This window comes from Kaistella palustris DSM 21579 (genome assembly GCF_000422265.1).
GTDB lineage: Bacteria > Bacteroidota > Bacteroidia > Flavobacteriales > Weeksellaceae > Kaistella > Kaistella palustris.
The window spans coordinates 1-57,671 of record NZ_AULL01000018.1 but is presented as its reverse complement, the minus strand read 5'-3'; the positions used below and the strand labels follow the sequence as shown (position 1 = coordinate 57,671).

42 protein-coding genes, 2 tRNA genes and 3 rRNA genes (1 of these 47 running past the window's edge) are annotated in these 57,671 nt (G+C 41.7%); 18 read left to right on the top strand and 29 right to left on the bottom strand.

Annotated features, from left to right (window positions below; all coding sequences use genetic code 11):
- Positions 1-720: the 5' portion of a sensor histidine kinase gene (locus H562_RS0108595; protein ID WP_027377134.1), read on the bottom strand. It extends 315 nt beyond the left edge of the window; the window shows 720 of its 1,035 coding nt (coding positions 1-720); its start codon is at positions 718-720; its stop codon lies beyond the left edge, outside the window.
- A gap of 10 nt (positions 721-730) precedes the next feature.
- On the bottom strand, positions 731-1,408 hold the full coding sequence (locus tag H562_RS0108590) for a response regulator transcription factor (RefSeq protein ID WP_027377133.1): 678 nt from the start codon (positions 1,406-1,408) through the stop codon (positions 731-733).
- A gap of 191 nt (positions 1,409-1,599) precedes the next feature.
- Here H562_RS0108590 and H562_RS0108585 point away from each other — a divergent pair, with 191 nt between their 5' ends.
- Positions 1,600-4,065, top strand: a complete 2,466-nt coding sequence (locus tag H562_RS0108585) for a TonB-dependent receptor (protein WP_027377132.1) — start codon at positions 1,600-1,602, stop codon at positions 4,063-4,065.
- Positions 4,066-4,086: 21 nt separating this feature from the next.
- Positions 4,087-5,301: a hypothetical protein gene (locus H562_RS0108580; protein WP_027377131.1), complete on the top strand. Its 1,215-nt coding sequence runs from the start codon at positions 4,087-4,089 to the stop codon at positions 5,299-5,301.
- 66 nt (positions 5,302-5,367) lie between these two features.
- On the opposite strand, the gene H562_RS0108575 is transcribed toward H562_RS0108580, so the two are convergent.
- The 3 genes from H562_RS0108575 to nadE all read right to left on the bottom strand — a co-directional run bounded on the left by H562_RS0108575 (position 5,368) and on the right by nadE (position 7,109).
- On the bottom strand, positions 5,368-5,658 hold the full coding sequence (locus H562_RS0108575; protein WP_027377130.1) for a barstar family protein: 291 nt from the start codon (positions 5,656-5,658) through the stop codon (positions 5,368-5,370).
- Between the two features lie 55 nt (positions 5,659-5,713).
- Positions 5,714-6,229 carry a ribonuclease domain-containing protein gene (locus H562_RS0108570; protein ID WP_027377129.1) on the bottom strand — a complete coding sequence of 172 codons (516 nt, stop codon included), beginning with the start codon at positions 6,227-6,229 and terminating at the stop codon, positions 5,714-5,716.
- 91 nt (positions 6,230-6,320) lie between these two features.
- The gene (nadE, locus tag H562_RS0108565; RefSeq protein ID WP_027377128.1) at positions 6,321-7,109 is read right to left on the bottom strand and encodes an NAD(+) synthase; all 789 of its coding nucleotides are present in this window, start codon (positions 7,107-7,109) and stop codon (positions 6,321-6,323) included.
- 112 nt (positions 7,110-7,221) lie between these two features.
- Here nadE and gldB point away from each other — a divergent pair, with 112 nt between their 5' ends.
- On the top strand, positions 7,222-8,202 hold the full coding sequence (gene gldB / locus H562_RS0108560) for a gliding motility lipoprotein GldB (RefSeq protein ID WP_027377127.1): 981 nt from the start codon (positions 7,222-7,224) through the stop codon (positions 8,200-8,202).
- 135 nt (positions 8,203-8,337) lie between these two features.
- A complete protein-coding gene (gene gldC, locus H562_RS0108555) occupies positions 8,338-8,664 on the top strand; it encodes a gliding motility protein GldC (protein ID WP_027377126.1) in 327 nt (108 codons plus the stop codon).
- A 77-nt stretch (positions 8,665-8,741) separates the two neighbouring features.
- Here gldC and H562_RS0108550 read toward each other — a convergent pair whose 3' ends face one another.
- Entirely contained in the window at positions 8,742-10,199 is a 1,458-nt protein-coding gene (locus H562_RS0108550) for a GLUG motif-containing protein (RefSeq protein ID WP_156831980.1), read from the bottom strand.
- Positions 10,200-10,413: 214 nt separating this feature from the next.
- On the opposite strand from H562_RS0108550, the gene H562_RS0108540 reads away from it, so the two are divergent.
- The 3 genes from H562_RS0108540 to H562_RS0108525 all read left to right on the top strand — a co-directional run bounded on the left by H562_RS0108540 (position 10,414) and on the right by H562_RS0108525 (position 13,019).
- Positions 10,414-11,553 carry a cystathionine gamma-synthase gene (locus H562_RS0108540; RefSeq protein ID WP_027377124.1) on the top strand — a complete coding sequence of 380 codons (1,140 nt, stop codon included), beginning with the start codon at positions 10,414-10,416 and terminating at the stop codon, positions 11,551-11,553.
- A gap of 450 nt (positions 11,554-12,003) precedes the next feature.
- Positions 12,004-12,507: a DinB family protein gene (locus tag H562_RS0108535; RefSeq protein ID WP_027377123.1), complete on the top strand. Its 504-nt coding sequence runs from the start codon at positions 12,004-12,006 to the stop codon at positions 12,505-12,507.
- Positions 12,508-12,617: 110 nt separating this feature from the next.
- Positions 12,618-13,019, top strand: a complete 402-nt coding sequence (locus H562_RS0108525; protein WP_233701990.1) for a YchJ family protein — start codon at positions 12,618-12,620, stop codon at positions 13,017-13,019.
- Between the two features lie 104 nt (positions 13,020-13,123).
- On the opposite strand, the gene H562_RS0108520 is transcribed toward H562_RS0108525, so the two are convergent.
- The gene (locus H562_RS0108520) at positions 13,124-13,372 is read right to left on the bottom strand and encodes a VF530 family protein (protein ID WP_027377121.1); all 249 of its coding nucleotides are present in this window, start codon (positions 13,370-13,372) and stop codon (positions 13,124-13,126) included.
- 135 nt (positions 13,373-13,507) lie between these two features.
- On the bottom strand, positions 13,508-14,527 hold the full coding sequence (locus tag H562_RS0108515; RefSeq protein ID WP_027377120.1) for an LLM class flavin-dependent oxidoreductase: 1,020 nt from the start codon (positions 14,525-14,527) through the stop codon (positions 13,508-13,510).
- A gap of 412 nt (positions 14,528-14,939) precedes the next feature.
- Here H562_RS0108515 and H562_RS0108510 point away from each other — a divergent pair, with 412 nt between their 5' ends.
- On the top strand, positions 14,940-15,362 hold the full coding sequence (locus H562_RS0108510; protein WP_027377119.1) for a transposase: 423 nt from the start codon (positions 14,940-14,942) through the stop codon (positions 15,360-15,362).
- A 145-nt stretch (positions 15,363-15,507) separates the two neighbouring features.
- The gene (locus H562_RS0108505) at positions 15,508-16,056 is read left to right on the top strand and encodes an L-threonylcarbamoyladenylate synthase (RefSeq protein ID WP_027377118.1); all 549 of its coding nucleotides are present in this window, start codon (positions 15,508-15,510) and stop codon (positions 16,054-16,056) included.
- A gap of 17 nt (positions 16,057-16,073) precedes the next feature.
- Here H562_RS0108505 and H562_RS0108500 read toward each other — a convergent pair whose 3' ends face one another.
- From H562_RS0108500 to H562_RS14890, 3 genes are all read right to left on the bottom strand, one after another.
- Positions 16,074-16,529 carry a DUF1801 domain-containing protein gene (locus H562_RS0108500; RefSeq protein WP_027377117.1) on the bottom strand — a complete coding sequence of 152 codons (456 nt, stop codon included), beginning with the start codon at positions 16,527-16,529 and terminating at the stop codon, positions 16,074-16,076.
- Between the two features lie 3 nt (positions 16,530-16,532).
- Positions 16,533-18,674, bottom strand: coding sequence for a S9 family peptidase (locus H562_RS0108495; protein WP_027377116.1), 2,142 nt, complete (start codon positions 18,672-18,674; stop codon positions 16,533-16,535).
- A 62-nt stretch (positions 18,675-18,736) separates the two neighbouring features.
- Positions 18,737-19,441: a phosphatase PAP2 family protein gene (locus tag H562_RS14890; protein WP_034690990.1), complete on the bottom strand. Its 705-nt coding sequence runs from the start codon at positions 19,439-19,441 to the stop codon at positions 18,737-18,739.
- Positions 19,442-19,637: 196 nt separating this feature from the next.
- Here H562_RS14890 and H562_RS0108485 point away from each other — a divergent pair, with 196 nt between their 5' ends.
- Positions 19,638-20,147 carry a YceI family protein gene (locus H562_RS0108485; RefSeq protein ID WP_027377115.1) on the top strand — a complete coding sequence of 170 codons (510 nt, stop codon included), beginning with the start codon at positions 19,638-19,640 and terminating at the stop codon, positions 20,145-20,147.
- 80 nt (positions 20,148-20,227) lie between these two features.
- Here the strand turns inward: H562_RS0108485 and H562_RS0108480 are convergent, their stop codons facing one another.
- Together H562_RS0108480 and H562_RS0108475 are read right to left on the bottom strand one after the other, a co-directional pair.
- Complete coding sequence (locus tag H562_RS0108480; RefSeq protein ID WP_027377114.1) at positions 20,228-20,836, bottom strand: hypothetical protein; 609 nt, start codon at positions 20,834-20,836, stop codon at positions 20,228-20,230.
- A gap of 18 nt (positions 20,837-20,854) precedes the next feature.
- Complete coding sequence (locus H562_RS0108475) at positions 20,855-22,483, bottom strand: acyl-CoA carboxylase subunit beta (RefSeq protein ID WP_027377113.1); 1,629 nt, start codon at positions 22,481-22,483, stop codon at positions 20,855-20,857.
- A 353-nt stretch (positions 22,484-22,836) separates the two neighbouring features.
- On the opposite strand from H562_RS0108475, the gene H562_RS0108470 reads away from it, so the two are divergent.
- From H562_RS0108470 to H562_RS0108455, 4 genes are read left to right on the top strand one after another with little or no spacing between them, the layout of a single operon-like run.
- Positions 22,837-23,724 (top strand): DMT family transporter, encoded by an 888-nt coding sequence (locus H562_RS0108470; protein ID WP_027377112.1) that lies wholly within the window; start codon positions 22,837-22,839, stop codon positions 23,722-23,724.
- Positions 23,724-24,806, top strand: a complete 1,083-nt coding sequence (locus H562_RS0108465; RefSeq protein ID WP_027377111.1) for a putative type IX sorting system protein PorV2 — start codon at positions 23,724-23,726, stop codon at positions 24,804-24,806. The genes H562_RS0108470 and H562_RS0108465 overlap by 1 nt, the downstream gene beginning before the upstream one ends.
- A gap of 9 nt (positions 24,807-24,815) precedes the next feature.
- Entirely contained in the window at positions 24,816-27,650 is a 2,835-nt protein-coding gene (locus H562_RS0108460) for a T9SS type A sorting domain-containing protein (RefSeq protein ID WP_027377110.1), read from the top strand.
- A gap of 44 nt (positions 27,651-27,694) precedes the next feature.
- Positions 27,695-28,168, top strand: a complete 474-nt coding sequence (locus H562_RS0108455) for a hypothetical protein (protein ID WP_027377109.1) — start codon at positions 27,695-27,697, stop codon at positions 28,166-28,168.
- 365 nt (positions 28,169-28,533) lie between these two features.
- Here H562_RS0108455 and uvrC read toward each other — a convergent pair whose 3' ends face one another.
- Positions 28,534-30,327, bottom strand: a complete 1,794-nt coding sequence (uvrC, locus tag H562_RS0108450) for an excinuclease ABC subunit UvrC (protein WP_027377108.1) — start codon at positions 30,325-30,327, stop codon at positions 28,534-28,536.
- A 106-nt stretch (positions 30,328-30,433) separates the two neighbouring features.
- Positions 30,434-32,245, bottom strand: coding sequence for a hypothetical protein (locus H562_RS0108445; protein ID WP_027377107.1), 1,812 nt, complete (start codon positions 32,243-32,245; stop codon positions 30,434-30,436).
- Between the two features lie 185 nt (positions 32,246-32,430).
- Between H562_RS0108445 and hutH the strand changes: the two genes are divergently transcribed.
- Positions 32,431-33,921, top strand: coding sequence for a histidine ammonia-lyase (gene hutH, locus H562_RS0108440; protein WP_027377106.1), 1,491 nt, complete (start codon positions 32,431-32,433; stop codon positions 33,919-33,921).
- A gap of 103 nt (positions 33,922-34,024) precedes the next feature.
- Here the strand turns inward: hutH and H562_RS0108435 are convergent, their stop codons facing one another.
- The gene (locus tag H562_RS0108435; protein ID WP_027377105.1) at positions 34,025-34,297 is read right to left on the bottom strand and encodes a DUF6582 domain-containing protein; all 273 of its coding nucleotides are present in this window, start codon (positions 34,295-34,297) and stop codon (positions 34,025-34,027) included.
- Between the two features lie 173 nt (positions 34,298-34,470).
- Between H562_RS0108435 and H562_RS0108430 the strand changes: the two genes are divergently transcribed.
- Together H562_RS0108430 and H562_RS0108420 are read left to right on the top strand one after the other, a co-directional pair.
- On the top strand, positions 34,471-36,897 hold the full coding sequence (locus H562_RS0108430; RefSeq protein WP_027377104.1) for a PIG-L family deacetylase: 2,427 nt from the start codon (positions 34,471-34,473) through the stop codon (positions 36,895-36,897).
- A gap of 449 nt (positions 36,898-37,346) precedes the next feature.
- A complete protein-coding gene (locus tag H562_RS0108420; protein ID WP_027377103.1) occupies positions 37,347-39,035 on the top strand; it encodes a sodium:solute symporter in 1,689 nt (562 codons plus the stop codon).
- Here the strand turns inward: H562_RS0108420 and H562_RS0108415 are convergent.
- The 4 genes from H562_RS0108415 to H562_RS0108400 form a co-directional block, all read right to left on the bottom strand.
- On the bottom strand, positions 39,024-39,518 hold the full coding sequence (locus tag H562_RS0108415) for a hypothetical protein (RefSeq protein ID WP_027377102.1): 495 nt from the start codon (positions 39,516-39,518) through the stop codon (positions 39,024-39,026). The two genes, H562_RS0108420 and H562_RS0108415, sit on opposite strands and share 12 nt — an antisense overlap.
- 220 nt (positions 39,519-39,738) lie before the next feature.
- On the bottom strand, positions 39,739-42,879 hold the full coding sequence (locus H562_RS0108410) for a DUF3427 domain-containing protein (protein ID WP_027377101.1): 3,141 nt from the start codon (positions 42,877-42,879) through the stop codon (positions 39,739-39,741).
- A complete protein-coding gene (locus tag H562_RS0108405; RefSeq protein ID WP_027377100.1) occupies positions 42,876-43,277 on the bottom strand; it encodes an NUDIX domain-containing protein in 402 nt (133 codons plus the stop codon). Before H562_RS0108405 ends, H562_RS0108410 begins: the two co-directional genes overlap by 4 nt.
- Positions 43,278-43,367: 90 nt before the next feature.
- Positions 43,368-44,213, bottom strand: coding sequence for a DUF2911 domain-containing protein (locus H562_RS0108400; RefSeq protein ID WP_027377099.1), 846 nt, complete (start codon positions 44,211-44,213; stop codon positions 43,368-43,370).
- 448 nt (positions 44,214-44,661) lie between these two features.
- Here H562_RS0108400 and H562_RS0108395 point away from each other — a divergent pair, with 448 nt between their 5' ends.
- Positions 44,662-45,033 (top strand): DUF6799 domain-containing protein, encoded by a 372-nt coding sequence (locus tag H562_RS0108395; RefSeq protein ID WP_027377098.1) that lies wholly within the window; start codon positions 44,662-44,664, stop codon positions 45,031-45,033.
- A gap of 120 nt (positions 45,034-45,153) precedes the next feature.
- Here the strand turns inward: H562_RS0108395 and H562_RS15570 are convergent, their stop codons facing one another.
- From H562_RS15570 to H562_RS0108330, 9 genes are all read right to left on the bottom strand, one after another.
- Positions 45,154-46,605, bottom strand: a complete 1,452-nt coding sequence (locus H562_RS15570) for a YitT family protein (protein WP_084466352.1) — start codon at positions 46,603-46,605, stop codon at positions 45,154-45,156.
- Between the two features lie 9 nt (positions 46,606-46,614).
- On the bottom strand, positions 46,615-47,646 hold the full coding sequence (locus H562_RS0108385) for a response regulator (protein WP_027377096.1): 1,032 nt from the start codon (positions 47,644-47,646) through the stop codon (positions 46,615-46,617).
- A complete protein-coding gene (locus tag H562_RS0108380; protein WP_027377095.1) occupies positions 47,643-48,020 on the bottom strand; it encodes a response regulator in 378 nt (125 codons plus the stop codon). Before H562_RS0108380 ends, H562_RS0108385 begins: the two co-directional genes overlap by 4 nt.
- A 7-nt stretch (positions 48,021-48,027) precedes the next feature.
- Positions 48,028-50,766, bottom strand: a complete 2,739-nt coding sequence (locus tag H562_RS15740) for an ATP-binding protein (protein WP_051190452.1) — start codon at positions 50,764-50,766, stop codon at positions 48,028-48,030.
- Between the two features lie 1,165 nt (positions 50,767-51,931).
- Positions 51,932-52,039 (bottom strand): 5S ribosomal RNA (gene rrf / locus H562_RS0108350).
- A gap of 187 nt (positions 52,040-52,226) precedes the next feature.
- Positions 52,227-54,997, bottom strand: a 23S ribosomal RNA gene (locus H562_RS0108345).
- Positions 54,998-55,482: 485 nt separating this feature from the next.
- Positions 55,483-55,559: transfer RNA gene (locus H562_RS0108340), tRNA-Ala, on the bottom strand.
- A gap of 94 nt (positions 55,560-55,653) precedes the next feature.
- A tRNA-Ile gene (locus H562_RS0108335) sits at positions 55,654-55,727 on the bottom strand.
- A gap of 226 nt (positions 55,728-55,953) precedes the next feature.
- A 16S ribosomal RNA gene (locus H562_RS0108330) occupies positions 55,954-57,470 on the bottom strand.
- The 16S, 23S and 5S rRNA genes sit together here with 2 tRNA genes alongside, the layout of an rRNA operon.
- Positions 57,471-57,671: the final 201 nt, after the last annotated feature.

Sequence of the window (57,671 nt, the reverse complement as noted above, 5' to 3'; positions counted from 1 at the left end):
CAAAACCTGCGAAATCTTGTGTTGATCGGCTTTTACAAAGATCTGTGGCGAAGAAGTCTGCAGAATCACTCTGGAATCTTTTCTCTGCGCCTCCAGATCTAAAAGGTCGGTGATTTCTTTAATTAAAGAATTGATGTCGAACTTTGTAATATTCAGGGAAATAGCGCCGGCTTCATATTGGTTAATTGAATCCAGATCCTGTACGATCGCCAGCAGCCGCTCTACAGACTGATCGATCCTCTGCAGATATTTATCCCGTATGGCCAGGTTTTCCACACCGCCATCGATCAGGGTTTCCACGTAACCCTGAAGTGTGAACAGCGGCGTTTTCAGCTCGTGCGACACATTGCCAAGATACTCTTTTCGGTAATTTTCCATTTCCTTCATGGTGTCGAGTTCGGTGGCATTTCGCTGACTGAATTCTGAGACGCGCTCGCCGAGCTCCCTGAAGTTTAAATTGCTTTCATCCTTTTGCAGAAAATCATCAGGTAGAATGGTGGAGATTTTGCGGATCTGTTTTTTGCCGTAATAATTAAAGAGATATTCCAAAATCATATAATTCAGGCCAAAAATAATAACGACACACCAGAAAAGTGTAAGATAAAAGGTATTGTTATCATGTACCACCGTCTCTTTGGTATGATTGAAAAGCAGCGCTACCACAGACATTGCCACTGTAAGAAATAGCGAGGCGATTAAAGTAAGGCGGTGAAATTTCATTGTCCTAAAGTTACACAACTAATTTATAGCCGATGCCTTTCAGCGTTTGTATGGTGTTGATGCCGAGTTTTTCCCGCAGTCTGCGGATATGCACATCGATGGTTCTTTCGCCTACCACAACATCGTTTCCCCAAACTTTCTCCAGAATTTCGTCGCGGTTAAAAACTTTTCCGGTATTTGAAGCCAGCAGATAAAGAAGATCAAATTCTTTTTTTGGCAACATAAAGAGCTGTCCCGCTTTCGACACGCGGAAACTGTCTTTATCGATGAGCAAATCGCCGATCTCGATATTCTTTGAGGAAGCTGAAGCCTGCGTGGTTAACTGCAGAAGCGCATTAACTTTAGAAATTAAAACTTTTGGTTTAATGATCTTTACAATATAATCATTGGCACCTGCCTGAAAGCCGGCAAGCTGCGAAAATTCCTCACTGCGCGCGGAAAGAAAAACGATCAGGGTTTTCTGCAGTTCTTTTATTTTCCGTAGATCCTGGCAGGTTTCTATACCATCTTTTTCGGGCATCATCACATCGAGAAGAATAAGATCGGGAAGAATTTCGCGGGCTTTTTCTATACCTTCGGCGCCGTTGCACGCGGTAGAAACTTCGTAACCTTCTTTTTCCAAATTGTAGGACAGGATCTCCAGAATATCCTGTTCATCATCGATCAGAAGAATTTTTTTCTGTTTCATTTTCAGTTTTTAACCTTTCAAAATTACTTAAAAATAAGATGGCAAAAACCGGGTCCGCAAATATTCATAATTAATTAACATGCACCACGATCTGTTCAAAATTCCTTAAAACAAAGTTAAAACTGCAGCAATACAAATCGGAAAGCCAATTTCTTCCTTTGCACTGAAAGAAATCTAACTAAAAAGAAGAAATGAAAATCAGAAAACTGAACGTTGCGGTTTTATTCCTGCTCTCCACTACCACGGTAGTTTACGGCCAAATTAAAATCGGTGCTGCACCACGCGAAGAAAACATTGAAGGTGTTGCCCTGAAAGGTTCGGTAAAAAAAGGTTCGGAGAACAACATCATCAGTTTACAGCGAAAATCGGTTGAAGTCATAGAGCGCGTAGGTTCTGCACAACTTGAAAAGCAGGGAATCGGCGATGCGGCGACTGCGGTTACCAAAGCCTCGGGCACGCAAAAACAGGAAGGAAGCGGACAGATCTTTATCCGTGGTCTGGGCGACCGTTACAATGCGACCAGTCTGAACGGACTGCCCATCCCGTCCGATAATCCCGAGTTTAAGAATATCGACCTGGGAATTTTTAAGACCTCCGTCATCGAATATATTTCGCTCGATAAAGTGTATAATCCCAAATTTTCGGGGGATTTCGGTGGTGCCAATATCAACATCGTTTCCAAAGAGCATTCGGGAAAACCTTATTTTAAGGTCGGGATCGGAAGCAGAGTAAATCTGCAGACTTTCGACAAAAATCATTTTAAACTTCAGGCCGGAGGTCCGGGATTTTTCGGATATAAAGAAACCACTTTCCGCAAAGGTAATCCAAACGTGCAATATCCCTTCACGACCAGATGGAATTTTAAAAACGCCGCGAACCCCTTTAATTCAAATATGGATATTGAAGGTGGCGCTACATTGGGGAAGCTTTCGGTATTCGGATATGCAGGATTTGAGAACGGTTATGTGTACAGCGCGGGAAAAGAAGGTTTTTACGATGCCACCGGCGATGCCATAAAAGCTCTGGACGTGGACCGGTACACTTACAGCACCAATTCTACGGCGCTCGTAAATCTGGCCTACAAAATCAATACTTCGCACAAGATCAGCTACACGACAAACTTCGTACATTCATCGGCACAGGATGCAAGGTTTTTCAGAGGTTATATGCGTGAGATCGGCACCGACATCATCATCAACAGAGGTGATAACAAACTGACTTCAACACTGATCAACCAACTGTACGGAAATCATAAGATAACCGGTTCCTGGGCGGCCGACTGGGGCGTGAGTTACAACAGGATGGACAGCAAAAGACCTGACCGCCTGCAAAATACCTTTGACGCAATTAGTTTAAATCTCATTGCCGCGAGCACCATCAATAATCACCGTTATTTTGACGCGTTAACCGACAATACACTTAACGGTTTTATAAACATCAGCAAACAGGTAGAAGATCTGAAGATCAATTTCGGTTACAGTGCTTCGTCGAAAGACCGCCAGTTCGATAATACGACGATCGGACTCAACTTCGACATTCAAACTCCGGTAAACCCCGACAATGTAGATGCTTTCATTAATGCTTCGAACAACGGAATCATACGGTACAATACTTTTAGAAATGATAATGAAAGATATGACCCTTTTTATTATCACTTCAAACAAAATATTCAGGCCGGATTTGCAAATGTGGATTACAAATTCAGTGACCGCCTGGTAGTACAGCTGGGAGGAAGATTTGATCATGTAGATCTTCAAAGTAAATGGGACGATGCCATCTTTGGTAAAGACAAAAGCAACAAAACGTACAACAAATTCCTGCCCGCCCTTAATGCGAAATACAGTCTTGATGACAGGCAAAATATTCGATTTTCGGCCTCGAAAACGTATACCCTTCCACAGGCAAAAGAATTGGTACCCACGGGATATTACGATGTGACGACCAATGTTTACGGCAACCCTTTCCTTTCACCTTCAGACAATTACAATGTTGACCTGAAATGGGAACTCTTCGGCAAAGCCGGAGAAGTATTTTCTGTAACTGCCTTCGGAAAATACATTGAAAATCCGATTGCAAGAACTACTTTTTCCACTGCGGCCTCCAGTGATATGACGTACTTCAACATCGCAAATTCCGGAGTTGTTGCGGGCGCGGAAATGGAATTTAGAAAAGATATTTACAAATCCGGAAATTCCAGATTATACACTTTTCTGAACGCCACCTATATGCACTCCAACCAAAAACTGAAAACCGAAGCAGAGTTTGCGAAGGAGAACGGTGGGAAAACTGTTCAGTTCAACGGTCAGAAGACAGACGCCATGCAAGGTGTGGCTGATTTTCTTGCCAATATCAACCTGGGTTATACTCAAAAATTCCGGTCAGAAAATACGGTCGATTTCGTGATCTCATATTCTTATGTGGGCAAAAGTCTGTACGCTTTAGGAACCAATAAAACCGGAAACTTCTACGAAAGCCCCATCCATCTTTTAGATGCGAATCTGAAATTCAACTTTAAACAAATCGGCGTGGGAGTTACGGCAAAAAACCTCATCAACTCCGACAACAAGATAGAACAGATGATCGGTGAGGTAGGTTATACGAACAGAAGTTATACAAAGGGACGAGAAATTGGCCTGAACTTATCTTATGAATTTTAAAAAACCAATAAAAATTATCCAATGAAAAAGAACTTTTTAAATGTGGCATTTTACTTTGCGTTAATGGCGTCGGCCTCTGCCGCAGCAGTATCGTGCAGCACCAACACCGAGGATCCCGTGGCAGTAGACTCTTCAATTGACCCTGCGAACTTTAAGGGAACCATCGCCACGGGCACAACCGTTACGCTGGATCCCACAAAAACGTATAATCTCACCGGTAAATTACTGGTAGAAAACGGTGCTGTCTTAATCATTCCTGCCGGCACCAGGATCGTGGGAGCGCAGGGCGCGAACTACCTGATCGTAGACCGCGGCGGAAAATTATTTGTGAACGGTACCGAAACGGCGCCGGTTGTTTTTGAAGGCGCTCAGCACACGCAGGGATACTGGGGCGGCATCGTGATCCTGGGGAATGCACCTACGAACAGAAGTGCTTCGGGAACCTCTTCTTCAGAATTGGGAGATCTGGTGTATGGCGGAAACAACAAAACTGACAACTCAGGTTCCCTGAAATATTTGGTGATCAAGGACAGCGGCTTTAAATACAATCCTGAAAAAGAATTCAACGGTCTTTCGCTCTTCAGTGTGGGAAGCGGCACCACCATTTCTTACGTCTCTATTTTAAACGGCGGCGATGACGGTGTAGAATTTTTTGGCGGAAATGTAAATGCAGATCACCTCGTGGTAATCGGTATGGGCGACGATTCCGTGGACTGGACGGAAGGCTGGCAGGGAACTGCAAGTTATATTTATGCGGCCCGAAGCAAAGAGTTTCTAAATGCAGTAGAACCCGGAAACAGAGGTGTAGAAGCCGACACGCAGGATACCGATCCCAATACCACATACGGAAATGGCGCCTCTAATCCAACTCTCAGCAACATGACCCTGATCGGAAATACCAAGGGTTCAGAATCTCAGGGAATGAAGATCAGAGCCGGCTCCAACGGAAAATTCGATAATGTTGTGATCGCCAATTTTGCGACAGGTCTGGATTTTGAAACCGACAGAACATACAACTGGTTTCTGGGCGGGAATTATCTTACGAACATCCGTTTCGTAAATGTGGCAACGTCCTGGAAAGCGAAAGGAACGGCAGCGCTACCAAATCCGGATCTTTCTGCGGTATTTACGCTCAGCAGCACCGCGACAGGCGCGGGAAGCGGAACCGCTTTGCCGGCCTGGGCAAAAACGTGGTCAGGCTATACCACCTTCGATGTTGCAGACGCCGGAAGCTAAAAATAGGTCATCACTCAAATTTATTTTTTCATGAAACAAACCATCGAAGCCGATGGTTTGTTTCTATTATTGTTCATCGTCTTCGTACTGAACGAGAAAATAGGAAAAAGTAAAATCCTCCAGTTCTTCCTCCGCATCTTCTAAGGTTACGAGCAGATCTTCAAAAGTTTCGAGCTGTTCCACACTCATATTCACAAATTCGATATGCAGCGGAAGTTCCACAAATCCGGTCACCGAATCGTAAAGTGCATCGAGGTTATCGCCGAAGGTTTCGGGAAGCGTTAATTTTTCTTTGAGCTGTGCGTAAAAATCGTCGTAATCGCCCAGATCAGTAAAATCGATATAAACTGTTTTCATTTTTTTATTTGTTGTTGATAATGTCTCCACTCAGTCTTTTATCACGCGCCGGCGATCACTGTTTTTGGAAACTTTTGTAATGGTTCTTCGTTAAATAGACATCGCCGCTTCTGCTAAAGACAATCCGGTCGGCATTCCTGTTGCCGCAACGGTAATTCACATCTGCCTCGAAATACTGCGCGCCCGCCGGGAGCTGTTTTTCACGGTTGCTGAAATGATCGCCACCAATTGCCCGGCCGGGCAGAACGTCGCAGAGATTTCTTTTGGCAGCGATCCAGCCTTTTTTCCGCGCTTCGGATTTGGTGATGTAAAAGTCGGGCAAATGCCTGTTGGCTTTAACATAATCAATCACCGCCTTCTCAGCTGTCAGCCCATCGATGTTTCCGGAATTTTTCGAAAAGGCAGAAGTATTTGCTTCAGCGGAATTTACCGTATCGTGAGATGCTTTGACTTCCGAATCAGTGGCGACTTTTTTTTCAACCTTATACGTATTGATAAAGTACATGGCGAGAAACGCCGTGAGCAAACCGATGATAAAAAAGAGGAAGAGTTTTATTTTTTCTCTGTTCATGAATTTAAGTTATTGTTGATACCGACCACCCCGTCAATAATTTTCCCTGAAAATTCTTGCCACCCCTCCGGAGGAGGGGAAGCTGCGTTTTTTACCGCCAGTCTTCGGGAATATCACACACCGGGATTGGCTGAATTTTATGCTGCGCAGCGCGGTTCATTCTTTGAAAAATTTTGAAAACTTCCAGATTCCTGCCGGAATAATCGCTCTCGGATTTTTTACCCCACTCTTTCTGAATTTTCTCGAGTTCCGGATAAGTGGCGCCAATCTGCTGTTCATCGGTTCTTTCCTGATCCCACAAGCCATCTGTTGGAATGGCATTTTTAATGGATTCCGGCAGATCGAGATTTCTTGCGAGTTCGTAGACCTCGGTTTTATAGAGGTCGGCTATCGGTGAAACATCTACGCCGCCATCGCCGTATTTAGTAAAAAATCCGACACCGAAATCTTCCACTTTATTCCCGGTTCCACACACGAGAAGACCGTTGATCTGGCCGTAATAATATAAGGTAAGCATGCGGAGTCTGGAGCGAGTGTTTGCAAAAGCGAGTTTTTCTCCCGGAAAATCTTCGTCGTGCACATCAAAAGTTTTATAGAGGGCTTCGAAGGGTTCATTCAAATCTATCGATTTGGTTTCAACGTTCGGAAATTTATTTTTTAAGAATTCCAGATGTTCCAGTGCGCGGCTGACCTGATCATGTGGCTGGCGGATCGGCATTTCCACGGCGAGAAGTTTAAGACCTGTCATGGCACAAAGCGTAGAAACCACGCCGGAATCCACACCACCGGACACGCCGATGATATAGCCTTTCACGTTTGCGGCCTCGGCGTAATCGCGGAGCCAGGTTACGATCTTCTCTATTATTTTTTCTGTCTGCATGCTGTTTTTTTCTGTTCTAAAATTAATGGCATTAACAAAACGCTTCGGACTTAAAGGAAATGATTTGCGATTAATTTCCCTATTTTTGCGCTTTAATTCTGATGTAAAAATAATGAAGTTTTTTAGATATTTCCTGATTTGTGCGCTTGCACTTTTTGTGGTGAGTTCATGTAAAAAAAACACCGAAAACCGCTGGAAAGTAAATATTAAAGATCCCGCTCAAAAAGTAGAAGTCATCGATATTTCGAAAGAATTTTATTCTGCGGCAGTTCCTCTGGAAGAATTTAAGGCAAAATATCCCTGGTTTCAGGGAACTGTTCCTAATGAGGATTTTGCAGTTCGGCGCAGTGATTCCGCAGAGATCGCTATTTATAAAGATGCTTCATCAAAAATAAATATCCCGAAACTGAACACCGATCTTACCGACCTTTTTTCGCATGTACAGTTTTACTTTCCGGAATTTCGGGAACCAAAGGTTTTTCTTTATTCGTCGGCGCTGCAGGGAATAATGGAACCTATTTTTTACCAGCCGTCTGAAAATATTCTTTTTATCGACCTCACGGGTTTCATGGGCGACAATCACCCTGATTACAAGGGTTTGGAAACTTATTTCCAATCCTCTATGAATCCCCAGAATATTGTTCCAAAAGTTTCTGAGATCCTGGCGGAAAATTTCGTGAAACCGAATACAGATCACCAAAAGTTTATTGATGCACTCATCTACAACGGAAAACTGATGACGCTGCAGGATGCTTTTCTACCGGGTTTTCCGGATTATTTGAAAATGAACTATACCCAAAAACAATACGAGTGGGCGAAAGCGAATGAGGCCAACATCTGGAACTATTTCGTAGAAAATAACCTGGTTTTCAATGATGATTTGCGGCTGAATGAGCGGTTCATCAACCCCGGACCATTTTCTAAGTTTTATACGGAGATCGATAATGAATCTTCGCCGCAGGTTGGGATCTTTACCGGTTGGCAGATCTGCCGGAAATTCTATGAGGAAAATCCCGACACAAAACTCACGGATTTTCTGAAAATGAGCGCGCAGGACATCTTCAACAAAAGCAGCTATAAACCCAAAAACTAATTTTATTAAAAAAAACTCAGTTGCAGCCCGACTTGAACGGAAATCCTTTTGTGAGGAACGAACAAAAGATTGGGAGTGGAAGGCGGAAAAAGCTGCCCAAAAAATTAAAAACTTCTAAATTAAATATATTCTGATATGAAAAAGACTCAAATTACGATAGACATTGAACTGGACGAAAATCACGTTCCGGAAAAAATGATGTGGAATGCTGAAGACGGTGGCGTGGAAAAACAGGAAACCAAAGCGACCATGATCTCGGTCTGGGACGACAAAAAGATGGAAGCGCTGCGGATTGACCTCTGGACAAAAGATATGCCGGTTGATCACATGAAGATGTTCCTGCACCAGATCCTGATCTCACTGAGCAATACTTACGAAAACGCGACCGGCGAAGAAGATGTTGCCGCATGGATGGGCGAAATGGCCGAAGAATTTGTGCAGAAGGCTGGAATTAAAATGTAGCTTTTCGCGGCATTTACCAAAACAAAACGTCGTTTCCAAAATCGGAACGACGTTTTTTTATTAACAATTTAACGGGCTTATTTTTTAAAGAATTTGTGGCTGCTGACCTGGCCACCGATCTGTACAACAAGCATATAATTTCCGTTTGCGAGGCTGGAAAGGTTTATTTTGCTGTCTGTGGCGGTGCCGGATTTCAACATGCGGCCGGAGAAGTCTACAACCTGGTATGAAATATTTTTTTCTTTGGAATTAATGGTCAGAAAATCTGTAACCACCGTTGGGTAAACCTGAATTTTAGTATTTGAAGTATAGTCCGAAGTCGCCAATGCCTGCTCAAATGCTAAAGTCGGATAACCGTCATTTTTAGCTGCATCGTAGAACCACACTGCAGTTGCGCGGCCCGCGTTCAGTGAAGTGGCGAGATTCTGCGTTTTCATTTCTTTGGTAGTCCAGGCCTTAATATCATAAGTTGCCGGCGCCGCCAGAAACATCCCTATGGCATCGATAGGTGCATTGGTATGGTCATAATAAATATTTGCCGCCGACATATTTGCGACAAAGCCCGCAAAGCCGCCACTGGCGCTCACATTACTTACAGTTCCGGTAGAATATACATTGGTTACAACGGCATTGCTTTCGGGCCCGCCGTAAAAGCCGCCTACTCGTTCCGACATAGCCACTACATTGGAACGCGTGTAAGAATCTGTAACCTCATTGTTTCTGTTCGGTCCAAAAGCCATTGTACTGTATCCCGCAAAGCCGCCAACAATATACTGGCCGGTTACTGTTCCCTTGGCATACGATCTGGCGATCGAAGTTTTGTCCCAGGCAGTTCCCACTAATCCACCAACCTGACTCGAGCCACTTACATCTCCTTCTGCAGAGGAATCGCTGATGCTGGAATCGGTTAAAATGCCGCCCACAAGACCACCAACGTTGAAATCGGTTCCGGAAATATTCACGTTTTTGGCGTGGCAGTTTGTCATTGTACTGTTCGTTGAAAGATTTCCTACGATACTGCCCACGGTATCATGTCCTGAAACGGTTACCTGGTCGGCGATAAGATTTTCGATTTTTCCCTTAAACATCTGACCGACAAAACCTACGAAGTCGCCTGCCGGAAGATCGATCTGAATATTCGAAACCGTTTTGTTGTTACCTTTCACAGTACCTGAAAAGGGAAAAAGATAGCCTTTTCCGATCGGCATCCAAAGGTGTGCGCCAAAATCCATGTCGTTTCCGAAGATGACGATTTTGCCTGTGAAGTCGTTTCCGGCATTTACAATTTTGGCAAGTCCCGCAACCTGTGCCGGAGTTGTAAGTGTAAATTCTGTGGTGGTAGCATTGTACCAGCTTTCATCGGCATTATCAGTCCACAAGGTTGTAGGCGCTTTTTGAAAGAAAGCCTGAACCGCCGGATTGACCGCGACGCTGGAGCTTACAGTGGTTTTCGCCTTGGGAGCCTTGATGTTTTGGGCAGAAATCCCCTCGCCCGCAACGATGAAAAGTGCCAAAAGAATAATTCTCTTTTTCATAATATTTTTAAAATTTTTGTATCGCAATGATACATTTTTTCAAGGTCCCCGTGCCGGTAAAAAGCGTTTTTGGTTTGCAGATTTCGTGAATCCTGCAAACATCAGCAGTTATGGAACTCGGTTTTAAACTGAGAAAGAGGTGGAAATGCCACGTGATGATTTTCGGAAAGGCTTATCTTTGTACTTTAAAATTTATAAATAAACTGCTGAAAAGATGAACTTCAATACCAAAGTAATACACGGTGGTCAGCACCACGAATCTGCCACAGGATCTGTAAATGTTCCTGTATTTTTAACCTCCACCTTTGCACAGAAATCTCCCGGGATCCATTCGGGTTATGAGTATTCGCGCGCGGCAAATCCCACCAGACAAGCTTTGGAAGACAGTCTGGCTTCTATCGAAAACGGTTCGCGTGGTCTGGCTTTTGGTTCCGGTCTGGCTGCAATCGACTGTGTTTTAAAATTGTTAAATCCCGGTGATGAAATTATTGCTGTGGATGATCTTTACGGTGGTACATACAGAATGTTCACGCGCCTTTTTGAAAAATATCAACTCAAGTTTACGTTCGTAGGATTTGACGATGTTTCGAAAATTGCCAACTCAATTACAGAAAAGACAAGACTGATCTGGCTCGAAACGCCTACCAATCCTCTGATGAAGCTTGTAGACATCGAAGCGGTGACAAATCTGGTGAAAGGAAAAGATATTTTAGTAGCCGTAGACAACACTTTTGCGACGCCTTATCTGCAGCGGCCGCTTGACCTGGGTGCTGACATTGTAATGCACTCTGCGACCAAATACCTGGGTGGGCACTCAGATGTGATTGCCGGCGCGTTGGTTGCAAAAACTACTGAATTGGGCGAGAAACTTCATTTTATACAGTTCGCAAGTGGCGGAATTTTAGGCCCACACGATTCTTATCTGGTTTTAAGGGGAATTAAAACATTGGCCTTAAGAGTGCAAAGACATTCTGAAAACGGTTTGGAAGTCGCAAAATATCTGGAAAATCATCCGGCGGTAGAAAAAGTTTTTTATCCGGGGTTGGAATCTCATCCACAGTACCAACTGGCGAAAAGGCAGATGAAAGACTTCGGAGGAATGGTTTCATTTACCTTTAAATCCGGAAAAAAAGAAGACGCGATCAAATTTTTAGAAGAACTGAAAGTATTTACTTTGGCCGAATCTCTGGGCGGTGTGGAATCGCTGGCGAATCATCCGGCGCTGATGACACATGCTTCAATTCCTGCCGAAAAACGTGCAGAACTTGGGATCACCGACGATTTGGTGCGTCTAAGTGTGGGAATCGAGGACAAGGAAGATTTGATCGCAGATCTGGAAAGAGCGTTTAAATAGTGAATAAATTTTCGCTGCGGACCGCCGGAAGCTTGTAGGTTCGCAGCTTTTTAAGATTGAGGTGGGAAGTGCGAGAAGTTCGCAGCTTTATCATTAATAGACTTCCATCCTTTCAGGATTCTACTTTTCACTTCAATTGTTGTTAAATTGATTTCCGTTTTTAAACATTCCGGCAGCAGTAATGAAACATTCCTTTTTTTGTGCCAAAGAATCAACAGCTGAAATGATGAAAAACTGTTGGGCAGACTAATGAAAGGTGTGGGAAATTGCGTTCAAAAACTTAGTGGATGTAAAATAATTTAACACACACGAAAAGCGTTGAACGAAACCGAGATTAATAAGGTGATACGCGATAAAACTTCGGCGGAACAAAAAAATTATAATAAGCGTTAAATGCGGCATTAAACAATTCCAAGAGAGTGATTTAATACATAAACTACAATATCTCCTATGAATGACTTTCAAAAATATATCCAAACTTATCTCGGTTTGGTCCCGACTGAAAACTGGATTATGGAGTTAAAAAATTCGGGCACAGCGACATCAAAAACATATGCGGATATTTCTGCCACACAAGCCAATTTCGCCTACGCGGACGGAAAATGGAACTTGAAGGAGCTGCTGCAACACCTTATCGACGCCGAACGGATTTTCGCTTACCGCGCTTTACGCTTTGCACGGAAGGATAAAACTCCACTGGCCGGCTGGGACGAAGAAATGTATGCGGAAAGTTATTTTTCGGAGGAAAGAAGCCTGGAAAGCCTTATTACGGAGTTCGAAAGTGTGCGGCAGTCTTCGTTGATTTTCTTTAAAGACCTAAACCATGAGCAACTTTGCCAAACCGGAATTGCCAACGGAAACGAAATATCCGTGGAAACCTTGGGGAGGCTGATCGTCGGGCACAATATTCATCATTTGAAAATCATTAAAGAAAGATACCTGCCGTTTTTATAAACGCATGACTAAAATTATTTTTACAGAGGTGGCGATGGTGGCGGGCTTTAGCCCGCTATATTTTCAAACCGGGGAGAATGGCTTTAGCCTAAAAATTAAACAAATTATATTTGGACCACATTGATATTGAAAAAACTGCGTGCCCCTGCTGCTCAGGAAGGAATTATGGTGAATGCTGCAAGCCTTTTCACCTGAAAGAAAAATTTCCCCAAACAGCGGAAGAACTGATGCGGTCGCGCTTTTCAGCCTTCGCAATCCCAAATGGGGAATATCTGATAGAAACCACATCACCTGCAAAAAGAAAACTGTACGGTAAAGAAGATTTACAGGAATGGGGCAAAATCAATCAGTGGACAAAGCTGCAAATCGTTAAAACCTACGGCAAAAATATGGTCGAATTCAACGCATTTTATAACGACGCAGATGGCCATTCACAAATTCATCACGAAATCTCGCTGTTTGAAAAACTCATTAACCGTTGGTATTACGTTGCCGGGAAATTTTCGAAGTAGATATTTGAACATCGAGGCTTTTGAGACAATTAAAGCAACTGACATTTTTCAAAGATTTACGAGTATGTTGAAAAAGATTTATTCTGTAAAACCAAAAGCCGGAATTACTGCTGCGGTGTTTGCCGCTTTTTTTTCTGTCTTAAGACATACAGATACAGACTTTCGACCTTGGTTCTGGCCCAGTCGGTCTTCCGCAAAAATTTTAAGGATGATTTTATACTTGGATTGTCAGTGAAACATTTAATATTGATCTGTTCGCCAAGTTTTTCAAAACCTTCATAATAGTCGACCAACTCTTCCAGAATCGTGTCAAGGCGTTTTCCGTGTAAGGGATCTTTTGAATGCTGTTCCATAGGCAGTAAAAATACGCAAATTGATATTTCACCGAAAGATTTGTAAATTTTGTTTTAAAGACAACGGCTCTAAGATTAAATAAAGCGTTTCATTTCAAGTAAAACCCGGAAATCTATTCAAATTCTTATCCGGAATTATCTTACCTGCTGCCCTACTTTTTCACCAAAAAGTTCAATTGATTTCATCATTAACTCATTTTTTGGCGCACCCACATCCATATGTCCGATAAATCGTGTGATACCGAAAATTTCTTTCATATAGTTGATCTTATCGGCAACTTCATTCACATTCCCCACAAACAGCGCACCCTCTTTAGCACGGCCGCCATCATACTGCATTTTGGTATACGGTGCCCAGCCGCGCGACGCACCGATCCTGTCCATTTGAGATTTGTAATTCTGAAAATACCCGTCGATTACATTCTGATCTTCACTTACAAAAGTGTGCGAGTGGATCGCAATCTGCATTTCTGACTCGTCATGACCGGCTTTCAGATATTCCTGCCTGTAGAAATCAATAAGACCTTTGAACTGCACGGGCATTCCGCCAATAATAGCCACAATCAGCGGCATTCCTAATTTTGCCGCGCTGAGAACTGACGCCGGAGTGCCACCGACTGCCCGCCAAATTGGAATTACACCATCGTTTTTGGCTCTTGGATACACGGTTTGATTTTTCATTGGAGCGCGGAGTTTACCTGTCCACGAAACGTTTTCCTCAGAATTTATTTTAAGTAAGAGTTCCAGCTTTTCATCAAAAAGCTGTTCGTAGTCTTCCAAAGAATAGCCGTACAAAGGAAATGATTCGATGAAACTTCCGCGTCCCACAAAAATTTCTGCCCTTCCATCGGAGATGAGATCCAATGTGGCAAAATCTTCGTACACTTTCACGGGCTCAGAAGAACTTAAAACGGTTACACCACTGGCAAGCTTGATGTTTTTGGTCACACTCGCGGCGGCAGCCAAAACCATCTCCGGTGAGGAAACCGCATAATCAGGCCGGTGATGCTCACCCATGGCGAAAACATCAATTCCTACCTCATCCATCAACTTGACCTGGCTGATGATTTCTCGGAGCTTAACTCCGGCGTCCCCGTATTTCCCGGTGTTGCGGTCGAAAGCCAAATCGCCGAACATTCCTATTCCTACTTCCATATTTTTAGATTTTAGATTTTAGATTTTAGATTTTAGATTTTAGATTTTAGATTTTAGATTTTAGATTTACAAATTTAAAGGAAAGCCAGTGCAAAAGCATTGATGAATGATAAGAACGGAACATACAGAAGGCAGTATGATTGTTTGCAAAATAAAGTCCAGCCGTTCTATCTGTTTTGAAATTAAAAAGAATAACTCGGAATTCTGGCGGGCTTTAGCCCGCATTTGTAAACTTTAGCGGATGCGAAACTTCAAGCGGGCTTAAGCCCGCGCCCGTATGTTATAAAACCTGATATTTTATTTCATTCCTAAATCCAGAAAGTGTAGGTAACAGGAAGGGCTTTAGCCCGTCTTAAATAAATAAACGGATCAGCTTTAAAAAAACTTAAAATTACTTATTTTTGAACTCAAGATGTCATTCGTTCAAATTTATATTCATTTAGTTTTTTCTACACAGGAGATGAAACCGTTTCTTAATTCAAAAGTTTTAAGAATAAAAGTATGGAATCACATTAATGAAAACGCCACAGAAAAAGGTATTCATATCGGCGAGATTAATGGCTACTCAGATCACTGCCATTGTTTGATCTCTCTGGGTCGGAACCAGGAAATTGCAAAAATAGCTCAATTAATAAAAGGAGAATCTTCGTTTTGGATTAACAGGAATAATCTTACCGCAGATCAATTTCGGTGGCAGGACGAGTATTTTGCGGTTTCAGTTTCGGCGTCCGGAGTTGAAGAGGTAAGAAACCTTTTAAATGATCAGGAGTCTTATCATACGACTAAACCCTTTTTAGAAGAATATTCGGAGCTTATCAAAAAACATGGGTTTTGAAGATAAATTTAGCTAAAGCTCTTAAAACACCAAAAATTAAAGCGGGCTAAAGCCCGCAGTTGTTAAAAAAAACCAAGTCGGGAAAATAAATATTAAAAATGATAAGCGGGCTAAAGCCCACCCTCATTCAACAAAAATAAATCCTTTGGAAAAACTCATTGAAACTTTAAAATCCGGCGGCACCATTCTCTATCCTACAGACACGATCTGGGGAATCGGTTGCGACGCCACAGACATCAATGCCATCAACAAAATCTTTGAAATTAAAAAACGAGACAAAAACAAATCGATGATCATCCTGATGGAATCGGCAAAACGACTGCAGGATTTGGTGGAAGTTCCGGAAATGGCCTGGGAAATTATGGATCTGTCGGAAAAACCTGTAACTCTGATCTATGACGCGCCAAGAGGTTTGCCGAAAGAGATCCTCGCAGAAGACGGCAGTATCGGTATCCGCTTAGTTAACGATCTTTTTCTGAAAAAAATTATTACAAAGCTGAATAAGCCTTTGGTTTCCACCTCGGCAAATTTCAGCGGCGAAAAATCGCCCATGAAGTTTTCGGATATTTCGCCTGAACTCATTGATGCTGTAGATTTTGTAGCGGAGGAAAATCACGATAAAGTTTCGGAATATTCGGGCTCATCGGTGATCAGGATCTGGCAGGACGGCAGGATCAAAGTGCTGCGCGAATAAAGTAGTTTTGGGCGGACTTACTTTTTAAATTCCTTTTCGTAAATCGTGATCCAATCCTCGACCGACATCTTTTTGCACAGTTCGGCAATAAGTTCAAAAAGAATTTCCGCGGAATTTTTGAACCGTATACATGATTTTCCCATATCAAGTTTTCGTGCAGAATATTTTGGCCATTCCGTTTGAAACCAGCTGAGAAGTTCTGGTTTAGCGTAAATCCCCATATGATAGAGCGCGGCAAAATTTTTCTGGGACGCCAGACTGATAAATGGCAGCGGCGTGTTCGGCTTACAGTGGTATCCATCCGGGTAGGTCTCCAGCGGCACACTCCACGCAATGATTCCGTAGCTCATCCCCAGTTCGAAACCAGGCGGCATATTTTCATTAATGGTATTGAACAGGCTGATAAACAAATCTTTTTTACCGTCGGTGACCAGCGCAATGTATTCCTGTACAGCTTCGGGAGCGTTTATCATTTTTTACCGTTTTAAGTATTCATCAAAATAATCAGTTACTTTCTGCATCAGATGTACGCGGTCTTTGCCCAGAACATTGTGTTCATGTCCGGGATAGACGAAGTAATCTGGTTGTACGCCTTTGTCAACCGCCGCTTTCAGAAACTTGATTGAGTGCTGCCACACCACCACATTGTCCTGCGCTCCGTGAATCATCAAAAGGTGACCTTTTAAATTCTGAACTTTATCAAGCAAATTTGCCTGTTTGTATCCTTCGGGATTTTGTTGTGGCGAATCCATGTACCTTTCGGTGTACATGATTTCATACATTTTCCAGTCGATCACGGGTCCGCCCGCCACGCCAACTTTGAATACTTCGGGATGTTTAAGCATAAAACTGGTTGTCATAAATCCGCCGAAACTCCAGCCGTGGATCCCCAGCTTTTCGGCATCTACATAAGGAAGCGACTTTAAATAATCAACGCCTTTCAGCTGATCGCGCATCTCTACTTCACCGAGGTGGCGGAAAACGGCCTGCTCGAATTTTTGTCCGCGGTTCGAGGAGCCGCGTCCATCCATCGTAAATACAATATAGCCACGCTGTGCCATAAATTCATACCACAAATTACCCGATGCGGGGAAATTATTGGTCACCAGCTGAGCATGGGGACCATTGTAAAGATAAACGATAACCGGATATTTTTTTGACGCATCGAATTCGGTGGGTAAAATGATCTTGCCGTACAAGGGTGTTCCGTCTTCTGCTTTTAAGGTGACGTTTTTGATCTCCGGCCGGTCATAATTTTTTAAAGGATTCTCAGCCGTGAGTATAATTTTCGATTTGCCGGTGTGCGTATTGATCAGATTTACAACGCGCGGCGTAGTTTCATTGCTGTAAATATCATACAACTGCGAACCATCTTTACTCAAAACCCCGCTGTGCATACCCGGTTCTGTGTCAAGCCGCTGCGTCTGGAAACTGGTCCAATTTACTTTATACAAATGCCTTTCGAGTGGTGAAACCTGGGTAGAAGCATAATAAATTTCTTTCTTTTTTTCATTAAAGCCAAGCAGATCTGTAACAAGCCAGTTTCCTTTGGTGATTTGCGCAACGAGGCCAGAATCTACATTATAATGAAACAGATGATTGAAACCTGTTCGCTCGCTTTGCCATAAAAAGTCGGTGTTTGAATTAGGGAAAAATACCAGTGGATGCTGCGGTTCCACATATTCTGCAGCTTTTTCCTCGAAAATGGTTTTAATGAAATTTCCCGTCACCGCATCATACTGATTCATGTGCAGATCATTTTGGTCACGGTTCAGCACGCCCACGAAAATCGACTTCGAATCCGGACTCCAGGTGACTGCGGTAAGATATTGCTCAGGATCGCCCTCAATATTCAGGAATATTTTTTTATTTGTTTTAATGTCGTAAACACCCAAAGTCACGTGGTGAGACAGCGTTCCCGCCATGGGATATTTAATGTTTTTATTTACGGCAGGCACAACACTCCAGTCGATGATCGGATAGTCTTTCACCATAGACTGATCCATACGGTAAAAAGCAATCTGCGAATTGTTTGGCGCGATAAAAATTCCCTTATCAATACCGAATTCACGCTGATGAACCGCCTGCCCATTTACAATATCGTCATTTTCATCAGCAGTAATGGCGATGGTTTTACCGTTTCTGTTCAGGTACAGATTATTTTTTACGGTATATACAAAACCATCATTATTGCTGAACAGCTGTATATTTTCAGCATTTTCATCAAGAGAAATCCAGTCTTTCAACTTCCAGTCTTTTCCGGAACGTTCTACCCAGTAATATTTGGAATCCTGTAAAAAATAGCCTTTATCTTTAGAAATAAAAGTGATGCGCGGAAAAGTCTTAAGCTTGCTTTCTGCAGAAAGATTCCGGTTAAGCTGTGACAGCGAAACAAGCGTGTCCTGCTTCATACTCTGCACTTCTGTCACCAAATAACCTTCTTTGGTACCCTGATAAAAAGATTTACTATCGTCGTTCCACGAAAACTGCGAGATATTCTTCACCGCAAGATTACTTCGCAGACCGTTAACGGCTTCAGCGATCGTGTATTTTTGGGTTTGCGCAAAGGATAAACTTCCGGTAAGAAGCACTAACAGAGACAATCGGGACAGTTTCATATTTCTAACAATTTTGAGGTTAAAAATAAGAAATAAATTCCAACTGTTAATGAAACGTTAATTTAATATCTGGCATACACCACGCCTGCAAACGGATCGGTTGTGGTTACCGCCGAATTCCACCGATACTGATGGGTCCAGTAAGCAACTTTCATCGACAGAATGCCAAGACCGGCGCCGAAAAGAACATCAGAAATATAATGTTTGTTGTTTGCCATACGCATCACGCCAATCCCTGTGGCAACTCCGTAGGAAACGTAGGGAACCCACTTATAATCTTCACCATATTCTATAGCAAGCATTGTGGCGCCGGCAAAAGCGTTTGCAGTATGACCGGATGGGAATGAATAGGCGGTTCCGTCGGGGCGGGTTTTCTTTAAAGTTTTTTTCAAAACATATACAAGACCGAGGTTTACAACCTGGCCTTTGATCAAAATAGCAGTGCGGTTTCGCCAGTCGGTTCTGGGCTTCATTCCGGCAAGCTCAAAGCCGTACACGGCCGCTATTGGTGCAAACTGCGCATAATCATCGAGGTGATTTGTAAAACCGAAAAGATGCTCGTTCCGTTCTTCTACAATTTCATTTTTAAGTGATTCCCGGCTGTTGCTGTCGAAAACAATTCCGGAAATCATTAAAGCCGCAGGCATGTAAAGTCTTTTATACTGAAAATGAAAATGTTGACTTTCACTTTTTAAACTGTCTTTGACCTGTGCCGAATTCAGCGCAAATAAATTCATCATCAAAAAGAAGAGAAAAGCTTTCTTCATACTTGTCATTTTTATCAAAATTAGGTAAATGAAGCGGAGGCATGCTCATTATTATTTTTTATTAAAAAGATTAGCAGCACATTTTAAATGTAGAATGAGGCAATTTTTTAATTTCTTAACTTACATCAATGGCTGCGGTTCAATTGGGCAGTATCTTTGCACTATAAATTTTCAGTAATAACAAAATACAAATATTATGGCAACAAAATGGAATCTTGACCCTACACACAGTGAAATTACTTTTAAAGTAAGACACATGATGATCTCTAATGTTAAAGGTGAATTCACCAAATTCGATGCGCAGCTCGAAGCTGAAGACGGCGACTTTAAAAACGCAAAAGTTTCTGCCACAATCGACACCGATTCTGTGAATACCAACAATACAGACCGCGACAATCACCTGAAAGGCGAAGACTTTTTCAACGGATCCGCAAACCCAAAGATCACTTTCGAAAGCACAGGTTTACATGACGAGGTTACCGGAAATCTCACCATAAACGGCGTAACGAAACCGGTCAAGCTGGATGTGGAATTTGGCGGAACTAATGTGGATCCCTGGGGAAATACGAAAGCAGGTTTCTCTTTCGAGGGGAAAATCAAACGTAGTGAATTCGGGCTGAACTGGAACACTGCACTGGAAACCGGCGGCGTAATGGTCTCTGACGATGTTAAAATATTCGGCGAACTGCAGTTTGTAAAAGCGTAACCTCACCTTCATATATATCTAAAAAAGTTCACCTTTTCCGGGTGAACTTTTCCATTTATGATCTTCACAGAAAGCTTTTTTTAGAAAAAATACCAGAAATTTCGGTCGTAAGTTTTCGTGATTTTCTGGGTACACCTGTTCAGTGTTAACTCAAGTTCCACTTTATCGATGGTATGTTGGTTTGAAAACTGAAATTGTGGAACTTTATCCGTAAGCACTTTGGTATCGCCATTCCTGTAATATACGGTCCAGCGGTATTCGTAGCTGTCTGTGGCATTTTCCGGTTCGAAAGATACACGATCGTTCCCGGCTCTTTTTTCATTAATGACTTCAACGGGGAAATTGCATTTTGTGGCGTCAGCGGAGATCGCTACTGGTTCTGCCGCTATTACGTCGATGGATTTTTTGCATTTCTGCTGACTTTTCGGCGTTTTTACCGTGAGCGAAAGAACCGCATTTCCCGGCACAGCACCTTTAATGTTGATCATATTGCTTTTTGTATCACCGACCAAAAAGATTTTTTGGTCGGGGTATGTCCATTCGAAACAGCCGGCGCAGTTCAGAACTGCATTTTCTGCAGAATAGCGTAGTGTTTCCCCCACCTGTATCTGCGCCGGTCCGCTGATTTTGCACTGCGAAAATCCAAAGTAAAAACCAAGGACTGCAAAAAGGATAAAAAGTTTTTTCATTTTGTGTGTTTTTTAAGGTTATACCTGAATGACACCCAGGTTAAATTTTTCGGTAATCGGTGCGTGATCCGCCGCCTCTATTCCCATCGATATCCAGGTTCTTGTATCCACAGGATTGATGATCGCATCCGTCCACAGCCGCGCAGCAGCATACGTAGGTTCCGTTTGTTTCTGATATTTCTTTGAGATATTGTCCAGAATTTCCTGATTTTCCTGTTCCGAGATTTCTTTGCCCTGTTTCTTTAAAGTTGAAGTCTGGATCTGTGCTAAAACTTTTGCCGCCTGGCTGCCACCCATCACGGCAAGTTCCGACCAGGGCCACGCTACAATCAGTCGTGGATCATAAGCCTTTCCGCACATGGCATAATTTCCGGCACCGTAGGAATTTCCTGTGATAACCGTAAATTTTGGCACCACGGAATTTGCAACCGCATTCACCATTTTGGCGCCATCTTTTATAATACCGCCGTGCTCGGATTTGGAACCTACCATAAATCCGGTAACATCCTGCAGGAATATCAGTGGAATCTTCCTTTGATTACAGTTGGCGATAAACCGTGTGGCCTTATCTGCAGAGTCTGAATAGATCACGCCACCGAACTGCATTTCACCCTTTCCGTTCTTGACGAGTTTTCTTTGATTGGCGACAATTCCCACGCTCCAGCCGTCGATTCGGGCAGTAGCGCAGATAAGAGTTTTACCGTAATCGGCTTTATATTCCTCATACTCTGAATTATCAACCAAACATTTAATGATATTGAAAGTATCATACTGATCGGCACGTGAAACCGGCATATGCCCAAAGATGTCGTCTATTTTTTCTTTTGGCGGGAAACTTTCGGTCCTGTCGAAGCCGGCTTTTTCATAGCTGCCAATCGATTTCATTATATTTCTAATGCGGTTGAGGGCATCTTTGTCATCTTTGGCTTTATAATCGGTAACACCCGAAATTTCACAATGCGTGGTCGCACCACCCAAAGTTTCATTATCAATGGTTTCTCCGATCGCGGCTTTTACAAGATAACTGCCGGCTAAAAAGATGGAGCCGGTTTTGTCTACGATCATCGCTTCATCACTCATGATCGGCAGATAAGCGCCACCCGCCACGCAACTTCCCATCACCGCCGAAATTTGAATAATTCCCATAGAGCTCATTTTGGCATTGTTGCGGAAGATACGGCCGAAATGTTCCTTATCAGGAAAAATCTCGTCCTGCATCGGCAGGAAAACACCTGCTGAATCAACGAGATAAATGATCGGAAGTCTGTTTTCCATAGCGATTTCCTGTGCGCGGAGATTTTTCTTTGCTGTGATCGGAAACCAGGCGCCGGCTTTTACCGAAGCATCATTGGCCACGACCAGGCACTGTTTTCCCGCAACGTAACCCATCACCACAACTACTCCGCCGGAGGGACAACCACCCTGTTCCTCATACATTTCATATCCCGCAAAAGCACCGATTTCTATAGATTCGGAATTTTTATCGAGAAGATATTCTATTCTTTCGCGCGCGGTAAATTTACCCTCATCGCGTTGTTTCTGCAAACGTTTTTCGCCGCCGCCTTTTTTAATAGCCGTCAGTAAACCGTTGATTTCTGCAAATTTCAATTTATTCTGATCTTCTCTTTTATTAAATTCTAAATCCATTGTTAAAAAAAATTTGTCTAAAGGTAATATTTTTTGACTGAAATCCCCGCCGGATCACAGTTACGGATAAAGGCAATTCAATCAGCGGTTTATTTAAGAAAGTTTAACATAATATGTATGTTTTCCTGTAAAATATTAAGCACGGTTCTGCGTTAATACAATAGAAATCCTAAAATAGTTTCATGAATTGTTAGATTCAGTTCCTAGTTTATTTTTTTAATAGTTTATTATTTGAAGGCCCCAAAAGTTGTAATGACTTCTGGGGTTTTTATTTGGCCGCCGAAATGCCTGTTTCTGTTACGTTTAATTTAAATGGGAATTGTAGATTTGCACTACTTAAAATAAATCACGCAGTGTTCAAAAATTCCGCATTATTCCGTTTGCATCTTATTGTTTTTTTATGGGGATTCACTGCAATTCTGGGTAAACTCATTCACGCGAATGCTCAGGTCCTGGTTTTCTACCGCATGCTTTTCGCCTCGGTTTTTCTTTATATTTTCATACGTTTTGTGCGTCGCGAGAGTATGTATGTACCCCGCAAACTCCTTTTACAACTGGCCGGAATTGGCGGAGCGATGGGTTTTCACTGGTTCTGTTTTTTCTATTCCATCAAGGTTTCCAACGTTTCGATTGCGCTGAGCTGTCTGTCACTTTCCACTTTGTTCGCCTCGTTTCTGGAGCCTTTGGTTTTCAAAAGGAAAATCGACCTGTCGGAAGTGATCATGGGAATTGTAATTGTGGTTTGTATGCTACTGATCTTCAAGGCAGAATTCCAGTACAAAGAAGGGATTTTCTTCGGAATCCTCACCGCGCTTTTCGGGACGGTCTTCGGGGTTTTCAACGGGAAAATTTTTGGCAAAACAACTTCAGGGAACATTATATTTTATGAGATCTTTTCAGGCTTTCTGATACTAAGTCTGTTCTACACGCTCACGGGGCAAATTTCCCATATTCACGAAATAAGTTATCGTGATTTAGCGTTAGTCATTATATTAGCAAGTGTTTTCACCGCATTTCCGATGTTGGAGTCGGTAAAACTGATGAAGTACATCTCACCTTTTACATTGATACTCACGGTTAATCTGGAACCCATTTACGGGATTATTCTGGCGTTTTTTATCTTTGGACAGTCGGAGCAGATGAGTCCGATTTTTTATATTGCTTCGGTAATAATGATAGGAGCCATCATCGTAAACGGTGTTATTAAAGCCCGGAAGGCAGCCAAACAAGTACATATTTGATGAAAAAATTATTCTTTCTCGCTTTCATTCTTTCGGCAATATTTTCTGAGGCACAGATCATTCGGAAATATTCCAATGAATTTCTGAATATTGGTGCAGGCGCAAGAGGATTGGCAATGGGCGGCGCGGTGATCGCCAGTCAGAATGACGTATATTCTCCTATGTGGAATCCTGCAGGCCTTATCGGTATAGACCGTGACTGGCAGGGCGCCGCGATGCATGCCGAATATTTCGAATCCATCGCGAAGTATGATTACCTGGCGTACGCAAAACCTTTGGACCAAAAAGGCGGTGTGTTTGCCATTTCCGTGGTAAGACTGGGAATCGACAATATCCTGAACACCACACAACTTATTGATTCAGAAGGCAATATCGATTACGATAAAATCACCAGTTTTTCGCAGTCCGATTATGCGGCGCTGCTCTCATTTGCCTTTCGCCCCGGTGGAAACCAAAGACTTGCCGCGGGTGTAAATGCAAAAATGGTGTATCGCAACGTAGGTAAATTTGCCACCGGTTTCGGCTTTGGCTTCGATCTCGGTGTTCTTTATAATTCAGATTCGGGTTTTAATTATGGTGCCATGCTGCGGGACGCAACTACGACAGTGAACTTCTGGAGCATTAACCAGCAGGAACTTTCGGCCGTGGTCAATGGCGAGGAGTTTAACCCTGCACCCACAGATAAAATGGAGATCACCATGCCTAAACTTAATTTGGGAATCAGCCGTAATATAGAACTCAACCGCGACCTGGAACTTTTGCCGGAAGCTGGCGTAAATGTGGACTTCGCAAAAACCGCTGCTTTGATCTCTACAGATTTTGCCAGTATTACGCCTTATGCCGGCGCAGAACTGAAATTTCAGGATATGATCTTCGTGCGTGTGGGCGTAAACAGGTTTCAGAACATCACCGATATCGAAAGTTTAAAACGAAAGGTTTCCTTTCAGCCCAGCGCGGGAATCGGCATTAAATATCAGGGTTTGACACTCGATTATGCGATTACCAATTCGGGTATCGGCGGCTCTAACTTTTATTCTAACTTCTTCTCCCTAAAACTTGACATGGGAGATTTCCGGAACTAATTCCACTTTATGAAAAAAATCTACATTCTTTTTCTGTCCTTATTTTACACCTTCAATTTTTCGCAGCAGCTCGACGCTGAACTGTACGAAATCAATTACCAAAGCGGTTTAGACGCCCGGAATTTATTTAAATACAACGATCAGATCCTTTTTGCCGGCGCGCAAAATGATCTCTCACCTGGCTACTGGAACGGAAATCATGAACTTTGGACCTATAATTTCACCACCAAAAAAACCACCTTGCTGAAAGAGCTGGTGCCCTACGCGACTTCACCTTTTGGGCATGATCCTCAATTTCTTTTATTTAAAGGAAAGAGCTATTTCCTGGCAGAGATCAGTTCAAAATATGAACTTTGGGAAACCGACGGCACGCCGAACGGAACAAAAAAAGTTTTTGGATTCCCGGATAATTATGTCATGCAAATGACTTCAAACGCAGAAAAGATCATCATTACCGGAAATAAAACGGTGTATATTTCTGATGGTTCCCCGGCAGGGACTCAACTGCTCATGCCGACAGAAGGTGAACTTGAGAAAAAACCTTTCCCCTTTCAGAATTATTTTGTTTTCGCCGCTAAAAATGCTGCGTACAAAAATGAACTTTACCTCACAGATGGCAGCGAAGCGGGTACTTTTAAAATTAAATCTTACGATACCAATGACCAACTGACCGTGCATGTGGATCTGGACTGCTATATTTTAAATGGTCAGCTGTTTTTCTACGGAGGCGACTCAACCGGCGTAAGAAATGGTTTATGGGCGCTTGATAACGCGACAAAAAAAGCAAAGTTTATTTTTAAGACCAACGGAGTAAATTCCGGCAAGGTTCTGAACAACAGACTTATTTTCTTCGGTAATACGGCAACGGACGGCAACAATCTTTTTGCCACCGACGGAACCGCTGAAAATACAAAAGCGTTAAGCTCTACCATGCATTTCGCAAACTCCGTGAATGAAGGTACCGGCTTGCAAATTCTGGGAAATTCCGTCTATTTCTTCGCGAATACAAACGAAAGAAGCAGACTCTGGAAAACAGATGGCACCGCGGCAGGAACGGTTTCTACCAATGCCGTTATACCGGATTATTCGCGGCCCAATTTCCTGAAATATTTCCCCGAAAACAAACTGCTGTTACTTGAAAATTCTTCGCATAATTTATTTTACTTGCTTGATGAAAATCTCAATGTAACTGCACTCGACCAAACGCGGCTTCATGATGCGGTAGAAAAAGACAACAAATTGATCTTTAATCTGTATACCAAAAAGTACGGTCTGGAATTATCGCAGTTCAATCCGGCAACTTCGGAAATTTCATTGTTAAAGGACAGCCAGCATGAGGTGGGAAGTTTCCCTGTAAACATACACACTACGGCACAAAATTCCCTTATTTTCACAGCTAATGACGGTGAATTTGGAAACCAGTTCTATACCATTAAAAATAAAGGCGAACTGCCGCAGGTCATTAAACAAAGTCCAAGCTGGAGCAGCATTCCTGAAGGTGATTTTTTTAAAGTCGGCACTTATTATTATGTAAAACCTTCGGTCTACACCAGCGCTTTGGCAAAGACCAACGGTGATGGTTCGCATACCCAATTTCTCGCTCTGCCGCAAACTTTTGATAAATACGCAACCTTTGGAAACCTAAAGGATGAGGCGCTCATTATTGCCACTTATAATTCCTATCCCGAAAGAACGATCCGTGTGTGGAAAAATGAGGTTGGCAGTGAAACAATTGAACTGATCAGGGAAATCCCTACCGGTCCTACCGTTGAAGCCGCGAAAAGTATTTCGTACAAAGGAAACGTGTACTTTACAGTTTATACTGCCGATTATAAAACTCAGATCTGGAAAACCGACGGGACCTCAGCCGGAACCAAGATCGCCTTCGACATTCCCGATATTCCGTATTACAGCAACGTTCCAAGGTTTTTACAGGTTTTCGACGGTCAGTTACTGGTTGCCAAAGACAACAAACTTTGGGCGTATAACGATGATAATCAGCAGGTAAAACCGATTCCTTTCCCGACAAATGACTGGGGTTACAGCGACTGGAATGTTTCTGACAATACTCTGATCGACGACGGCAAATTATATATTTTATCTCAATTGGGTTATGGCAGCGTTTTCAGATTTAATGATCTGCAGTCCGAACCGACTAATCTTCTGAGCGCAAACTTCTTTGCCACCGAGACTTCTTTTAAGAAATGCGGAAATCAGATCTATGTAGGCAACGGCACTTACGGTGATAAAATGCGCGTGCTCTGGAGCATTAATTCCGCTTCCGGTAACGCCAAAGAAATCATTAATTATAATGAAGCCGCTTCGATCTCAAATTTAACCTGTGCAAAAAATTACCTGTATTTTCTGCGGGAAAACGACACCCAGGTTTGGCGTACCAACGGAACCGCCGCAAGCACAGTTGCGCTGTCACTGAATGTCTTAAATGAAGAGCAGATCGCTGCGGATGATCATCTCTTAAAATTACATGCTTATGATGACAGTCTTTATTTTGTGGCAGAAACCAAGACTTCCGGTGCGGAACTTTATATTGTAAAAACCGAATTGCCAATTTACCTCAGCACGGGAGATACCGCAAACAGTTCAAAAATTAAATTGATTTTATACCCAAATCCGGCGAGTTCATATATTAACGTCAAAGGAAATCCAACTGCAGCACTTGAAACTTATACCGTTTTTGATATGACGGGAAAACGGATTTCAGCCGGGAAATATAATGACCAAAACCAAGCTGTCGATATTTCAGGATTATCTGCCGGTAATTACATTCTGGAAATTACTACCAAAAACGGAAGCCGCTATTCTCAAAATTTCATAAAGAAATAAGCCGTCTTTCGGAAGTTTGGAAAATTTCATTTAAAATTAAGCCTATGAAAAATTTTCTTTTAATAACGATTGTACTTCTCAGCACCTGCATTTACGGACAAAATATTTCCGACTACCGCTACGTTCAGATCGACTCAAAAGATTATGAGAACGGGAAATACGGCCTTACGGATCTTTTGGCATCAAAGCTGAAGCAGAAGAATTACACGGTCCTGAACGTAGATACTGACATTTTACAAAGTAATGTGACGCCTGAACCGTGCGATATTTTGACCGCTTTTCTAAGCGATACCGGCAACATGTTCCGCAACAAAGTGAAGATCGAATTTAAAGACTGCACCAATAAAACGCTCCTGTCGGAGGAAGGAAGTTCCAGAATGAAAGATTTTGAATCCGGTACGCGCGACGCACTGCAGAATGCTTTGATTAAAATCCCGGTATCAAATCCGGTTGCGCGGGTTCAATACAAAAAGTTTCTTCACCAAAAGTCTCTTCACCAAAAGTCTCTTCACCAATAGTTTCTACATCAAAAGTAGTTCAGGAAACCAAAGTTGTAGAAAAAGTCGGGCAGCAGAAACCCGTTGAGAAAATTCCAGATCAGAAAATTGAAAAAGTAGAAGTCAAAAATTCAACTCAGGCGGAAGTTTACAGCAACGGCACATTAAACCTGACCAAAATAATTATCTCCGAAAAGCAGTTCATTCTGGTCAGTGGAAATACTTCTACACCGTACGCGGTCTTCAAAGAATCTACAAAAAAAGACGTTTACCACGTACAACTTCAGGATGGCAGTTCTACTCTTGGATATCTGGACAACGGCAGGATCGTTATTGACATTCCGGTTGGAGGCGACTTTAAAAAAGAAACCTTCGAACTGAAGTAATTAATTCGGATTAAAATATTCCCAAACCAATCTTGCGCGGTTTTTCCCGATAATTTCCTCCAATGTTTCGCGCGAGGATTCCTTGACGCGTTTTACCGATTTCAGTTTTGAAAGCAAAAGCTCGATGGCTTTTTCACCGATCCCCGGAATTTCTTCCAATTCAGATTTTATGGTGGAATTCTTCCGTCTTGTTCGGTGGTGCTTCACGCCGAAACGGTGCGATTCATCACGGACTCTTTGAAGAATCTTCAGTGTTTCCGACTTTTTATCAATATAAAGTGGAATTGAATCCTCAGGAAAATAAATCTCTTCCAGGCGTTTTGCGATACCAATGATGGTGATCTTTCCGTAAATGCCAAGCAACTTTAAACTTTTTACCGCAGATGAAAGCTGACCTTTTCCACCGTCGATCAGAATAAGTTGCGGCAGCGGTTCGCCCTCATCGAGCATCCTTCTGTAGCGGCGGTAGATCACTTCTTCCATCGTCTTGTAATCATCGGGACCCACAACGGTTTTTGGATGAAAGATGCGGTAATCATTTTTACTCGGTTTTCCGTCTTTAAAAACAACACAGGCCGACACCGGATTCGTTCCCTGAATATTTGAATTATCAAAACCTTCGATATGCCGGGGTTCGGTCGGCATGCGCAAAAGCCGCTGCATCTCGGCCATAATGCGGTTGGTGTGCCTTTCGGGATCCACGATCTGCACGGCTTTCAGTTTTTCGAGGCGGTATTCTTTTGCGTTTTTTTCAGAAAGTTCCAGAATGCGTTTTTTATCACCCACCTTTGGCACAATGAGTTTTACATTGGGAATTTCCAGCGAAAGGTGAAATGGAATTAAAACTTCGCGCGAGTCGGAACTGAATTTCTGGCGGATCTCGATCATGGCCTCTTCCAGAATATCTTCATCGGTTTCCTCCAGAATTTTCCGGATCTCGGTGGTGTAACTCTGGATGATGTTTCCGTTCTGAATTTTAAAGTAGTTCACATAAGCCGCAGTTTCATCGCTGGTCATTCCGAAAACATCCACATCATTGATCGTGGCATTTACCACGGTGTGCTTGTGCTGATAGTTTTCCAGAATATCCATTCTCTCCTTCACCATCTGTGCGTTTTCGAATTCGAGTTTCTCCGCAAACTTGCCCATTTGTGCAACGAGATATTCCTTTGCCTGCCGAAAATCACCTTTAATGATTCCGCGGATCGCCGCTATTTTTTCATCGTATTCCTCTTTCATCTCCAGCATCTCGCAGGGACCGGCGCAGTTTTTTATATGGTATTCCAGGCAAACGCGGTATTTCCCTTCCGCAATTTTTGCGGGCGCCAGATTCAGATTGCAGGTGCGGATCTTATAAATATGTTTAATGGTATCGAGCAATACCTTTGCAGGCCGCACTTTGGCATAAGGACCAAAATATTCCGATCCGTCCTTTATTTTAGTTCGTGTCAGGAAAACGCGCGGGAAATCTTCATTCTTAATGCAAATCCAGGGATAGGATTTGTCATCTTTGAGCATCACATTGTAGAAAGGCTGATGTTCTTTGATCAGATTATTTTCCAGCAATAATGCATCGTATTCGCTGGGCACGATGGTGGTTTCCAGGCGATGGATCTTGCCCACCATAATACGTGTTCTGTAACCTGACAGATTCTTGTTGAAATAAGAAAGCACACGCTTCTTGAGGTTTTTTGCTTTCCCGACATACAGCAACTGATCTTTTTTGTCGTAGTACCGGTAAACACCGGGTTCGGAAGGTAAAGTTTTTAGCTGCAGTTCAAGATCGGGATTCATATTACAAAAATAAGAATTTGATTTCGACAGGGAAAAGTAATCACCGAAAATAAAAATACAGTCTGCCATAAACTGACAGACTGTAAATCATTAACGCAGAAAAAAATCAAAGCATTTTTTCAGGGACCTGAACTTCCGTGAGCTGAGCGTGGCATTCCCGCAATTGCGCCTGTGTAACTTCCTTTTGGTTTCCAAAGAATGACGTTTCAGCAAATAGATTTTCGTAATACTCAATTCCTGCGAGCAGGTTATTTTTAAAGGCGTTCCATTTTTTCACCTGGGAATTGCTGAAACTCCCGGAAAATTCCTCAATGTCATTTTTCAAGAACTTCACGTATAATTTAAGTTCATTGATGAACATATTCGGACGGTTACGCTCGGGCATTATATTTTTGTAGCCATAGATATGTTTCAGCATATCAGCGAGTGAAACTTCTTTGTCGAAAAAAGCAAGATTAGGTCCCGGACAAACAACCACGCCCTGTTTCTCTCCTTTTCTGGGAATCTCATTTTCAAGATAAGAAGAATTGACCAATCCTACACACAGACAGGATTTCTCGGTGATCCGCTTTTCCCTTCTGGAATATTCTGCCGCACTTATTTGCGCCTGCACGCCCGCAAGTTCCTTCAGTTTCACTTTCTGGTATTTGCTTGACGCAGTGCAGATTCCTTCAGGCCCAAATTCCTTACTCAGGGCTAGATATTTCTTCGGGCATGAACTTCCCGGTTTTTCGCGTCGGATCTTTTCTTCCTTCAGGAATTCATTGGTTGTTCCTGCAACTGTATTGAAAGGCACACCCAGAGGCGAAATGTTACTCAGATAGAATTCATCTTCCTGCGCATTTGCCAATAATTCCCGGGTTTCTTTATCTACGGAAGTCGCTTCGGGAACCAGAAGAAAAGGTGAACCCCAGCCCACGCTGTCGACTTTATAATTTTCGAGCAGAAAGTCGTGTTCTTCCGCAGTTCCCACGCCACCCTGCACCGTGATTTTCATTTCGGGCGGTTTCGCAGGAACGGGAAATTCTTTCTGGTGCAAAGCCTGTGTCAGCAAGGAAAAAGCGGAGAGTATAAGGTCGTTTTTCTTTTGTTTAAACTCTTCCATGATCGGCCCGAGAAGCAAACCTTCTGTTGCAAAAGCGTGCCCGCCGCAGTTCAAACCCGATTCTACACGATATTCCGAAACCCAGAGACCTTTTTTTGCCAGGAAATTTCCCTGGATCATTGCTGAGCGAAAATCGCTCACTTTTAAGATGATCTTCTTTTTTAATTCGCCTTTTTCACTGGGAAAAAAATCAGCAAATTCCTCCAGGTAAGAGTAAAGGCGCGGATTCATACCGGCAGAAAGTACAACGGAAGATGAGAGTTTACTGTTTGCAAAACCGCGGAGCGAAACATGCGCATCGTTATAAATTACAGGCAACTGCACCTTTTTTGCGAAATTATCTTTGTCGACTTTGGTCATGATATTCACATCGATGTCTCCCGGCGAAAAGTGATCATCCAGATATTTTCTGACATTTTCGGTAAAGTTTTCCTTTTGCAGCAAGAGATTTTCAAGGCGGTTCTTAAAATCCGATCTGTTGGGTAATGTGGCAATAAAACGGTCCAGCGTTTCGCGGCTTTTGCTCAGTTCTTTTTTAAAGTTTTCGAATTTCAGATCGACGATATCCTGCACCGTGTCGAGATAAGCGGTAATTCTTTTGGCGCGGTAATCCTCGGTTTTATTTGAGATTGAGAGGTACGGGAAATCGTGTCTTTTATGGTAAAGCCCGTTCATCTTTTCGATGATCTCATCATCAATAATTGAAATAACAGACGAAATCCCATATTGTGCGACACGGATCGGACTGTCGATGGTGTACGCCAATCCCATTACAGGAATGTGGAAGTTATGAACCGGATTCTTTATTTTCATTTAATAGTTTTTTTTAAAGTGAATGATTTTAAAAACAACCAAAATTAGAATTATAAATTGAATTATGCATTGAATAATACTGCATGAACCACCCGTTATTACATGACTTTTATTAGGTTATATTCTGCAGAAAACTATTTTCGCCGCTCCTTAAAAAAATGTATTTTTAGGAAAAATCTTTTTTAATGAAAATTTACGGTGTAGATACTTTCACGATCGCTGATGTACTGGCAGTTTTGAAAGATCCAAAAAAAGCAGAACTCAACGCAGAAGCAAAAGATAAAATCAGGAAATCTGAACAGAATGTACGGCAGATCGTGGAATCGGATCGCACGGTTTACGGTATCAATACAGGTTTCGGCCCGCTGTGCGACGTGAAGATTTCTGAAGAGGAAACTGCCCTATTGCAGCACAATCTAATAATTTCACATGCCGTAGGCGTGGGAAAACCCATTGCAAAAGACCTTTCAAAAGTGATGATGATCACCAAGATCCACGCGATCTCAAAAGGTTTTTCGGGGGTTTCACTTACAGTGATCGAACGGCTGATCCTGATGCTCGAAAAAGATATCATTCCCGTAGTTCCTGAGCAGGGATCGGTAGGTGCTTCCGGCGATCTGGCACCACTGGCACATTTGGTGTTGCCGCTTTTAGGCCTGGGAAAAGTCTGGCAGGGAACGGAAATCTTTGCAGCGGCCGAAGTTTTACAGCAACATGGTCTGGAACCTTTAAAGTTGGGTCCCAAAGAAGGTTTGGGGTTGATCAACGGAACACAGTTTATTTTAGCGCACGCCATTTTGGGCGCGGATAAATTCGAATATTTACTCGATCTGGCGGACCTTACCGCAGCTTTGAGTCTGGAAGCGTACCGCGGATCGGCAAGTCCGTTTAAAAAAGAACTGCATGATATCCGTCCTTTTGACGGTAGCAAAAAAGTCGCCGCCAGAATGCGGAAATTTCTACAGGATTCTGAAAATCTTCACGCACACGAATTCTGTGACCGCGTGCAGGATCCCTACTCCATGCGGTGCGTGCCGCAGGTTCACGGTGCGAGCCGGAATGCTTTTGAACATTTAAAAAACCTGACAGAAACTGAAATCAATTCAGTTACCGACAATCCGATCGTGCTGAGTGCCGAAGAATCGATATCCGGCGGAAATTTCCACGGACAGTTATTGGCGTTACCTTTGGATTACTGCGCACTTGCGGCGGCTGAGCTTGGGAACATTTCCGACCGGAGAAGCTATCTTTTACTGGAAGGAAAATATGGCCTGCCAAGATTACTGACGGAAAGTTCAGGTTTAAATTCCGGCTTTATGATCCCGCAATACACGGCTGCAGCTTTAGTAACAGAAAATAAAACGCTGTGTTTTCCGGCATCGGCGGATTCTATTCCCACGAGTTTAGGTCAGGAAGATCATGTATCGATGGGCAGTATTTCAGGAAGGAAATTCAATCAGGTTTTGGGGAATCTGGAAAATATTCTTTCCGTGGAACTGATGTTTGGCGCGCAAGGTTTAGAGTTTCGGAGACCGGCAAAATGCGGGAAATTTGTAGAAGATGCGTACGGTTTGATAAGAACAAAAGTAGAAAAACTGGAAAATGACCGCATGATCGGCGAAGATATGCTGGCAATCGCGGAACTGATTCGCGAGCGCAAGTTTACAGTAGCATAAAAATACTTCTGATAATTGAAGTTCTTAAAATAAAAAATCTGTAGACCGGTCGGTTTGATCGCCATCCACAGATTTTAATTTCATTCAAAGCTGAAAGGCGGATTTATTTTTTTCCGAATTCTTTCCAGCTTTTTTCAGTCATCTCGACATCGTAATGCTTCGCCGCTTTTTTAATATTGGCGAAGGCCTGATCGCGGTCGTCATCCGATACACCTTTCACCTGGTCAAAACGCGCCATGGCGTTTCTCACATGCGAAGCATCGGTCATCGGTTCCTTTTTCTGCTTCGGAAAGGCAAAAACACTTTCCGGCAGATCATTTTTCTCGGCAGTTGACAGTTTGCCGTGTTCTTCGTGGGGTTTCCAGGTTGTTTCCATAATAATTTGAAAACAGCAAAATTTAAACCATGCCGAAACCGGCAGCAGGAAAATTGCGTGGATCACAGCGTTCCAGGTGACTTTTTAAGAAATGAAACCGCGACTTTTTCTGTAATTTAAAAGCTTCCCCGTAAATTCATCGGCAATTACATTTTTACTTTTTATCTTAGCGAATGTTTAAAATTTTTTCTGCCACGGCACTTTTAATGTCGCTTTTCTTTTCCGCACAATCTGTTGCGGTAACCTCTTCCGAAATTTATGATGATTTGCTTCGTCTGCAAAATAATACCACCGTCATGTATTTGGCGGCACATCCGGATGATGAAAACACCAGAATTATTTCCTGGCTCACTCATGAAAAACATGTTGATGCAGTTTATCTTTCATTAACTCGTGGCGATGGCGGACAAAATTTAATCGGAACCGAAAAAGGAGAATTATTAGGATTGCTCCGAACTCAAGAACTTTTGGAAGCACGAAAAGTCGATAAAGGAAGACAATGGTTTACGCGAGCTTTGGATTTTGGCTATTCTAAAACGGCTACAGAAACATTGAAGTTTTGGGATAAACAAAAAATTCTGGGCGACGTCGTTTGGGCAATTCGGAAAAATAAACCAGAAATTATCATTACCCGTTTTGATCCAAATTCAAATGGAGAAACTCACGGACATCATACGGCTTCTGCACTTTTAGCCATGGAAGCATTTGATTTAGCCGGAGATCCAACTGCTTTTCCGGAACAGTTGAAGTCTGTAAAAGTTTGGAAACCGAAACGACTATTTTACAATACCAGTTGGTGGTTTTACGGCAGCAAAGAAAACTTTGACAAAGCAGACAAAAGCGATTTATACTCAATCAATGTTGGAACTTATTATAAGACGCTTGGAACTTCTAATAATGAAATTTCATCAAAATCGAGAAGCAAACACGCTTGCCAAGGTTTTGGGATGGCGCTGGAAAGAGGTTCTGATATTGAATATTTAAAATTTCTAAAAGGCGACAAACCAAAATCAAATGATATTTTTGAAGGAATAAAACTGTCCTCAGAAAGCGGAACTCTTAAAACTCAAATGGATAAAACTGTTTCTGAATTTAATTATAGCAATCCGCAACTTTCACTAAATAATCTACTTCAGGTTTATGACCTTTTGAAAAAAAATAATGCCGATGATTTAAAATTAAAGCAAGTCAAAGATTTGATTTTAAAAACGCAGGGAATTTATTTTGAATGGACGACACCAAAAGGTTTCGGAACATTAAACCAAGAAATTACGACTCAACTTGAAATCGCCAATCGAAGTAATGCAAATATAAATATTTCTATTTCCGGAAGTACTGACAAAGAAATTTTAGCCAACGAATCTTTTAAAGCAACCGAGAAATTAAAGATCGATGATCCTAAATTATCGAATCCTTATTGGCTACAAGAAACTCCGAAAAACAATTTGTACGTCGTAAATAATCCGGAAGAAATTGGACAACCTGAAATTTTGAATCCGATTAAAAAATCAATTACAATTAATTTTGGGTCTACAAAAATTGATTACGATATTCCATTAAAGCAAAAAACAGTGAATCCTTCTATTGGTGAACGTTACGAACCTTTTTATACGGTTCCTGCTTTTGTGGCCAATTTCGATCAGGAAAACTTTATTTTCAGCAATCAACCCAAACAAATAGCGGTAGAAGTGGAAAGTTTCGTCGCAAATTCTTCAGCGAAAGTTTCCTTAAAAGCAAGTAAAGACTGGAAAATATCTGCGCCACAAACAATTGATTTCAAAGAAATTGGTGAAAAGAAAAAAGTAGTATTTACGGTTGAAACAATTTCAAAAAACGCAAATTCTAATTTAAGCGCCATCATTGAATCTAACGGAAAAATTGATAATCAATCTTTAAATGTGGTCGATTATCCGCATATCGACCGACAGATTTGGCTTAGAAATGCACAGGCAAAAGTTCAAAATTTAGATTTAAAAATCCCAAATGTTAAGATTGCTTATTTGAAAGGTTCTGGCGACGAAATCCCTTCTTCATTAAGAGCGATCGGTTTGCAGGTGGATGAATTGGATCTCAAAAACTGGAATCCATCACTACTAAAAAATTATGATGTTTTAATTTTAGGAATCAGAATTTATAATACGCAACCGGAAATGGCTTTGATCAATAAAGATCTTTGGAAATTTGTCGAAAACGGTGGTTTGGTGATTAATCAATACAATGTTAACCGCGGTTTATTGACGGAAGAAATTGCACCTTTCCAGTTAAAATTAGGACCCAACAGAATTTCTGAAGAAGATGCAAAAATGAAATTTTTGGTTCCAAACAGTCCGGTTTTTAATACGCTCAATAAAATTTATGAAGACGATTTTAAGAATTGGGTTCAGGAAAGAGGATTGTACTTCGCCGATTCTTATGATCAAAATTTAATTCCACTTTTAGAAGGAAATGATACAGGAGAATCGCCACAGAAAGGAATTTTGCTGGCCGGAAAGTACGGAAAAGGAACTTATGTTTATACGGGATTATCGTTCTTCAGAGAATTACCGGCGGGCGTTCCGGGAGCGTATAAATTATTTATGAATATCTTGGCGCTCAAATAGTTGATAGTTGATAGTTGAAAATATGATAGAAATTTTTAATACTTCTGTTTTCTAACGCTTAACAAAGATTATTTACCATACAGTTTGTCATTCCGTAGGAATCTCTACAGGAGAATTTTCAATAGATGAGATTCCTTCGGAATGACAAAAAACCTACTTAAAAAGCGGAAATCTGCGCCCCGATTTGAGCGGAAATCCTTTTTTGTAACGAGGAACGAGGAGCAAAAAAGATTGGGAGCGGGAAGGCGGATTAAGGCGCCCAAATAAAAAAACAAATTCATCATCCGTGAAAATCTGTGAAATCTGTGCGCCAAAGAATTAGAAATAAATGTGATGTAAAAAAATATGAATCAAGAAAAAAATACGAATTGGAAAATGCTTTACACCTCTCTTTTAGTCATTACAGTTTTGATGATTGTGGCGATGTTACTCTTTCAAAACTATTATAAATGAAGAATTTAGATTGGGCGGTTCTCATTTTCGTGTTATTATTTATCGTTATTTACGGGATTTATAAATCCAAAAAAGTAAAGACTTCTGCGTCCTTTTTGGGCGGAAAAACCAATCCCTGGTGGATGGTTGGTTTAAGCATTATGGCGACTCAAGCCAGTGCGATTACTTTTTTATCAACGCCCGGACAAGCCTATCACGACGGTTTGGGATTCGTGCAATTTTATTTTGGATTGCCAATTGCGATGGTGATTCTCTGCGTTTGGGTACTTCCGAAATTTTTCAAAATGAACGTTTTAACCGCGTATGAATATTTAGAAAAACGCTTTGGACTTTCTACCAGAATTTTAACAGCGATTCTTTTTTTAATTCAAAGAGGTTTGGCAGCAGGAATTACGATTTTCGCACCGGCGATTATTCTATCTACCATCTTGGGTTGGAATTTAATGTGGACGAACATTGTCATCGGCAGTTTGGTTGTTTTTTATACTTTGATTGGCGGCACGGAAGCGGTGAGTCAGACACAGAAACAACAGATGTTTGTGATCTTCATTGGGATGTTTTTGGCCTTTTTTCTCATCGTGCAAAAATTACCTTTAGATTTAAATGATGCACTCCTCTACTCGGGAAAAATGGGGAAACTCAATCCGGTGAGTTTTGAATTTAATTTGAATAACCGCTACAATATTTGGTCTGCATTTTTGGGTGGAACGTTTTTGTTTTTAAGTTATTTCGGGACCGATCAAAGTCAGGTGCAAAGATATTTGACCGGGAAAAGTTTGAAGGAAGCGCGATTGGGTTTGCTTTTTAATGGCTTATTCAAAATCCCGATGCAATTCTTCATCCTCTTTATCGGTGTAATGGTTTTCGTTTTCTTTCAGTTTGAAAAGACGCCTTTAAATTTCAATCCACTTTCTCAAACACTTAAAAATAATACAGAATACAAAATCTTAAATGCTGATTTTGATCAACTTCACGAAGAGAAAAAAGAAAAAATTATCGCCTGGAAAACCGATCATTCCGAAAAAACAATGTCGGAGTTGAAGGAGCTGCAGGCAAAAGAAGTGGTCATCAGAGAAGATGTTAAAAAGTTAATTAATAAAGTCGCTCCGGAAATCGAATCGAATGACAAGGATTATGTTTTCATTTATTATATCCTCAATTATTTACCCACCGGAATTGTCGGATTATTGATCGCGGTAATTCTATCTGCCGCCATGAGTTCTACGTCTTCCGAACTGAATGCTTTGGCTACAACTACGGTCGTAGATATTTACAAGCGAAATTTCGCACCCGATATTTCAGAGAAAAAATACCTAAACGCTTCCAGACTTTTCACGCTGATGTGGGGAATGGTCGCCATTTTCTTTGCGGTGAATGCGAGTTTATTTGAAAACTTAATTCAGGCCGTTAATATTATTGGCTCCTTATTTTATGGCGTAATTCTCGGCGTATTTGCAATTGCCTTTCTCTTTCCAAAAATCGGCGGCAAAGCAACCATGTGGAGTATTCTGATTGTTGAACCTGTGGTAATTTTGCTTTATTTTTTAGATGTAAAAGAGATTATTCAACTGGAGTTTCTGTGGCTGAATCCGATTGGGTGTTTGTTGATGATTGGGAGTGGGAGTTTGTTGCAGGCGACCTTTAAAAATAGAAATGCCGTCAGATATTCGAAGCTAAAAAGGTAATTCATCCTGATCCCATAGATCAACATCCGAAGTGTCATCTTCCCGATTCCAAACTTCCAGGCAGGGACAAAACTCTTTCCAGACGCAATCTGGTGCAAACCCGGAACAATAATCGAAATGTACCATACCTTGCCCTGTAAGTGATGTCTGCGCATCTAATGTTTTAACCATTACCCCATAAAGAAATGATACAGGAACATTTTCCGGATAATCGATGGTGAGATTGTAGGTAAGCATCATTTTATCAAATGCTTCGCAGATCAATTCTAATTCATTTACAGAAAAAAAGTCTGCAGGTGGAAAATATTGAGATTCTATACCACAGTGATCGCTAAAGGTTGGCCCAGAATCGCTGCCATTAAGGTAATTCTCCAGTTCTTCGAAATAGACCTCAAGAGTGTGCTCTGTTTCTTCTTCATAATCCTCGTGTAATCTGTGAGCATTATTAATATCACGGAGTAAAAAAACGGCTAACTCGTTCATCACGAAATGTTTTGATTTTCAAATTTAAATATTTCGGCCGGGTTTTATGAACTTTTACACAATTAGGAATATGTTTTTTTGCGTTGTAATTTTCGCTTGAACTCCTCAATGTGGTTTTCCCTCATACTTAACAAAGAACCAATCCAACTTCGGTGCCTATTGTAACATTTATTCTACCTTCAACCGTGATATTTAGATCGTCAGATTAAATATTTATAGTTTATCCAACAGACATTTTCGCAGATTCTTTCCAAAGATAATTTGGAATGGGCTCATGCAGTTCCCATTTAATATTCATTGGTTTCTCCCCTTCATTTTCTTTAAATTTTGCTTCACCTATAAAGACGTATCCCATTGTATTCCCGTTTTCATCTTTTGCTTTTTCTCTTACAAACATTAATATTTTTTTATTAATTATTTGATGATTAATATAAGTCAAACCCTTTCCTAAATCAGGTCGGGTGGAATTCTGACTTTGCCAATGAAATAACGTTTCACTAATTGCATAATCGTCATACATCGTACTTGGAGAAAAATCCTCTTCGGATTTTATTAAGTTTATAAACAGAAGTTCTGTGTTCAGGTTACTGTTTTCGGCAACTCCTTCTCTGCTTGGAGATTTCTTCTCGAAGGTGCTCAATTTAAAAGCAGCTAGTATTTGATCTCTGGTATATCGTGCATGAACTTTTAATGGCTGATCATATGGTAGCTGAATGTCAATTTCTTTAAAATCAATTCTATCAATTAAAATTTCTAAAACTTCAATAATTTCATTGACCAAAATTTTATTTTTACCTATTTGATTTATGCTTTCTTCTAAAGAATTAAATCCTGCAGCATTTTGCCAAACATCATAATGCAGCATTAAAAGCATCGATAATTCATTTTCTGAAAAATCTTTTATATCAATTTTAAAATCCTTTTTTGCAAGACCTAAAATAAATTCGAAATAACTAATAGAATTTGTTGAAAACCACTTATTTTTTATTGCTGAATAAATTTGCTTTTCATTTACGCTATCAAAATCATCGATAACTCCTGCACGTTGACATAATCTTGACCAACTATCTTTCTTGTAAATAGATTCCAGTGAAATTGTATTTAATTTCATGAAGTTATTTAGCGTTAATGGTAATGTTGTTTGATGTTTAAAGTTAATAATTTTAGTAATCAATTGATTCACATTCAACGACATTGCTTTTTTGATGTTTGCAAGAATAGTTTCTTTAGTTTTCTTCTCTAAAACTATGGAACAACCTAAAGGCAAATGAGGAAAATCATCTTCGATTTCTTTGTAAACAGAAGTAGTCGTTTTTCCAATTAAAGCTCTAAACTTATTTTCAAAATCATATTCTGGACGAGCATTTCCAACAAAATCTAAAACGGTTAAACAATCTTTACCCTCTGACAATCTTAACCCGCGACCTAATTGCTGTAAAAAGACCGTCAAACTTTCTGTGGGTCTTAAAAAAAGAACCGTATCTATTTCTGGAATATCTACACCTTCATTAAAAATGTCAACTACAAATAAATAATTGATTTCTTGATTCTTTAATTGATTCCTAATTACTTCTCTTTCTTTATTGTTTTCACTCGTTAAATAATTTGCCTTAAAGCCAGCTAAAGAAAATTTCTCAGACATAAATTTTGCGTGCTCAATTGTAACACAAAAACCGATAGCTCGAACATCATTAATATCATTTACATATTTTCTAAGATTCGAAATGATCTCGCGAACCCGTCTGTCACTATGTGTGTATAAATTGGTAAGTTCACTTGGAGCGTATCTACCATTTTGCCACTTTACATTCGTTAAATCAACACTATCCGTAATTCCAAAATACTGAAACGGACTTAATATTTTTTTATTTAAAGCTTCTGGTAACCTAATTTCAGCAGCAATCCTATTGCTAAAATCTTTCAAAATGTCAGCTCCATCCATCCGTTCTGGAGTAGCAGTTAAACCAACTAAAACTTTTGGCGAAAAGTACGCTAAGATCGGCCGATAGGTTTTAGCTTCTATGTGATGTACTTCATCAATCACGATATAATCGAAATAATCACAAGATAAATTAATATCCTTCAATCTATTATTTAAAGTTTGAACTGATGCAAATAAATATTCATTACTTCTGGGTTCAATTCCATCCACCCACAATTCCCCAAAATTATTGTCTTTTAAAACGCCTTGAAATGTTGCTAATGCCTGCTGTAAAATCTCCTTTCTATGAGCAACGAAAAGCAATTTAGATGATTTATTTTTTCCTCTAAAATTTTTGTAATCAAATGCTGAAATAACTGTTTTACCTGTTCCGGTCGCTGCTACAATTAAATTTTTATATCTATCGTGAATAGTTCTTTCAACCTCGAGTTTTTCTAAAATTTCTTCTTGATAATGAAAAGGTTTTAAATCAAAGTAATTGGTGTTGGGTGTGTAATCTTTTGAAAATTTTCCTTCTCTTAAAGAAGTTATTAACTTCTCACGATGTTTATCGATATCGTATAATTCAAACTCTGGATTTTGCCAATAAGCTTCAAAAGTCTTTTTAAACTTATCTATGATATGACCAACTTCTTTTGTTGTGATTTTTAAATTCCATTCTAATCCATCAGTTAGTGCGGAACGAGAAAAATTTGAAGAACCAATATAACCAGTATGAAATCCAGTATTTCTTTGAAATAAGTAGGCTTTCGCATGCAGTCTTTCATTTCCTGTATTATAAGAAATCCTAATTTCTGTATTTTCTAATTCAGATAATAATTCGATAGCTTTAGCATCAGTTGCTCCAACATAAGTTGTTGTAATTACTCTCAATTTTCCTCCGCGACTGGTAAATTCACGCAACTCTCTTTCTAATATTCTAATTCCTTTCCATTTAATAAAAGAAACTAACAAATCAACTTTATCAGAAGATAAAATCTCTTTTCTAAGTTCACTTTCAAGAGTAGTCCCAGAATTTCCACCGGTAAAAAGTTCACTGTGAATTAATCTCGTATAAGGAGTTATTTCTTTGAGATGTAAATCTAAATCGGTAAAATGAGCATCGACTTTAGTAAATACCGCTTTTAGTATTTTCCCTTCTGTTTCAATTAAATCATCCGTAAACTCCTCCTTTTTTAATTCATCTTTTAGAAATAAAATAATTTTGTTAGCAATTTCAATTTGATTTTCTAATACATTATCTCCTTTTATCAAACTGAATGCATGTCTGATTGTTTTTCCGATATGTTCAGATAATATTTGTGCTGCTTCTGCTTTATCAATCGACGTTGTTTTGACTTGAAAAGTTTTTTTGTCTAACTCGTTTAGCTTAAAGGTTATAAGTTTAGTTACTAATTCTTCGTAAAGTCCTTGATTCATAAATCAAATTTTAATAATTCTTCAACAATTGGCAAATCTGCTTCTGCCCAATCTAAATTTACTAATTCTATTTTATTTAACAACTTATAACTTTTATGTTCCAAAAGTTTGATCTCTCCTTTTTTATAATTTGCAATGAAGGGAATTAAATTAATTTTAAAGTTTCCGTAATCAAAGACACTATCAGATAATCTTTTAACTATTTCGATTTCTATATTAATTTCTTCTAAAATCTCTCGGATAATACACTCTTCTTCAGTTTCATTTTCTTCTAATTTCCCCCCTGGAAACTCCCATTTTAAAGGCAGTTTCATTTTTTGACTTCTTTGCGTTACAAGAATTTTTTCATCAATTATTATGATTGCACATGTAACGTTAATTAATTTCTTTTGCGACATTTTAAGGTATGGTCAAATTATAAGTAATTATTAATGAAAAGAGACATTAAAAAAATAATGTCTCTAATCTAATTCTTCAAAGTGGGTTTATTATTTACTCCACTTCGCAATATTATCTGCATTCATTTTCACATAATCATCGTTACCTTCTTTCGTGGCCAGCTCCAGAGATTTCTTTGCGGTGGCGATGGCTTCCTTTTTCATGCCGTTTGCGGCCTGGATCTCGGCCTTCTGCTTTAGCATATAATAGACGTCAGGCTGCATTTCATTAGCTTTGGTTGCGTATTCCAGGGCTTTTTTCAGGTCCATATTCTGCTGAAGATAATAACCCGCGGCCTGATTGTAATCTGAAGCTTTCGCTTCTTTGGAGGAGAGGGTTTTCGTGATTGATTCCAAAACCTGCTTCTTAGAATCAATCACAATCGGAACTTTTACCATCGTATTTTCCCAACTGATGACCAGATTGGCTTTGTCACTTTTAAGGTCATTGAAATCAATTGAAAATGTTTCTACAAACAAAGGATTTTTCTCCGCTTTTACTTTTGTTTTGGCGATGATCTGATCTGCTTTCAATTCTTTCGGTGCACCCCACTGTTCCGTATCTTTATAAAGAACCACTTCCCACTCGTCAGCAGAAGGAACGGTGTACAACGCATATTTCCCTGCCGGAACCGGAACTCCGTTAAAACTGGTGTCATCCGCAAAAGTTATATCTGTAGAACCATTTGCGCCCGTTCGCCACAGTTTGTCCATGGGAACAAGTTCGCCGTAAATCCTGCGGCCATTGGCGGACGGTCGTGAATATTCCACCGTGATCTCCGAAAGTCCGATTGTCTGTTTCACCGTTGCTGCGGGACTGGCAGCAGGCGTTCTAACCTGAGCATTTGCCAAAGTGCAGGTTCCTGCAAATAAAATTGCGTAAAATACTTTTTTCATAAAATTGAATTTTTTCTGTAAAGAATTTATAATCCTTAAATTTAAGCAAAATATGAAGCGCTACACTCATGAGAATTAAAATGGGCGTTTTTATCTGCCCATATTTTTAAATTCCGCAAATCTGGTTCAGCCTTTCATAAACTCCAAATAAAGCACAGCGATCCGTCTGACTTATACTAACAGCCAAAAGTAAAAAGTGAATTTCAGGCAACAAAATGACATGTTGAACAACCGGGACTTTCCACAAATTTAGCATGAACATGAGGCGTTTAAGTACGCACAGTTTTATCTTTAATTTAAAAGTCGATGTCTAATTTAGATGAGACTTTTAATTAATGACGCCGAACTTTTTACAAATCACTTATTCGTACTGAATTAATTTGCATTTAAATATATTTTTGGTTTAATATTTTAACTAATTTAGCATTACCAATTAAATTTAAACACGATGAAAAAATCAGTAATTGCAATTATTGCAGTTGTAGCTATGAGCAGTTGCAACAGTCACAGCGCGCTGTTGGGTTCACCCGCTCCATCACCGCCGCCGCCCGCTCCAAATAGGGAAATAATGATGTCTCCAACGCCGACAGGTACGGAAGCCGGCCGTGGCGTTCTTATGCGAAACGGAAGTCTATACACTGTTTCCGATGGAAATATGACGCCATTAAAAGAAGATATCACCTTCGAAAATGGCGATAAATTAAAGGCTGACGGGAGAATTATTCACCGTGATGGCACCGTTACCAAGATGACTGAGGGAATGATGATCAATAATAATGGCGATATAAGTAAGAATGGCGCCTCCGGTAATTCCAGATAAGCGGATTAAAAGTATAATTTCTGCATTTCCCTATATTTAAAACAGGCAGTATTACCATTGCCTGTTTTACCGTGTTCTTTTCTAAAGCTGAACTTACTGAATGCGTTGGTGTGAACATCACTAATGTTTCGCGCGTCTTTTCAAGATACCGCCCGCCGCTTCGCGGATGGTGTTTGCGAAAACAAAAGCTATGGGATCAATACTGTAAACCACATTTTTAAGTTTGCGCAGTTCCAGACGTGTAATCACGGTATAGATAATATCGCAGTCTACACTTACATCGAATTTCCCGGGCAGAAAGCCGCGCTCACCTTTATAGACGGTGATGCCGCGCCCCAGCGTGTTCACAAGGCTGTATTTGATTTCCTCGCTTTTTGCTGAAATAATGGTCACGCCGGTGTACGCCTGGATTCCTTCCACCACATAATCGATCGCGCGGGTGGCCGAAAAATACGTAAGCACGGAATAAAGCGAAGTTTCGACTCCAAATTTAAAAGCCGCCACGCTGAAAATCAAAATATTCAGTCCCAGGATAATTTCTGTTATGGTAAATGAGGTTTTTTTCAGTGTATACAGCGCTAAGACTTCGATGCCGTCAAGCGCCGCACCGGCACGCATCACCAAACCGACGCCAATACCCAGAAAAGCACCGCCGAAAACGGCCACGATCAGCTTATCATGCGTGATATTAAATGTAGGGAGCAACCATAATGAAAGTCCAAGAAAAATAACGCTGAACAACATCTTTACCGCAAAGTTTCTGCTCACCGTGAAAAAACTCAACATAACCAAAGGCAGATTGAGAAGTAAAATAGTCACGGCTAAATTGGCGTGGTAAATCTCATGGATCAGCAGCGATAAGCCGGTCACGCCACCATCAAAAAAATGATTGGGCACCAGGAAAGATTTTAATGCAAAAGCTGCGACAATAATTCCAAAGAAAGCGGAAAGAAAATCGTGCAGATGTCCGGCAAATTTCAGACGCTTGGAAGCCGCAGGTTTGTTTCTTTCCAGAAGCTGCTTGTTTCGGTTTTTGAGTTCGTCCCTTTCCTGCTGCACACTGCGCCGGAAATAGCGGTGCTCACGCAGAAACTCGATTTGGCGCTGATGCCAGAGCTCGTCGGTTTTAATGATGCCCATAGCTTTAAATTCGGAGAAAAGCAGCGCCGAGAAAGCCGCGTAATCACCTGAGCCCAAATAATAAAGATCGGCATCGCAAAGGATCTCACTAAGCTGATCTGTGGGAGATTGTGGCAGTTTTGTCGCCATGATCATTGTGCAGATCCGCTCAATTTCCGCGTGAGAATAACCGAAACGTGGCAAATGTTTCTTTGCAAAGGTGCAGCTTTCGGCTTCATGATTCAGTGGATTTTCAATAAAACCAACGTCGTGCAGCAGGGCGGCGGTTTTTAAAAGGATCCGCTCCTGTTCGGAGATTTCTTCTGCATCAGCGATCTGCATCGCGTTTTCGATGACCGACAGCGTGTGCTGTAAGTCGTGGTATGTAAAGTGCGCAGGAATATTTTTTTCGATAGTGGTGCACACAAAGGGATAAAGCAAATCGTAATTCATAACACCATTTTAGCTGAGCACTTCAAATACAGTCATCTGTCCTGCCTTATTCTTTAGTGAGACCGGTCCTATCCGGCGGCAAATAAATGAATCTTTCACCTGTTCAAAAGCGGCTTCAGAAATCAGGATCTGGCCAACTCCGGCAACACTCTGAAAACGCTGCGCAGTATTGACTGTATCACCGATAACTGTAAAATCGAGCCTTTTCAATTTCGCCGAACCGATATTTCCTGAAATCATTTCGCCGCAGTTGATACCTATAGAAACTGACGGTAAAAAGTCTTTTTGCGAAGGCAGTTTACTGAAATGGTTGCGGATAAAAATACTTGCCTCGATCGCGCGGTCCAGATGAAAATCGCCGGTAAACACAGCCATCACGCAGTCGCCGATAAATTTATCGATGGTCCCGTTCTGGGCAATAATTTCCTGAGCCATTACGTCAAAATAATCATTGAGGAGTTTTACCACAGTATCCGGCATTTCGCTTTCGCTGATGGCGGTAAAGCCGCAGATATCGATGAAGATCACTGTCGCTTCTATGGTTTCATTGGCTGTAAGTGATGATTCGTACTCGCGCGTTTCCATAAAACTCAGTACATTTTTATCGACATACATTTTCAGAATATTATTTTCTTTAATGGCTTTCAAAGTCGTTTTCAACTGCATGACCTGTCGGATGGTTTTCTCAATAGTGCGGTCAAGGTCATCGAAATCCACAGGTTTCGTAACGAAATCGAAAGCCCCCGAATTCATAGCGGTCCTGATATTTTCCATATCGCCATAAGCAGAAACCATGACCGTTCTGATGAGCGGATACAGCTCACCCGTTTTCGAGAGCAGCGTAAGTCCATCCATGACCGGCATGTTGATATCGCACAGCAGCAGATCAATGTCGGGTGTTGCCTGAATTTTTTCAAGCGCAGCTTTGCCGTTTTCCGCAAAAAGAAAGTCGTAAGACTGTGTTCGGATTTTCTGGCGGAATTTCTGACGGATCAGGATTTCCAGATCGGGCTCATCATCAACTACTAAAATTTTGGTCATGGTAAATATTTTTTCAGTTTGTGTTTTAAAGCTTCGAAATCGAGCGGTTTGGTCAGGAAATCATCTGCGCCCAAGAGACGGGCCTGTTCATGATTTTTTTCGTCGCCATACGCAGTGACCATCATCACCACAGGTACAGCCCGACTGTGATTCTCTTTAATGTTTTTCAGCAGTTCCAAACCGCTCATTCCCGGCATGTTGATATCCGACAATATCAAAACTGCTTCCTGACCGTGTGAATTGATGTACTGTAAAGCCTCTTCACCGGAAAAGGCGAACTCCAGGTCCACTTCATGATTTTTAATTTCCCGGCGGAAACGCTGTTCAAATAGACTTTGTAAATCCGATTCATCATCTACTACTAAAATTCTCATGGATCATTTATTTTTTTGAATCAATAATAATGGTGAAAGTTGTACCCTCGTTCTCTTTAGATTTAACTTTCAGTTCACCGTGATGGCCTTTGGTAATAATTTCAAAACTCATGGAGAGTCCTAAACCTGTTCCTTTGCCTGAAGGTTTGGTTGTAAAAAACGGCTGGAAGATCTTTTCCTGTAACTCCGGCGAAATGCCGTTTCCATTATCGGAAACCGCGATAAATATTTTACCGTCCCGCGTCGCAGAGGAAACAGAAACCGTAGGTTCGTACGTATTGTCTGCGGTCTTCGCTTTTTCGTCAACTGCATAAAAAGCATTGGTCAGCAAATTTAAAATGACACGCCCAAAATCCTGCGGAATAATCAAAACCTTGCCAATGCCGGGATCAAAATCCGTAAGAATTGTAGCATTAAAACCTTTATTTTTCGCACGCAGACCATGGTAACTCAGGCGCAGATATTCGTCGCAAAGGGCGTTTATATCTGTACTTTCGAAGATACCTTTTGAACTCCGTGAGTGCTGCAGCATTGCTTTTACAATCGCATCGGCACGTTTGCCATGGTTGTTGATCTTTGCAAGATTATCCTTTACATCCGCCGCAATTTTTTTGGCTTCACTAAGTTCACCGTTCTCCAACTCCTCATTCATTTCATCAATTAATTCCGCACTCACTTCGGAAAAATTATTTACAAAGTTGAGCGGATTCTGTATTTCATGGGCAATACCGGCCGTAAGTTCTCCCAGACTCGCCATTTTCTCCGCCTGAACGAGCTGCCGCTGGGTTTGTTTTAAAGTGGATATTGTATCTTTTAATTCGGTGTAGGATTCGGCATTGTCTAAAGCGATTGCCGTGTAAATGGCAATATTCCGTAGCATAAATAACTGATATTCGGAATACTGTTGATCACTGAAACTCTGTACGGTGATCACGCCTAATTTCCTGTCTTTCAGCGTAAGTGGCAGAAAAATAACCGATTGAGCCTGTTCTTCTTCTCCAACTGCACCTAATTCCTGCCGGTAATCTTTATATTTATGGTCCAGATCATTTAAAATTATTTCCCGGTTTTCCCTGAAGCACACTGCGCCAAACCGTTTTTGGTCATGAATAGAGTTTGAGTAAAAAGGTAAGGGTTTACCGTTTCTATAGGTTGAAGGAAACTCGATGCTCTGCTTTTCAGGATTATAAATACCGATCCCAAAAATGCGCGCGTCCATCAGCAGGTTTACATTTTTATATACTGTACCGATCACTGTTTCTATGGAAAGCGACGAGGTTATATTACGGCCGATCTCATTCAGCAATTCCACATTGTCCTTCTGGTCCGAGAGTGCTTTTGCTTTTTCCTTGATCTCATTCCGCTGCCCTTCCAGCCGGCTGTTCGCTTTCTGTTTCTGCCGGTTGTTATGAAAAAGGAGGACAGCTACTACACCTAAAAGGACAAGAAGTCCCGCTGCACCCAGCAGCAAATTTTGCTGAAGTCTTTTTTCTACACTGAGCACTTTGATCTGCGCCTGCTTTTTTGCGACATTATAGGTAAACTGTTCAACCGCAGTCCTGTTACGGACTTCAGCATTCGAAATAAGGTCACGGTTTTTTACATAAAGCTGGTAATTTTGATAAGCTTTTTCGTAGTCTTTTTTTGCAGCAAAGGCTTCTGACAACGCGAGCAGATTGTCACGAACGTTTCCTGCACCGCCCGACAGTTCGGCCGAAGACAAGCCTAACTTTGCATATTTAACAGCCGAGTCGGTGTCATGATTTTTTAAATAGGCCCGCGAAAGTATGCTGTAAATCCACTCTTCGCCTCCTACGTCATTGATTTCCTTTGCACCTTTCAAAGCACTGAAAGCGTATTGGAAGGCATGAGGCAAATCATTCATGCTGGTATAAACATCCGCGAGATTACTTTCATTAAGGGAACTGTTGATATTCAAGATCTTACCCACACGCAATCCTTTGTTATACGCCCCGATCGCCTGCTGATAATTTCCTGAAATCCGATGATGCTCCCCGATAAAATTCTGTAAAAGATATTCAATACCGAGATCCTTAAAGTGTGAATTGGCTTCTTCAGCTTTATTAAGGTAAAAAATCGCGTTTTTCCGGTCTCCAATTTCACTATAAATGTTTCCTAAACTCGCCCAACAGGTGATCAGGCTTTTTGGATCATTGGCTTTCTCGGCAAGATGCAGCGCCCGGAAATTATAATCTATACCTTTCCCGAAATTGCTGAAGGCGGTAACGTAGGTATTGGCTAACATATAATTGGCCCGCGACTGTAAGATCAGGTCATTTGATTTTGAGGCCAGTTTCTCCGCAACTAAAAGAAACTTCAGTTTCTGCTGAAGATCCTCGCTGACCATTCCCCGCACCATAAATAAGGTAGCAGAAAACCTGTCGGAGTTCAAAGCAGTGGCAATCTTATCAGCCTGTCTTATCAGTTGCGCATACTCCTGCAATGATCCATCTCTCCCTTTAACCAGCGCCAATGAGGTAATTGCAAACGCTTTGCCGGGCAAATCGCCGATTTTATTTGAGATCTTAATTGCCTCATTCGCAAATTTGGCCCTTTCTTCCGGTGCTAACGCAAGATTAAACGCGAGCTTGTTCAAGATTTCGACACGGTTCACATCCTGCCGGGTATGTCGGTTTAATTGGCTGCGCAATTGATCGATTTCCAGACTTTGTGCCCAGAATAATGGTGTAATGAGAGCAAACACAAAATATAAAAGGTTTTTCATCGGCTTCTGGTTCTGGGTTGAAAGCAGAAAAAAATCCCGCAGGATTGGCGCAAATTTTATGACGCTAAGTTTTCTGGATAAATGATTTACACAAAGTCTTTAAACTTACGGACGAAATCTATAGGACATAAATTATAAAAAACAAGTTACTTTTATGTTAATTTGCAAATGTAAAGCGCATTTAAATAAAAAACATTCTATAAAAGTACGATAAAAATGTTTTTGATTCATCAACGATTGGCTTATTAATTAACTTTTTTAACAACGCTCAATAAATGAACGATAAAAGATTGTTAAGTTTCACGGCTGTTTACACCACATCTTGGTTCGCGCTTTAAACCTTCGGTGTATTTTAATTTTTAGCGTTTTATTGCTGGATTTTTCTCCGACACTACCGATCAACTTCTGTGTTATAATACTTTCCGCTTTAACCTCGGAACTCAATTTTCAAATTAGGTAAGTTGGCGCACCATCGCTCATTCTGGCTGTTTTACAAGGCTGTTCGGTTGTAGATGGAAAACGGGCCTTTTTTATGATTTCTCAGTCCAGGCTCTTAGCTTCTGGAGGTTGGCTCTAGGCTCCTGGTTCTTTCATCTGGGCACTTAGCTCCGGCGATTTCCGGGCATAAAAAAAACCTCTATCAAATAAATGAGGAGTTTAAATCTGCCCGTGGCGGAAACAAACTTATGGGACAAACCTTTTTGCAGCTATCACACAAGCCGATACTAGTGCGTAAAAGGTGGTTTTTGTTTTAGGGTTTCGAGTCTAGGATGTTGGCTCTTTGCTTTTTGCTCTTGGCTCTTGGCTCGTAGCCAAGGCTCTTTCGTTTGAGCACTTAACTCCGGCAATTTCCGGGCATAAAAAAAGCTCATCAAAATAAATTGATGAGCTTTAAAAAAAACTGGCGGCGACCTACTCTTCTCCGCCGCGGCGGATTAACTTCTGTGTTCGCGCTTATTTTGTACTGATTTTCGGGCATAAAAAAAGCTCATCAAAATAGATTGATGAGCTTTAAAAAAAACTGGCGGCGACCTACTCTTCTCCGCCGCGGCGGACAGTACCATTGTCCGCCGCGGCGTATTAACTTCTGTGTTCGCGCTTATTTTGTACTGAGTTCCGGGCATAAAAAAAAGCCCATCAAAATAAATTGATGAGCTTTAAAAAAAACTGGCGGCGACCTACTCTTCCGCTTTCGCAGTACCATCGGCGCTAGAGGGCTTAACTTCTGTGTTCGGAATGGGAACAGGTGAGCCCCTCTGCTAAAACCACCCTAAAGTTGGTTTTGTACAAAAGGATGTACAGTATATGTTATTAAAAAAGACTTTAAGATGATAGACGGATAGATAATAGACTTAAAGTCTGTGATCTTTTGTCTTTAAATCTCTTGTCTGATTTAAAAAATTGATAAAAACGTTCACAAAGAGGTAACCTTGATGCACTTTCGGTTTGTGCCGGTATTAGGCAATAAATCTACGGGTAATTAGTACTACTCGGCTATGACATTACTGCCTTTACACCTGTAGCCTATCAACGTTGTCATCTCCAACGACCCTTAAAAGATGTCTCATCTTGAGGCAGGTTTCGCACTTATATGCTTTCAGTGCTTATCCTTTCCAAACGTAGCTACTCAGCGGTGCTCCTGGCGGAACAACTGATACACCAGAGGTTTGTTCAAATCGGTCCTCTCGTACTAGATTCAAGCCCTCTCAAACATCTAACGCCCGCAATAGATAGAGACCGAACTGTCTCACGACGTTCTGAACCCAGCTCGCGTGCCACTTTAATGGGCGAACAGCCCAACCCTTGGGACCTTCTCCAGCCCCAGGATGTGACGAGCCGACATCGAGGTGCCGAACCTCCCCGTCGATGTGAGCTCTTGGGGGAGACTAGCCTGTTATCCCCGGAGTACCTTTTATCCTATGAGCGATGGCCCTTCCATACGGAACCACCGGATCACTATGTCCTGCTTTCGCACCTGATCGACTTGTAGGTCTCACAGTCAAGCACCCTTATGCCATTACACTCTACGCACGGTTACCAAGCGTGCTGAGGGTACCTTTGAAAGCCTCCGTTACTCTTTTGGAGGCGACCACCCCAGTCAAACTACCCACCACGCAGTGTCCTCGATTGCTCGAGTTAGGCTCCAAATAAACAAAGGGTGGTATTTCAACGTTGACTCCACCGACACTAGCGTGCCAGCTTCAAAGTCTCCCACCTATCCTACACATTGTTTATTCAAAGTCAATACGAAGTTATAGTAAAGGTTCACAGGGTCTTTTCGTCCCATTGCGGGTAATCGGCATCTTCACCGATACTACAATTTCACAGAGCTCATGGTTGAGACAGTGCCCAGATCGTTACACCATTCGTGCAGGTCGGAACTTACCCGACAAGGAATTTCGCTACCTTAGGACCGTTATAGTTACGGCCGCCGTTTACTGGGGCTTCAGTTAATTGCTTCGCATTGCTGCTAACAACCTTCCTTAACCTTCCAGCACCGGGCAGGTGTCAGACCCTATACATTATCTTTCGATTTAGCAGAGTCCTGTGTTTTTGATAAACAGTCGCCTGGGCCTCTTTACTGAGGCCAGCATTGCTGCTGGCGTCCCTTCTTCCGAAGTTACGAGACTATTTTGCCTAGTTCCTTAACCATGATTCACTCTAGCACCTTAGGATTCTCTCCTCGACTACCTGTGTCGGTTTTGGTACGGGTTGCTTCACTTCGGCTTTTCTTGGAAGCACTTTCCCTACAACAACTTCGCCCGAAGGCTAGGTCTTGACTATTCCGTCAGTCTTCAGTAAGTACGGCACTCCGTCCCCTTTTTAGTGTGAGCAAGTATGGGAATATTAACCCATTGTCCATCCACTTCCCCTTTCGGGTTCGCGTTAGGTCCCGACTAACCCTCAGCTGATTAGCATGGCTGAGGAAACCTTAGTCTTTCGGTGAGCGGGTTTCTCGCCCGCTTTATCGTTACTTATGCCTACATTTTCTTTTCTGTCCGCTCCACCAGAACTCACGTTCCAGCTTCGGCGCAAACAGAATGCTCCCCTACCAGATATAACTCAAAAGTTATAAATCCATAGCTTCGGTACTATACTTATGCCCGATTATTATCCATGCCGAACCGCTCGACTAGTGAGCTGTTACGCACTCTTTAAATGAATGGCTGCTTCCAAGCCAACATCCTAGCTGTCAATGCAGTTCAACCGCGTTATTTCAACTTAGTATAGATTTGGGGACCTTAGCTGTTGGTCCGGGTTCTTTCCCTCTCGGACATGGACCTTAGCACCCATGCCCTCACTGCTGCAGAACATTTATTAGCATTCGGAGTTTGTCAGGAATTGGTAGGCGATGAAACCCCCGCATCCAATCAGTAGCTCTACCTCTAATAAACTATATTGCAACGCTGCACCTAAATGCATTTCGGGGAGTACGAGCTATCTCCCAGTTTGATTGGCCTTTCACCCCTACCCACAAGTCATCCGAAGACTTTTCAACGTCAACCGGTTCGGTCCTCCACTTTGTGTTACCAAAGCTTCAACCTGCCCATGGGTAGATCACAAGGTTTCGCGTCTAATCCTACTAACTATAGCGCCCTATTCAGACTCGCTTTCGCTGCGCCTCCGTACCTGAAGTACTTAAGCTCGCTAGTAAAATTAACTCGTAGGCTCATTATGCAAAAGGCACGCCGTCATCCGCCAAAGGCGGACTCCGACCGCTTGTAGGCGTACGGTTTCAGGTTCTCTTTCACCCTTCTATTCGAAGTGCTTTTCACCTTTCCTTCACAGTACTTGTTCACTATCGGTCTTTCAGGAGTATTTAGCCTTGGAGGATGGTCCCCCCATATTCAGACAGGATTTCACGTGTCCCGCCCTACTCATTTATCATCTATGTATGCCTTTCAAGTACGGGGCTATCACCCTCTATGGCTGTTCTTTCCAGAACATTCTTCTAAACATATAAAGACTTTTGGGCTAATCCGCTTTCGCTCGCCGCTACTTACGGAATCTCTTCGATTTCTTTTCCTCCGGGTACTTAGATGTTTCAGTTCTCCGGGTTTGCTCTCCATATAAATACAGAGTGACTGGTCTTCAACCAGCCGGGTTGCCCCATTCGGACATCTGCGGATCAATTCGTGTGTGCCGATCCCCGCAGCTTTTCGCAGCTTACCGCGTCCTTCTTCGCCTCTGAAAGCCTAGGCATCCGCCATACGCCCTTAACGATTTCTTTCCTAATATTTTTATTAAGTCAGTTTGTTCAGCACAACCGTGCTGAACTAGTTTTATTATTAACTCGGCACTCGAAAGTGCTCGGTTATCTCTTTGTGATGTTCTTATCGTTAATGTCAATGATCAATGTTCTTACTACTCCTTTAATAAACAGAAATTGTTTTTGGCTCTTTCCGTCACTTTTAAATTAAAGTCGTATTAATGTGAATAATCCAGGTCTCGCTCCTGCTTCAGTAACTGCCGTCTGCCGTTACTGCGCCTCGGTGGCTTTATTCTTAATCTGTAAATATAAATATCGTCTGTTCTGGCTTCTTTTCTGAAGCATTTCGCTACATTGCTGTAACTGTTTTCACTATATTGCTATAGTTTGTGGAGAATAAGGGAATCGAACCCTTGACCTTCCCGATGGTTCGGGACGCTCTAACCCCTACTGGTTAAAATCCTATATTTTTAAATATCTTCTGTTCTTGTTACATCTCTGTAACCTGGTGGAGAATAAGGGAGTCGAACCCTTGACCTCCTGCGTGCAAGGCAGGCGCTCTAGCCAGCTGAGCTAATTCCCCGCTAGTTTAGACTTAGAGATTGTTAGATTTGAGACATGAGACTTATTAATGGTCTATTATCTCTTATCTTTTTGTCTCCTGTCTAGTTTATTAGTAGTCTCGGGCAGGCTCGAACTGCCGACCTCTACATTATCAGTGTAGCGCTCTAACCAGCTGAGCTACGAGACTGTCTTTTTAGACTATTAGATTCAAGATGCTAGATACAAGACTTTTCCTGTCTTGATTCTTGCCTCCTGGCTCTTGTATCTCTTCCCTGTACTAATTTCTAGTGGGTGTATTTTATTATAGCAACCTTGAAGTAAAGAAAGACTTAAGCTAACTTTTAAGTAAGCACTTGATACGCCGTGGCGTATCGTTTTGTTTGTTTATACTCCTCTTAACAGAAGAGTCTCAAAAATGAGATGTTCCAGCCGCACCTTCCGGTACGGCTACCTTGTTACGACTTAGCCCTAGTTACTTGTTTTACCCTAGGCAGCTCCTTTTACGGTCACCGACTTCAGGTACCCCAAACTTCCATGGCTTGACGGGCGGTGTGTACAAGGCCCGGGAACGTATTCACCGCGCCATGGCTGATGCGCGATTACTAGCGATTCCAGCTTCATAGAGTCGAGTTGCAGACTCCAATCCGAACTGAGACCGGCTTTCGAGATTCGCATCCACTCGCGTGGTAGCTGCCCTCTGTACCGGCCATTGTATTACGTGTGTGGCCCAAGACGTAAGGGCCGTGATGATTTGACGTCATCCCCACCTTCCTCTCTACTTGCGTAGGCAGTCTCACTAGAGTCCTCAACTGAATGTTAGCAACTAGTGACAGGGGTTGCGCTCGTTGCAGGACTTAACCTAACACCTCACGGCACGAGCTGACGACAACCATGCAGCACCTTGAAAAATGTCCGAAGAAGGGTCTATTTCTAAACCTGTCATTTCCCATTTAAGTCTTGGTAAGGTTCCTCGCGTATCATCGAATTAAACCACATAATCCACCGCTTGTGCGGGCCCCCGTCAATTCCTTTGAGTTTCATTCTTGCGAACGTACTCCCCAGGTGGCTAACTTATCACTTTCGCTTGGTCTCTGAAGCTTGCGCTCCAAAAACGAGTTAGCATCGTTTACAGCGTGGACTACCAGGGTATCTAATCCTGTTCGCTACCCACGCTTTCGTCCCTCAGCGTCAGTTAAATCATGGTAACCTGCCTTCGCAATTGGTGTTCTAAGTAATATCTATGCATTTCACCGCTACACTACTTATTCCAGCTACCTCTAATTTACTCAAGACCAACAGTATCAATGGCAGTTTCATAGTTAAGCTATGAGATTTCACCACTGACTTATTGGTCCGCCTACGGACCCTTTAAACCCAATAAATCCGGATAACGCTTGCACCCTCCGTATTACCGCGGCTGCTGGCACGGAGTTAGCCGGTGCTTATTCGTACAGTACCTTCAGCCAGATACACGTATCTGGGTTTATCCCTGTACAAAAGAAGTTTACAATCCATAGGACCGTCATCCTTCACGCGGGATGGCTGGATCAGGCTCTCACCCATTGTCCAATATTCCTCACTGCTGCCTCCCGTAGGAGTCTGGTCCGTGTCTCAGTACCAGTGTGGGGGATCTCCCTCTCAGGACCCCTAAAGATCATCGACTTGGTGAGCCGTTACCTCACCAACTATCTAATCTTGCGCGTGCCCATCTCTATCCACCGGAGTTTTCAATATCTAATGATGCCATCAAATATATTATGGAGTATTAATCTTCCTTTCGAAAGGCTATTCCCCTGATAAAGGTAGGTTGCACACGTGTTACGCACCCGTACGCCGCTCTCTGAGTAGCAAGCTACTCATACCGCTCGGCTTGCATGTGTTAGGCCTCCCGCTAGCGTTCATCCTGAGCCAGGATCAAACTCTCCATTGTATGTTTGTCTGGCTCACTTAAAAGTTATTGACGCTTATGTCTTTCCTTACTTTTTTGGTTGTTATATGTATGTCAATGATCTCTATTCTTCTCGCTGTTCCCGGAAACTCTTTCTGTCGTTGGTTCCGAATTGCGAGTGCAAAAGTATAAACTATTTTTTAATTGACCAAATGTTTTGAGAAAAAAATTAAAACTTTTTTT

Excerpts from the sequence above, each read along its gene's own strand:
- H562_RS0108590 (WP_027377133.1), bottom strand. The coding sequence starts at position 1,408 with ATGAAACAGAAAAAAATTCTTCTGATCGATGATGAACAGGATATTCTG.
- H562_RS0108585 (WP_027377132.1), top strand. The coding sequence starts at position 1,600 with ATGAAAATCAGAAAACTGAACGTTGCGGTTTTATTCCTGCTCTCCACT.
- H562_RS0108580 (WP_027377131.1), top strand. The coding sequence starts at position 4,087 with ATGAAAAAGAACTTTTTAAATGTGGCATTTTACTTTGCGTTAATGGCG.
- H562_RS0108575 (WP_027377130.1), bottom strand. The coding sequence starts at position 5,658 with ATGAAAACAGTTTATATCGATTTTACTGATCTGGGCGATTACGACGAT.
- H562_RS0108570 (WP_027377129.1), bottom strand. The coding sequence starts at position 6,229 with ATGAACAGAGAAAAAATAAAACTCTTCCTCTTTTTTATCATCGGTTTG.
- nadE (WP_027377128.1), bottom strand. The coding sequence starts at position 7,109 with ATGCAGACAGAAAAAATAATAGAGAAGATCGTAACCTGGCTCCGCGAT.
- gldB (WP_027377127.1), top strand. The coding sequence starts at position 7,222 with ATGAAGTTTTTTAGATATTTCCTGATTTGTGCGCTTGCACTTTTTGTG.
- gldC (WP_027377126.1), top strand. The coding sequence starts at position 8,338 with ATGAAAAAGACTCAAATTACGATAGACATTGAACTGGACGAAAATCAC.
- H562_RS0108550 (WP_156831980.1), bottom strand. The coding sequence starts at position 10,199 with ATGAAAAAGAGAATTATTCTTTTGGCACTTTTCATCGTTGCGGGCGAG.
- H562_RS0108540 (WP_027377124.1), top strand. The coding sequence starts at position 10,414 with ATGAACTTCAATACCAAAGTAATACACGGTGGTCAGCACCACGAATCT.
- H562_RS0108535 (WP_027377123.1), top strand. The coding sequence starts at position 12,004 with ATGAATGACTTTCAAAAATATATCCAAACTTATCTCGGTTTGGTCCCG.
- H562_RS0108520 (WP_027377121.1), bottom strand. The coding sequence starts at position 13,372 with ATGGAACAGCATTCAAAAGATCCCTTACACGGAAAACGCCTTGACACG.
- H562_RS0108515 (WP_027377120.1), bottom strand. The coding sequence starts at position 14,527 with ATGGAAGTAGGAATAGGAATGTTCGGCGATTTGGCTTTCGACCGCAAC.
- H562_RS0108510 (WP_027377119.1), top strand. The coding sequence starts at position 14,940 with ATGTCATTCGTTCAAATTTATATTCATTTAGTTTTTTCTACACAGGAG.
- H562_RS0108500 (WP_027377117.1), bottom strand. The coding sequence starts at position 16,529 with ATGATAAACGCTCCCGAAGCTGTACAGGAATACATTGCGCTGGTCACC.
- H562_RS0108495 (WP_027377116.1), bottom strand. The coding sequence starts at position 18,674 with ATGAAACTGTCCCGATTGTCTCTGTTAGTGCTTCTTACCGGAAGTTTA.
- H562_RS14890 (WP_034690990.1), bottom strand. The coding sequence starts at position 19,441 with ATGAAGAAAGCTTTTCTCTTCTTTTTGATGATGAATTTATTTGCGCTG.
- H562_RS0108485 (WP_027377115.1), top strand. The coding sequence starts at position 19,638 with ATGGCAACAAAATGGAATCTTGACCCTACACACAGTGAAATTACTTTT.
- H562_RS0108480 (WP_027377114.1), bottom strand. The coding sequence starts at position 20,836 with ATGAAAAAACTTTTTATCCTTTTTGCAGTCCTTGGTTTTTACTTTGGA.
- H562_RS0108475 (WP_027377113.1), bottom strand. The coding sequence starts at position 22,483 with ATGGATTTAGAATTTAATAAAAGAGAAGATCAGAATAAATTGAAATTT.
- H562_RS0108465 (WP_027377111.1), top strand. The coding sequence starts at position 23,724 with ATGAAAAAATTATTCTTTCTCGCTTTCATTCTTTCGGCAATATTTTCT.
- H562_RS0108460 (WP_027377110.1), top strand. The coding sequence starts at position 24,816 with ATGAAAAAAATCTACATTCTTTTTCTGTCCTTATTTTACACCTTCAAT.
- H562_RS0108455 (WP_027377109.1), top strand. The coding sequence starts at position 27,695 with ATGAAAAATTTTCTTTTAATAACGATTGTACTTCTCAGCACCTGCATT.
- uvrC (WP_027377108.1), bottom strand. The coding sequence starts at position 30,327 with ATGAATCCCGATCTTGAACTGCAGCTAAAAACTTTACCTTCCGAACCC.
- H562_RS0108445 (WP_027377107.1), bottom strand. The coding sequence starts at position 32,245 with ATGAAAATAAAGAATCCGGTTCATAACTTCCACATTCCTGTAATGGGA.
- hutH (WP_027377106.1), top strand. The coding sequence starts at position 32,431 with ATGAAAATTTACGGTGTAGATACTTTCACGATCGCTGATGTACTGGCA.
- H562_RS0108435 (WP_027377105.1), bottom strand. The coding sequence starts at position 34,297 with ATGGAAACAACCTGGAAACCCCACGAAGAACACGGCAAACTGTCAACT.
- H562_RS0108430 (WP_027377104.1), top strand. The coding sequence starts at position 34,471 with ATGTTTAAAATTTTTTCTGCCACGGCACTTTTAATGTCGCTTTTCTTT.
- H562_RS0108420 (WP_027377103.1), top strand. The coding sequence starts at position 37,347 with ATGAAGAATTTAGATTGGGCGGTTCTCATTTTCGTGTTATTATTTATC.
- H562_RS0108415 (WP_027377102.1), bottom strand. The coding sequence starts at position 39,518 with ATGAACGAGTTAGCCGTTTTTTTACTCCGTGATATTAATAATGCTCAC.
- H562_RS0108410 (WP_027377101.1), bottom strand. The coding sequence starts at position 42,879 with ATGAATCAAGGACTTTACGAAGAATTAGTAACTAAACTTATAACCTTT.
- H562_RS0108405 (WP_027377100.1), bottom strand. The coding sequence starts at position 43,277 with ATGTCGCAAAAGAAATTAATTAACGTTACATGTGCAATCATAATAATT.
- H562_RS0108400 (WP_027377099.1), bottom strand. The coding sequence starts at position 44,213 with ATGAAAAAAGTATTTTACGCAATTTTATTTGCAGGAACCTGCACTTTG.
- H562_RS0108395 (WP_027377098.1), top strand. The coding sequence starts at position 44,662 with ATGAAAAAATCAGTAATTGCAATTATTGCAGTTGTAGCTATGAGCAGT.
- H562_RS15570 (WP_084466352.1), bottom strand. The coding sequence starts at position 46,605 with ATGAATTACGATTTGCTTTATCCCTTTGTGTGCACCACTATCGAAAAA.
- H562_RS0108385 (WP_027377096.1), bottom strand. The coding sequence starts at position 47,646 with ATGACCAAAATTTTAGTAGTTGATGATGAGCCCGATCTGGAAATCCTG.
- H562_RS0108380 (WP_027377095.1), bottom strand. The coding sequence starts at position 48,020 with ATGAGAATTTTAGTAGTAGATGATGAATCGGATTTACAAAGTCTATTT.
- H562_RS15740 (WP_051190452.1), bottom strand. The coding sequence starts at position 50,766 with ATGAAAAACCTTTTATATTTTGTGTTTGCTCTCATTACACCATTATTC.